At 72.9% G+C, this 54,863-nt stretch carries 56 protein-coding genes and 1 pseudogene (1 of these 57 running past the window's edge); 25 read left to right on the top strand and 32 right to left on the bottom strand.

The genetic code is table 11. The annotated features are described in order from the left end of the window. Positions 1-121: 121 nt before the first annotated feature. The 3 genes from CFK41_RS00005 to CFK41_RS00015 all read left to right on the top strand — a co-directional run bounded on the left by CFK41_RS00005 (position 122) and on the right by CFK41_RS00015 (position 2,350). The gene (locus tag CFK41_RS00005) at positions 122-1,423 is read left to right on the top strand and encodes a mechanosensitive ion channel (RefSeq protein ID WP_227873140.1); all 1,302 of its coding nucleotides are present in this window, start codon (positions 122-124) and stop codon (positions 1,421-1,423) included. 119 nt (positions 1,424-1,542) lie between these two features. After that, positions 1,543-2,097 (top strand): type 1 glutamine amidotransferase domain-containing protein, encoded by a 555-nt coding sequence (locus CFK41_RS00010; RefSeq protein ID WP_096797814.1) that lies wholly within the window; start codon positions 1,543-1,545, stop codon positions 2,095-2,097. Positions 2,098-2,116: 19 nt separating this feature from the next. Next, on the top strand, positions 2,117-2,350 hold the full coding sequence (locus CFK41_RS00015; RefSeq protein ID WP_096797815.1) for a hypothetical protein: 234 nt from the start codon (positions 2,117-2,119) through the stop codon (positions 2,348-2,350). Between the two features lie 7 nt (positions 2,351-2,357). On the opposite strand, the gene CFK41_RS00020 is transcribed toward CFK41_RS00015, so the two are convergent. Then, positions 2,358-4,004, bottom strand: coding sequence for a DUF4091 domain-containing protein (locus CFK41_RS00020; RefSeq protein ID WP_096797816.1), 1,647 nt, complete (start codon positions 4,002-4,004; stop codon positions 2,358-2,360). Positions 4,005-4,309: 305 nt separating this feature from the next. Between CFK41_RS00020 and CFK41_RS00025 the strand changes: the two genes are divergently transcribed. The 6 genes from CFK41_RS00025 (at position 4,310) to ppsA (ending at position 12,086) form a co-directional block, all read left to right on the top strand. Next, entirely contained in the window at positions 4,310-4,906 is a 597-nt protein-coding gene (locus CFK41_RS00025) for an alpha/beta hydrolase (protein ID WP_096797817.1), read from the top strand. Between the two features lie 181 nt (positions 4,907-5,087). Continuing rightward, entirely contained in the window at positions 5,088-6,452 is a 1,365-nt protein-coding gene (locus tag CFK41_RS00030) for a hemolysin family protein (RefSeq protein WP_096797818.1), read from the top strand. Then, positions 6,449-7,489 (top strand): hemolysin family protein, encoded by a 1,041-nt coding sequence (locus CFK41_RS00035; RefSeq protein WP_096797819.1) that lies wholly within the window; start codon positions 6,449-6,451, stop codon positions 7,487-7,489. Before CFK41_RS00030 ends, CFK41_RS00035 begins: the two co-directional genes overlap by 4 nt. A 33-nt stretch (positions 7,490-7,522) precedes the next feature. Next, positions 7,523-8,701 carry an MFS transporter gene (locus tag CFK41_RS00040; protein ID WP_096797820.1) on the top strand — a complete coding sequence of 393 codons (1,179 nt, stop codon included), beginning with the start codon at positions 7,523-7,525 and terminating at the stop codon, positions 8,699-8,701. 167 nt (positions 8,702-8,868) lie between these two features. Next, positions 8,869-9,720, top strand: coding sequence for a pyruvate, water dikinase regulatory protein (locus CFK41_RS00045; RefSeq protein WP_096797821.1), 852 nt, complete (start codon positions 8,869-8,871; stop codon positions 9,718-9,720). Continuing rightward, entirely contained in the window at positions 9,717-12,086 is a 2,370-nt protein-coding gene (gene ppsA / locus CFK41_RS00050) for a phosphoenolpyruvate synthase (protein ID WP_096797822.1), read from the top strand. Before CFK41_RS00045 ends, ppsA begins: the two co-directional genes overlap by 4 nt. A gap of 13 nt (positions 12,087-12,099) precedes the next feature. Here the strand turns inward: ppsA and CFK41_RS00055 are convergent, their stop codons facing one another. Both CFK41_RS00055 and larC read right to left on the bottom strand, forming a co-directional pair. Beyond that, positions 12,100-12,450 carry a cupin domain-containing protein gene (locus CFK41_RS00055; RefSeq protein ID WP_096797823.1) on the bottom strand — a complete coding sequence of 117 codons (351 nt, stop codon included), beginning with the start codon at positions 12,448-12,450 and terminating at the stop codon, positions 12,100-12,102. A 43-nt stretch (positions 12,451-12,493) separates the two neighbouring features. Further along, the gene (gene larC, locus CFK41_RS00060; protein WP_096797824.1) at positions 12,494-13,885 is read right to left on the bottom strand and encodes a nickel pincer cofactor biosynthesis protein LarC; all 1,392 of its coding nucleotides are present in this window, start codon (positions 13,883-13,885) and stop codon (positions 12,494-12,496) included. A gap of 44 nt (positions 13,886-13,929) precedes the next feature. Here larC and CFK41_RS00065 point away from each other — a divergent pair, with 44 nt between their 5' ends. Then, complete coding sequence (locus tag CFK41_RS00065; RefSeq protein ID WP_096797825.1) at positions 13,930-15,651, top strand: chorismate-binding protein; 1,722 nt, start codon at positions 13,930-13,932, stop codon at positions 15,649-15,651. A gap of 10 nt (positions 15,652-15,661) precedes the next feature. Here CFK41_RS00065 and CFK41_RS00070 read toward each other — a convergent pair whose 3' ends face one another. After that, positions 15,662-16,873: an amidohydrolase family protein gene (locus CFK41_RS00070; protein ID WP_096797826.1), complete on the bottom strand. Its 1,212-nt coding sequence runs from the start codon at positions 16,871-16,873 to the stop codon at positions 15,662-15,664. Between the two features lie 264 nt (positions 16,874-17,137). On the opposite strand from CFK41_RS00070, the gene CFK41_RS18030 reads away from it, so the two are divergent. Continuing rightward, positions 17,138-17,404 (top strand): hypothetical protein, encoded by a 267-nt coding sequence (locus CFK41_RS18030; RefSeq protein ID WP_174705951.1) that lies wholly within the window; start codon positions 17,138-17,140, stop codon positions 17,402-17,404. A gap of 94 nt (positions 17,405-17,498) precedes the next feature. On the opposite strand, the gene CFK41_RS00080 is transcribed toward CFK41_RS18030, so the two are convergent. From CFK41_RS00080 to CFK41_RS00095, 4 genes are all read right to left on the bottom strand, one after another. Beyond that, positions 17,499-18,179 carry a cation transporter gene (locus CFK41_RS00080; protein ID WP_096797827.1) on the bottom strand — a complete coding sequence of 227 codons (681 nt, stop codon included), beginning with the start codon at positions 18,177-18,179 and terminating at the stop codon, positions 17,499-17,501. Further along, on the bottom strand, positions 18,170-18,505 hold the full coding sequence (locus CFK41_RS00085; RefSeq protein ID WP_174705952.1) for an ArsR/SmtB family transcription factor: 336 nt from the start codon (positions 18,503-18,505) through the stop codon (positions 18,170-18,172). Before CFK41_RS00085 ends, CFK41_RS00080 begins: the two co-directional genes overlap by 10 nt. Positions 18,506-18,544: 39 nt before the next feature. Beyond that, positions 18,545-19,207 carry a carbonic anhydrase gene (locus CFK41_RS00090; RefSeq protein WP_096797829.1) on the bottom strand — a complete coding sequence of 221 codons (663 nt, stop codon included), beginning with the start codon at positions 19,205-19,207 and terminating at the stop codon, positions 18,545-18,547. Between the two features lie 108 nt (positions 19,208-19,315). Continuing rightward, positions 19,316-19,741: a VOC family protein gene (locus CFK41_RS00095; RefSeq protein ID WP_096797830.1), complete on the bottom strand. Its 426-nt coding sequence runs from the start codon at positions 19,739-19,741 to the stop codon at positions 19,316-19,318. A gap of 152 nt (positions 19,742-19,893) precedes the next feature. Between CFK41_RS00095 and CFK41_RS00100 the strand changes: the two genes are divergently transcribed. Then, positions 19,894-21,927, top strand: coding sequence for a heavy metal translocating P-type ATPase (locus tag CFK41_RS00100; protein WP_096797831.1), 2,034 nt, complete (start codon positions 19,894-19,896; stop codon positions 21,925-21,927). Between the two features lie 47 nt (positions 21,928-21,974). On the opposite strand, the gene CFK41_RS00105 is transcribed toward CFK41_RS00100, so the two are convergent. Further along, the gene (locus CFK41_RS00105) at positions 21,975-22,622 is read right to left on the bottom strand and encodes an HAD family hydrolase (protein ID WP_169928754.1); all 648 of its coding nucleotides are present in this window, start codon (positions 22,620-22,622) and stop codon (positions 21,975-21,977) included. A gap of 17 nt (positions 22,623-22,639) precedes the next feature. Then, positions 22,640-23,623, bottom strand: coding sequence for a BadF/BadG/BcrA/BcrD ATPase family protein (locus CFK41_RS00110; protein ID WP_096797833.1), 984 nt, complete (start codon positions 23,621-23,623; stop codon positions 22,640-22,642). Positions 23,624-23,705: 82 nt separating this feature from the next. Between CFK41_RS00110 and CFK41_RS00115 the strand changes: the two genes are divergently transcribed. Then, positions 23,706-26,171: a family 78 glycoside hydrolase catalytic domain gene (locus CFK41_RS00115; RefSeq protein WP_169928755.1), complete on the top strand. Its 2,466-nt coding sequence runs from the start codon at positions 23,706-23,708 to the stop codon at positions 26,169-26,171. 59 nt (positions 26,172-26,230) lie between these two features. Here CFK41_RS00115 and CFK41_RS00120 read toward each other — a convergent pair whose 3' ends face one another. Both CFK41_RS00120 and CFK41_RS00125 read right to left on the bottom strand, forming a co-directional pair. Beyond that, positions 26,231-27,418, bottom strand: a complete 1,188-nt coding sequence (locus tag CFK41_RS00120) for an RNA polymerase sigma factor (protein ID WP_096797835.1) — start codon at positions 27,416-27,418, stop codon at positions 26,231-26,233. Between the two features lie 7 nt (positions 27,419-27,425). Then, positions 27,426-27,818, bottom strand: coding sequence for a YciI family protein (locus CFK41_RS00125; RefSeq protein WP_096797836.1), 393 nt, complete (start codon positions 27,816-27,818; stop codon positions 27,426-27,428). A 183-nt stretch (positions 27,819-28,001) separates the two neighbouring features. Between CFK41_RS00125 and CFK41_RS00130 the strand changes: the two genes are divergently transcribed. Together CFK41_RS00130 and CFK41_RS00135 are read left to right on the top strand one after the other, a co-directional pair. Beyond that, a complete protein-coding gene (locus CFK41_RS00130) occupies positions 28,002-28,412 on the top strand; it encodes a VOC family protein (RefSeq protein WP_096797837.1) in 411 nt (136 codons plus the stop codon). Between the two features lie 28 nt (positions 28,413-28,440). Further along, complete coding sequence (locus CFK41_RS00135; RefSeq protein ID WP_096797838.1) at positions 28,441-28,911, top strand: hypothetical protein; 471 nt, start codon at positions 28,441-28,443, stop codon at positions 28,909-28,911. 2 nt (positions 28,912-28,913) lie between these two features. Here CFK41_RS00135 and CFK41_RS00140 read toward each other — a convergent pair whose 3' ends face one another. Next, the gene (locus CFK41_RS00140) at positions 28,914-29,207 is read right to left on the bottom strand and encodes a hypothetical protein (protein WP_096797839.1); all 294 of its coding nucleotides are present in this window, start codon (positions 29,205-29,207) and stop codon (positions 28,914-28,916) included. Between the two features lie 206 nt (positions 29,208-29,413). On the opposite strand from CFK41_RS00140, the gene CFK41_RS00145 reads away from it, so the two are divergent. Then, a complete protein-coding gene (locus CFK41_RS00145) occupies positions 29,414-30,670 on the top strand; it encodes a NupC/NupG family nucleoside CNT transporter (RefSeq protein WP_096797840.1) in 1,257 nt (418 codons plus the stop codon). 4 nt (positions 30,671-30,674) lie between these two features. On the opposite strand, the gene CFK41_RS00150 is transcribed toward CFK41_RS00145, so the two are convergent. The 5 genes from CFK41_RS00150 to CFK41_RS00170 form a co-directional block, all read right to left on the bottom strand. Continuing rightward, positions 30,675-31,616, bottom strand: a complete 942-nt coding sequence (locus tag CFK41_RS00150) for an aldo/keto reductase (RefSeq protein ID WP_096797841.1) — start codon at positions 31,614-31,616, stop codon at positions 30,675-30,677. Between the two features lie 95 nt (positions 31,617-31,711). Then, complete coding sequence (locus tag CFK41_RS00155; protein WP_096797842.1) at positions 31,712-32,476, bottom strand: isocitrate lyase/PEP mutase family protein; 765 nt, start codon at positions 32,474-32,476, stop codon at positions 31,712-31,714. Positions 32,477-32,528: 52 nt separating this feature from the next. Continuing rightward, a complete protein-coding gene (locus tag CFK41_RS18075) occupies positions 32,529-33,827 on the bottom strand; it encodes an AAA family ATPase (RefSeq protein ID WP_096797843.1) in 1,299 nt (432 codons plus the stop codon). Positions 33,828-33,877: 50 nt separating this feature from the next. Beyond that, complete coding sequence (locus tag CFK41_RS00165; protein ID WP_096797844.1) at positions 33,878-34,999, bottom strand: DNA alkylation repair protein; 1,122 nt, start codon at positions 34,997-34,999, stop codon at positions 33,878-33,880. Positions 35,000-35,069: 70 nt separating this feature from the next. Beyond that, positions 35,070-36,002 carry an aminoglycoside phosphotransferase family protein gene (locus CFK41_RS00170; protein WP_096800860.1) on the bottom strand — a complete coding sequence of 311 codons (933 nt, stop codon included), beginning with the start codon at positions 36,000-36,002 and terminating at the stop codon, positions 35,070-35,072. Positions 36,003-36,111: 109 nt separating this feature from the next. On the opposite strand from CFK41_RS00170, the gene CFK41_RS00175 reads away from it, so the two are divergent. Beyond that, positions 36,112-36,753 carry an NADPH-dependent F420 reductase gene (locus CFK41_RS00175; RefSeq protein ID WP_096797845.1) on the top strand — a complete coding sequence of 214 codons (642 nt, stop codon included), beginning with the start codon at positions 36,112-36,114 and terminating at the stop codon, positions 36,751-36,753. 19 nt (positions 36,754-36,772) lie between these two features. On the opposite strand, the gene CFK41_RS00180 is transcribed toward CFK41_RS00175, so the two are convergent. Further along, on the bottom strand, positions 36,773-37,999 hold the full coding sequence (locus tag CFK41_RS00180) for an MFS transporter (RefSeq protein WP_151904616.1): 1,227 nt from the start codon (positions 37,997-37,999) through the stop codon (positions 36,773-36,775). 80 nt (positions 38,000-38,079) lie between these two features. Here CFK41_RS00180 and CFK41_RS00185 point away from each other — a divergent pair, with 80 nt between their 5' ends. Continuing rightward, complete coding sequence (locus tag CFK41_RS00185) at positions 38,080-38,826, top strand: DeoR/GlpR family DNA-binding transcription regulator (protein ID WP_321169380.1); 747 nt, start codon at positions 38,080-38,082, stop codon at positions 38,824-38,826. A 61-nt stretch (positions 38,827-38,887) separates the two neighbouring features. Continuing rightward, positions 38,888-39,730, top strand: coding sequence for a sugar phosphate isomerase/epimerase family protein (locus tag CFK41_RS00190; RefSeq protein ID WP_096797847.1), 843 nt, complete (start codon positions 38,888-38,890; stop codon positions 39,728-39,730). A 19-nt stretch (positions 39,731-39,749) separates the two neighbouring features. Here CFK41_RS00190 and CFK41_RS00195 read toward each other — a convergent pair. The 9 genes and pseudogenes from CFK41_RS00195 to CFK41_RS00230 form a co-directional block, all read right to left on the bottom strand. After that, positions 39,750-40,238 (bottom strand): annotated as a pseudogene (locus CFK41_RS00195) (class I SAM-dependent methyltransferase); the annotation flags it as partial. 205 nt (positions 40,239-40,443) lie between these two features. Then, on the bottom strand, positions 40,444-40,797 hold the full coding sequence (locus CFK41_RS00200) for a hypothetical protein (protein ID WP_096797848.1): 354 nt from the start codon (positions 40,795-40,797) through the stop codon (positions 40,444-40,446). Next, positions 40,787-41,305: a hypothetical protein gene (locus CFK41_RS00205; protein ID WP_227873142.1), complete on the bottom strand. Its 519-nt coding sequence runs from the start codon at positions 41,303-41,305 to the stop codon at positions 40,787-40,789. Before CFK41_RS00205 ends, CFK41_RS00200 begins: the two co-directional genes overlap by 11 nt. Before the next feature lie 5 nt (positions 41,306-41,310). Then, on the bottom strand, positions 41,311-41,901 hold the full coding sequence (locus CFK41_RS00210; protein ID WP_096797850.1) for an RNA polymerase sigma factor: 591 nt from the start codon (positions 41,899-41,901) through the stop codon (positions 41,311-41,313). Then, positions 41,898-42,542, bottom strand: coding sequence for a hypothetical protein (locus CFK41_RS00215; protein WP_096797851.1), 645 nt, complete (start codon positions 42,540-42,542; stop codon positions 41,898-41,900). The genes CFK41_RS00210 and CFK41_RS00215 overlap by 4 nt, the downstream gene beginning before the upstream one ends. A 3-nt stretch (positions 42,543-42,545) precedes the next feature. After that, positions 42,546-43,103 (bottom strand): DUF6286 domain-containing protein, encoded by a 558-nt coding sequence (locus tag CFK41_RS00220; protein WP_096797852.1) that lies wholly within the window; start codon positions 43,101-43,103, stop codon positions 42,546-42,548. Next, positions 43,100-43,480: an Asp23/Gls24 family envelope stress response protein gene (locus tag CFK41_RS00225; protein ID WP_096797853.1), complete on the bottom strand. Its 381-nt coding sequence runs from the start codon at positions 43,478-43,480 to the stop codon at positions 43,100-43,102. The genes CFK41_RS00220 and CFK41_RS00225 overlap by 4 nt, the downstream gene beginning before the upstream one ends. Positions 43,481-43,482: 2 nt before the next feature. Next, on the bottom strand, positions 43,483-43,659 hold the full coding sequence (locus CFK41_RS17865; protein ID WP_169928756.1) for a hypothetical protein: 177 nt from the start codon (positions 43,657-43,659) through the stop codon (positions 43,483-43,485). Positions 43,660-43,717: 58 nt separating this feature from the next. After that, the gene (locus tag CFK41_RS00230) at positions 43,718-44,248 is read right to left on the bottom strand and encodes an Asp23/Gls24 family envelope stress response protein (RefSeq protein WP_096797854.1); all 531 of its coding nucleotides are present in this window, start codon (positions 44,246-44,248) and stop codon (positions 43,718-43,720) included. 225 nt (positions 44,249-44,473) lie between these two features. On the opposite strand from CFK41_RS00230, the gene CFK41_RS00235 reads away from it, so the two are divergent. Continuing rightward, entirely contained in the window at positions 44,474-45,376 is a 903-nt protein-coding gene (locus CFK41_RS00235) for a LysR family transcriptional regulator (RefSeq protein ID WP_096797855.1), read from the top strand. A 131-nt stretch (positions 45,377-45,507) separates the two neighbouring features. After that, complete coding sequence (locus tag CFK41_RS00240; RefSeq protein ID WP_227873143.1) at positions 45,508-46,785, top strand: LCP family protein; 1,278 nt, start codon at positions 45,508-45,510, stop codon at positions 46,783-46,785. 9 nt (positions 46,786-46,794) lie between these two features. On the opposite strand, the gene CFK41_RS00245 is transcribed toward CFK41_RS00240, so the two are convergent. After that, positions 46,795-48,183, bottom strand: coding sequence for an amino acid permease (locus tag CFK41_RS00245; protein WP_096797856.1), 1,389 nt, complete (start codon positions 48,181-48,183; stop codon positions 46,795-46,797). 246 nt (positions 48,184-48,429) lie between these two features. On the opposite strand from CFK41_RS00245, the gene CFK41_RS00250 reads away from it, so the two are divergent. The 4 genes from CFK41_RS00250 (at position 48,430) to CFK41_RS00270 (ending at position 52,583) form a co-directional block, all read left to right on the top strand. Then, positions 48,430-50,418, top strand: a complete 1,989-nt coding sequence (locus tag CFK41_RS00250) for a penicillin acylase family protein (RefSeq protein WP_096797857.1) — start codon at positions 48,430-48,432, stop codon at positions 50,416-50,418. A 28-nt stretch (positions 50,419-50,446) separates the two neighbouring features. Next, positions 50,447-50,983, top strand: a complete 537-nt coding sequence (locus CFK41_RS00255; RefSeq protein ID WP_096797858.1) for an alcohol dehydrogenase catalytic domain-containing protein — start codon at positions 50,447-50,449, stop codon at positions 50,981-50,983. A 118-nt stretch (positions 50,984-51,101) separates the two neighbouring features. Then, positions 51,102-51,635 carry a GNAT family N-acetyltransferase gene (locus tag CFK41_RS00260; protein ID WP_096797859.1) on the top strand — a complete coding sequence of 178 codons (534 nt, stop codon included), beginning with the start codon at positions 51,102-51,104 and terminating at the stop codon, positions 51,633-51,635. A 498-nt stretch (positions 51,636-52,133) separates the two neighbouring features. Continuing rightward, positions 52,134-52,583, top strand: coding sequence for a GNAT family N-acetyltransferase (locus CFK41_RS00270; protein WP_096797861.1), 450 nt, complete (start codon positions 52,134-52,136; stop codon positions 52,581-52,583). On the opposite strand, the gene CFK41_RS00275 is transcribed toward CFK41_RS00270, so the two are convergent. The 3 genes from CFK41_RS00275 to CFK41_RS00285 form a co-directional block, all read right to left on the bottom strand. Continuing rightward, complete coding sequence (locus tag CFK41_RS00275) at positions 52,559-53,134, bottom strand: TetR/AcrR family transcriptional regulator (protein ID WP_096797862.1); 576 nt, start codon at positions 53,132-53,134, stop codon at positions 52,559-52,561. The two genes, CFK41_RS00270 and CFK41_RS00275, sit on opposite strands and share 25 nt — an antisense overlap. A 4-nt stretch (positions 53,135-53,138) precedes the next feature. Beyond that, entirely contained in the window at positions 53,139-54,692 is a 1,554-nt protein-coding gene (locus CFK41_RS00280; RefSeq protein WP_227873144.1) for an MFS transporter, read from the bottom strand. Positions 54,693-54,788: 96 nt separating this feature from the next. Continuing rightward, positions 54,789-54,863, bottom strand: the 3' portion of a protein-coding gene (locus tag CFK41_RS00285; protein ID WP_096797863.1) for an MFS transporter. It continues 1,200 nt past the right edge of the window; 75 of the gene's 1,275 nt are visible here — the last part of the coding sequence; the start codon falls outside the window, past its right edge — the gene reads right to left on this strand; it ends in the stop codon at positions 54,789-54,791.

Consider the following 54,863-nt stretch of genomic DNA (forward strand, 5'->3'; position numbering starts at 1 on the left):
CGTCATACTCCATGCTCGGACACGAGGAATCAGGACGATTCCTCGACCGATGATCGACCGGAGATCCTCAGCGCCGGCTTCTGGATTCGGTGACCGATTTCCCTGACCTATGGAGGCTCCCGTGGATTCCCTCTCGAACTTCGACTGGGCGGGGTTGGGACTCAAGATCCTGGCCGCCGTCGTCATCCTCGTCCTCACCGCGATAGTGGCGATGCTCGTCAAGAAGGGCGTCGCCAGCCTGACGCAGAAGGTGCCCGCCCTGCGCCGTCCCGGCGTGGACGGTGCCGCCCTCGGCAACTCCCTGGGCACGATCGCCTCGATGGTCGTCTGGCTCCTGGGCCTGATCATCATCCTGGGCATCTTCCAGCTCTCCCAGGTGCTCTCCCCGGTGATCTCCATGCTCGAGCAGGGCCTCGGGTTCCTGCCCAACATCATCGGCGCCGTCTTCGTCTTCATCATCGGTCTCACGATCGCGAAGATCGTGCGGGCGCTCATCACCACGGCGCTGAACGCCGTCGACTTCGGGAAGCTGCTGGGCACCGCCCAGTCCGGCTTCGACAAGGCCACGGGCGGCGTGACCTCCGCCGGCCGTCCCGCCGAGGCCGCCCAGGGCGCCCCGCACCCTCAGGGCGCGCAGGGTCAGCCCGGCCAGCAGCCCGGTCGTCCGGCCGCTCCGGCGTCGAAGATTCCTGAGATCCTCGCCTCCGTCGTCTTCGCGCTGATCATGATCGTGGTCTCGATCGCGGCCCTGCAGATCCTCGGCATCGCCTCGATCTCCGATCCCGCCTCCGCGATGCTCACCTCGGTGTTCACCGCGATCCCGAACATCATCGCCGCCGCGGTCCTCGTGGGCATCGGCGTGCTGGTGGCCCGCTTCGTCTCCGGGCTGTTCCGCCCGATCCTCGAGGGCTCCGGCATCGACTCCTGGCTGACCAGGCAGGAGATCCTCCCGCAGGGCTCCTCGGCCACCCCGACCGTGCTGCGCGTGGTCGAGATCGCCGTGGTGCTGTTCTTCGCCGTGATGGGCGCCCAGGCGCTCGGCTTCCCGCAGGTCACCGCGATCCTCTCGGAGATCCTCGAGCTGGGCGGCAACGTCCTGTTCGGCGGTGCGATCATCGCCGCCGGCTTCTTCCTCGCGACGATCGTCGGCAAGGTGCTCAAGGGCACCGCCGGCAGCGTCGTGAAGTGGGCCGTGATCATCCTGTTCGCCGCCATGGGCCTGAAGTCCATGGGCGTGGCCGACTCGATCATCGAGATGGCCTTCGGCGCCCTGGTGATCGGCGCCGCCGCCGCGGCGACGCTCGCCTTCGGTCTCGGCGGTCGCGAGTCCGCCGCCCGTCAGCTCGCCAAGTTCGAGAACAAGCAGGCCAGCACGCCGGCCGCTCCGGCGGCCGGTCCCGTGCCGCCGCGCCCGGAGGGCTGATCCGCTCGGACGCAGTGCACGACGTCGAGGCCGCCGCGGGGATTCCTGCGGCGGCCTCGCCTCGTCCCGGGCACCGGTGCTACGGTCGGGATCCCGACGCCCCGACGTGAGGAGACGCCATGAGCAGCACTCTCGAAGGACGCACGATCCTCCTGCTGAGCAGCAACTTCGGCACGGAGACGGACGAGATCCGCGGGCCCCTCGCCGCGCTGCGCGAGGCCGGTGCGACCGTCACCGTGGCCGCCCCGGAGACCGGAGTGGTCACCACGCTGGAGCGGGACCGTGATCCCGGCCCCGAGGTCCCGGTGGACATCACCTACGACAGCGCGACCGCCGCCGACTACGACGCCCTGGTGCTGCCCGGCGGCACCCTGAACGCCGACTCCCTGCGCACCGACGAGACCGCGACCGCCCTGGTCCGCTCGTTCGCGACCGACGGCAAGCCCGTCGCGGCGATCTGCCACGCCCCCTGGCTGCTGGTCGAGACGGGCCTCGCCGAGGGTCGGCGGCTCACCTCCGTCCCGACCATCCGCACCGACCTGACCAATGCCGGTGCGCAGTGGGTGGACGAGGAGGTGGTGGTCGACGACTCCGGCGGCCACCTGCTCATCACCTCGCGCACCCCCGATGATCTCGACGCCTTCCACGCCGCGATCATCGACGCACTCTGCTGAACCGACCGAGGAGAACACCATGACGCAGCCGCAGGAGCCTCTCGAAGACTTCGAGGCCGACGAGACCAGCATCGACGACGCCCTGGAGGCGGGCCGCGTCGCCGGCGAGGATCCCGGATCCCGCCACGCCGACGGCTACGGCCTCGACGCGGACCTCGAGCGGGGCGGCGACGACTCCGCGGCCTCCGAGCAGGGCAACCGGGACGAGGATCGCATGGAGGCGGACGTCCCCGAGGAGCTCCCGGAGCTCTGAGCCCCGCTCAGCCCGCCGCGAGCGCGGCGAGGATCCGCTCGTCCACTGCGCGGCGGGCGGCCAGGTGCTGCTCGACGTCATACGAGAAGGACGAGTACGTCAGCGTGCCGCCCTCGTCGACCAGCGCGACCGCGCTGGGCCGATCGGTGAGCTCGGCGAGCCAGGTCAGGGCCCGATGGTCCGCCATGGCCTGGGCGAACACCCGATGACGCAGCGAGAGCCAGGGCGTGCCGCCCGGGCCCGGGTAGACGGCGAAGGAGTCGCCGCCGAAGAAGGGCCCGCCCGCGCAGGTGTCCTCGAAGGGATCGATCGGGCGCAGGGCGAACTGCGCCCACCAGAAGTTGAAGCCCCAGTGCAGGAACCCGGGGGCGTCGAAGGCGAACAGCTGCCGGCCCAGCACCCGGTTGCGCACCGAGGGCTGGGCGATGAAGCGGTTGGCGACGTCCCGGTTCTGGGAGACGCAGTAGTAGACCCAGGGGCGTCGGCCGGCCTCGAGGAAGGGGCCGACGTGGTTCGTCGCCACGATCGGGGTGTCCACCACGCCCTGCTCGGCGAAGGCCAGGGAGCTCAGGGCGTCGACGACGTCGGCGCCCTCGAGGAGGTCCGCGACCTGCGCCTTCGCGGCGCGGTAGGGCTCGAGCTGGTCCTCGTGGGGCTCGTCGGAGATGTGCCAGAGCACCTGGCCGCCCCAGTGCTCCTCGAGATGGGAGCGCAGCGCCGGGACCAGGGTCTCGAGGAGGCGGCGGTACTCCGGGGAGGTCGCCGGGACGTGCCAGCCGAAGCGGTGCTCGAGGCCGTCGGCCGTCTCCACCTGGATCGCCGGGGTGTGCTGGGCTCCCCACTGCGTGAACAGGTGGGCGATCTCGATGCCGGTGAAGCCCAGGTGCTCGCAGATCCCCAGCCAGCGGTCCAGGAGCGTGAGGTCGACGATGTACTCGCCCTGCTCCTCGCGGATGCCCACGAGCTGCACGAACGGGCGCGTGGTGCCCTCGGCGGTGTCCAGCGGCGGGGTCCAGGTGGGGGTGAGCACGCTGGTCACGTCCATCTCCCGCGCCGAGGCGAGGAAGGCCTCGATGAGCTCCCAATGCCGCTCGGAGAACACCGGGGTGTCGTAGTACGTCGAGAGGCTGTCGGCGTGGAACCAGTGGGTGTTCGTGATCGTGAGCGGCGGCAGGGCATGCGGGTGCACGAGCAGGGTCGCGGTGTGCTCGGCGAGCACCGGCCCGCCCTCGGTGTCCGAGAGGGCGATCGTGAGCTCGTGGGTGCCGGGCTCGGCGTCGACGACGTCGATCCAGAGCGCCTCCCAGATCCCGCGGCCCAGCTCCACGGTCTCGTCGGCGAGCGGCTCGAGCAGGTCGGGGTACTCGCCCGGCGTCGTGGCGAGGTAGTGCTCGTCGGCGTCCTCGGGGGCGGGATGGGAGACCGGGACGCGACGCACGGCGTGGACCCGGGCGCGATCGACGAGGTCTCCGGACAGGCGCACCCGCAGGGAGGACGGATCAGGAGATGCGCCGTCGTCGAGGCGCACGGCGATCTGCAGCGAGAGCACCTCTCCGAGGAATCCGGAGGCGTGCGCACCGCCGATCAGCGTCGCCGGGCGCGGGGAGTCCGCTCCCAGCACCTTCTCCAGCGAATCGATCAGGACTGACTGCACAGGGCTCTCCTCGGGAGGGACGGCGGCGTCGCAGGGCCTCGTGGCCCGCGACCATCCTTCCACCGTTTTAATCCGTTGACCCTCCCGTCGGCCGGTCCTACCGTGGTCGAACACACGGAAGGAGGTGATCCGAGAAGTGATTTCTTATCGGACTTGTGAGGTGGCTCGCCGCTGAGGCGACCGTTCATCCGGACGCGCAGCGAATTCCACCGAGCTGCCGGGACCCCCAGGGGTCGGAACTCGTCCCTCCGACCAGCGCACCGCGCGACCTGGGGGTCTTCCCCTGCCCGAGTACCCTTCCCCTCATGACCAGCACCCTGCCTCCCGACGAGCACCGGCCCGTGATCCTCCTGCTCCACGGCCTCGGCAGCCACGAGGGGGACCTCGCCGCCCTCACCGGCTTCCTGCCGGAGGACTTCGACTACGTCGCGCTGCGGGGGATCCTCGCCCACGGTCCGGGCTACGCCTGGTTCGAGATGCCGGTGGACCCCGATCGCCCCGAGGCGATCACGCCCGCGGCCGAGGCCGTCGAGGGCTGGATCGCGGAGCAGGACCGCCGTGTGGTCGGCGCGATCGGCTTCTCCCAGGGCGGGCTCCTGGCCCTGCACCTGCTGCGGCGCGATGCCCGCGCTCTCGATTTCGTCGTGAACCTCTCCGGCCGTCCCTTCCCGGCGCCGATGCGCGGTGATGACGCGCTCGCCGACGTGCGACCGCCGGTCTTCTGGGGTCACGGCGGCCTGGACCCGCTGTTCGACGAAAAGATCGAGGAGCAGGTGCGCGAGTTTTTGAGCGCCCGCACCCGGCTCGAGGAGGAGCGCAGGCCCCACCTCGGCCACGCCGTCGACGAGGTCGAGCTGCGCGCCCTCGCGGGCTTCCTGGAGCGGCGGGCGGCGGATCTCTGAGGCGTCCTGCACAGCCCGCCCCGCACCCAGGGTGCAGGTTGTAGCATTCCTGCATCCCCCACCGAGACACGGCGGGGCATGAGGAGCACCAGGAGATCATGAGCGCCGCCAGCGACGCACCCAGTGACAGTCCCAGGCCTTCGGGCCTGCACTCACTCACAGCACTCGAGGGGATCCGTCCATGGATCTGATCGGTCCCCTCGTCTCCCTGGCGATCGGCCTCGTGCTCATCGCCGCCTGCGGCGGCTTCGTCGCCGCGGAGTTCTCCCTGATCACCGCCAACCGCAATGAGGTGGAGGCGGCCGCCGCCTCCGGCGACAAGCGCGCCGGCGGTGTCCTGCAGGGCATGAAGACCCTCTCCACGCAGCTCTCCGGGGCGCAGCTGGGGATCACGGTCACCAACCTGGGCATCGGCTTCCTCGCCGAGCCCGCGATCGCCGCCCTGATCGGCCCCCTCCTCGTGGACGCGGGACTCGGCGCGGTCGCCGCCCGCTCCGTCTCCGTCACGATCGCCCTGGTGCTCGCCACCGGGATGACGATGATCTTCGGCGAGCTGGTCCCCAAGAACCTCGCGATCGCCGAGCCGCTGCGCACGGCGAAGGTCGTGGTCGGCTTCCAGCGACTGTTCACCACGATCTTCAAGCTGCCCATCCGCCTGTTCAACGGCAACGCCAACGCCGTGGTCCGCGCGCTCGGCGTCGAGCCGCAGGAGGAGCTGAGCTCCGCCCGCAGCGCCGACGAGCTGTCGGTGCTGGTCAAGCGCTCGGCGGATGAGGGCGCCCTCGCGGAGGAGACCGCCTCGCTCGTGCAGCGCACGCTCGCCTTCGGCGATCGTCGGGCGCATGACGCGATGGTCCCCCGCGGCCGCATGGACTCCCTCGAGGTCGACGAGACCGTCGCGGATATGCTCGAGCTGGCTCGTGTCACCGGCCACTCGCGCTTCCCCGTGCTGGACGACGAGAACGAGATCGTGGGCGTCGCCCACATCCGCCACGGCCTCGCCGTGCCCTTCGACGAGCGGCCCACCACCCGGGTCGACGCCGTCATGGGCACCGCGACCTTCGTGCCGGACACCGTGCCGCTGGATGACCTCATGGACACCCTGCGCTCGGGCGGCCTGCAGATGGCCGTCGTGGTCGACGAGTTCGGCGACCACGCCGGGCTCATCACCCTCGAGGACCTCGTCGAGGAGATCGTCGGCGAGGTGCGCGACGAGCACGACGAAGAGACCGACGACACCCCGGAGCCCGACGGCTCCTGGGATCTCGACGCCCGGATGCGGCCCGACGAGGCCACGGAGCGCCTCGCCGTCACCGTGCCCGAGCACGAGGACTACGACACCCTCGGCGGGCTCGTGACCATGGAGCTCGGCCGCCTCGCGGAGGTCGGCGACGAGGTCGTGGTCGACACCGATCCCGCCCCGGGGGAGACCCCGGCCCGGCTGCGGATCCAGGTCACCGAGGTGGACGGCATGCGGATCGAGACGGTCCACGTGAAGGTCGAAGCGCTCCCCGATGAGAACGCGGACGAGGAGGACGGACGATGAGCACCGGAACCGGACTCGCCCTCACCCTCCTGCTGCTGGTCCTGAACGCCTTCTTCGTCGGCGCCGAGTTCGCGCTGATCTCCGCCCGGCGCTCGATCATCGAGCCGAGGGCGCTCGAGGGCAGGTGGGCCGCGAAGGTCACCCTCTCCGCGATGGAGCAGGTCTCGCTCATGATGGCCGGCGCGCAGATGGGCATCACCGTGTCCTCCCTCGCGCTCGGCGCGATCAGCGAGCCCGCCATCGCGCACCTGCTCGAGGTGCCGCTGGAGGCGTTCGGCGTGCCGGGAGCCTTCACCCACCCGATCGCCTTCGTGATCGCGCTGGCACTGGTCACCTACCTGCACGTGGTCTTCGGCGAGATGGTGCCCAAGAACATCGCGCTCGCCGGGCCGGAGCGGATGGCTCTGATCCTCGCCCCGATCCTGATGGGCGTGGTCACCGTGCTGCGCCCCGTGCTGTGGCTGCTGAACTCCTGCGGCAACCTGGTGCTGCGGATGCTCGGTGTCACCCCGAAGGACGAGGTCACCAGCGTCTTCACCCGCAACGAGGTGGCGGCGATGGTCAGCGAGTCCCGCGAGGGCGGCCTGCTCGAGGACAACGACGAGGCGCTCCTGCTGGGCGCGCTCCGCTTCGAGGCCCGCAGCGTCGCCAACCTCGTGATCCCGCTCGACCAGGTCTCCAGCCTGCCCGACGGCGTCACCGCCGCCCAGGCCGAGGCCGCCGCCGTGGAGGGCTACTCGCGCTTCCCGGTGCGGGGCCCCGGGGGCGCGCTGATGGGCTACGTCCACATCAAGGACCTGCTGGACTCGGTGCAGGAGCACCGCGACCAGCCGATCCCCGCGGAGCGCATCCGCACCCTGCCCCGCGTCGGCGGCGACCAGCCGCTGCGGGACGCGCTCGCCGAGATGCAGGACTCCGGTGCTCATCTCGGCGCGGCGACCGACGAGAGCGGCGAGGTCATCGGCATCGTCACCCTCGAGGACATGCTCGAGGAGCTCGTGGGCCAGATCCGCGACGACTCGCGGCTCGCGGCCTGACCGGGTCGCCTCTTTCCCTTCCCAGGAGCCCCTGTGCCCGTCTCCCTCGCGCGCCGTCGCTGGGCGCTCTCTGCGCTGTTCCTGCTGCCGGGGCTGTGCGTCTCCTCCTGGGTGACGCGCACCCCGGCGGTGCGGGACCTGCTCGACGCCTCGACGGCGCAGATGGGGCTGGTGCTGTTCGGCCTCTCCGTCGGCTCGATGGCCGGGATCCTCTCCTCCGGTCCGCTCGTGATGCGGTGGGGGACCCGGCCGGTGGTCGCCACGGGCTCGGGGCTGATCGTCCTCGCGATGCCCGTCATCGCGATCGGCGCCGCGGCCGGGCTGCCGCTGCTGACCGCCGCGGGGCTCGCGCTGTTCGGAGCGGGGATGGGCGGCGGCGAGGTCGCCATGAACATCGAGGGGGCCGACGTCGAACGGCTCGGCGGGCGGCCCTTCCTGCCCGCCCTCCACGGCTGCTTCAGCCTCGGCACCGTGATCGGTGCGGTCCTGGGCATCCTCGCCAACGCGGTCTCGTTCCCGGTGGTGGCGCACCTCGTGCTCGCCGGGGTGCTCGGCGCCGCACTGCTCGTGTGGGCGATGCGCGCGATCGCTCCCGGCGTGGGTCGGGTCGCGCCGCAGGAGCGCGGCGGCCCGGCCCCGGTGCGCGGCCCCGCCCTGTGGAAGGACGCCCGGCTGCTGCTGATCGGCGGGATCGTGCTGGCCATGGCGCTGGCCGAGGGGACCGCGACCGACTGGCTCCCGCTGGTGATGGTGGACGGCCACGGCTTCGACGCCACCCTGGGCTCGAGCATGTTCGCCCTGTTCGCCGCGTCGATGACCATCGGCCGCTTCGGCGGCGGGCCGATCGTGGCCCAGGTGGGGCGCCCCCGCGTGCTCGCCGTCAGCGCGCTGTTCGCCGCGACCGGGCTCGCCCTGATCTCCCTGGTGGACAGCCAGATCGTGGCCCTGATCGCGGTGGTGCTGTGGGGCCTCGGCGCCTCGCTCGGCTTCCCGCTCGCGCTCTCCGCAGCGGGGGACTCGGGCGCGAACCCGGCCGCTCGCGTCGCGCTCGCCTCGACGATCGGCTACCTCGCCTTCCTCGTCGGCCCTCCCACCCTGGGGCTGCTCGGCGAGGAGATCGGGCTGCGGGGCGCGCTCGTGGTGCCGCTCGCGGTGGCGCTGGTCGCCGTGCTGCTCGCCCCCGCCACGGCCTCGCGGGCGAGGACTGCATGATCCTGCGCGAGTGAACGCGCACGTCGCAGAGCTCGTGCACGGAGTCGGTGAGCCGCGCCACCTTCGCGCCCGATCCCGCCCCTGACCGGGCCTCACGGCTACGGTGGCCGCAGCACATCGACGTGTCCCCGATGCTCCGGCATCGGGCCGGAGCAAGGGGCCGCCCCATGAACGCTGATCTCCCGATCCCGCCGCCGCTGAGCCCCGCCGTGCCGGTCTTCTTCATCTCCGACTCCACCGGCATCAGCGCGGAGACCATGGGCAACGCCCTGCTGCTGCAGTTCCCCTCGGTCCCCTTCGAGCGCCGGCTGATGCCCTTCGTGCGCACCGTCGAGGAGGCCCGGGAGGTGCGCCGCGATCTCGACGCCGCGATGGACTCCGGCGCCTCCCCACTGGTGTTCCTCACCGTGGTGGACGAGGCCGTGCGCGAGGAGCTGCGGGCCACGAGGGCCCCGGTGATCGACTTCGTCAGCGGCCATCTCGCCCAGCTCGAGGAGCGGCTCGGGGTGGCGGGCGACCACGCCCCCGCCCGTCTGCACGGGGTGGGCGACTCCCGCCGGTACAACCGCCGCATGCAGGCCGTGGAGTTCGCGATCGAGCACGACGACGGCCAGTCGGTCCGAGCGATCGAGAAGGCCGACGTGGTGCTCATCGGCCCCTCCCGCTGCGGCAAGACCCCCACCAGCATGTACCTCGCCCTGATGCACGGCATCTTCGTGGCGAACTATCCGCTGGTGGACGAGGACCTCGCCGGGGAGGTGCTGCCCGCCTCGATCGCCCGCATCGCCGACCGCTGCTTCGGCCTGCTCACCTCGCCCGAACGGCTCTCCACCGTGCGCGGCGAGCGGCGCCCCGACTCCCGCTACGCCTCCCTGGAGCAGACCCGCTGGGAGCTGTCCCGGGCCCGCCGCGTCTACGACGTGCACGGCGTCGGCTTCGTCGACTCCTCGAACAGATCCGTCGAGGAGATGTCCACCCTGATCCTGCAATCGCTCGCCCTACGAAGGAGCACGCCATGACCCAGAGCATCCGCCCGTACTCCGAGCTCGGCATGTCGGACCTCGAGCAGGTGGGAGGCAAGAACGCCTCCCTCGGAGAGATGGTCTCGAACCTGACCCGCCTCGGGGTGCAGGTCCCCGACGGCTTCGCCACCACCGCGGACGCCTATCGCGAGTTCCTCGGCGCCACCGGCCTCGCCGAGCGGATCGACGAACGCCTGCAGGGCCTGGACACCGAGGACACCCTCGCGCTCGCCGAGGCCGGGAGGGAGATCCGGGAGCTGGTCGTCGCCCAGCCGTTCCCCGCGTCCCTCGAGGCGGACATCCGCACCGCCTACGAGCAGCTCGCCGCCGGCAGCGGCGAGGAGGCCTCCTTCGCCGTGCGCTCCTCCGCGACCGCCGAGGACCTGCCCGACGCCTCCTTCGCCGGCCAGCAGGAGACCTTCCTCAACGTGCGAGGGATCGACGCGGTGCTCACCGCGATCCGCGAGGTCTTCGCCTCCCTGTACAACGACCGCGCGATCGCCTACCGGGTCCACCACGACTTCGAGCACGCCGCGGTGGCGCTCAGCGCCGGGGTGCAGAAGATGGTGCGCTCGGACCTCGGCGCGAGCGGCGTCATGTTCACCGTCGACACCGAATCCGGCTTCGACCAGGCCGTCTTCATCACCTCGGCCTACGGGCTCGGCGAGGGGGTGGTCCAGGGCGCGGTCAACCCCGACGAGTTCTACGTGTACAAGCCCGGGCTCCGCGAGGACCGCCCGGCGATCCTCAAGCGCGCCGTCGGCGAGAAGGCCACCAAGATGGTCTACACCGAGGACCGCGCCGTGGGCCGCACCACCGAGTTCGTCCCCGTCGACCCCGCCGAGCGGGGACGGCTGTCGCTGACCGACCAGCAGGTCGAGGACCTCGCTCGCCAGGCCCTGATCATCGAGGACCACTACGGCCGGGCGATGGACATCGAATGGGGCCTCGACGGCGCCGACGGCGGCCTGTACATCCTCCAGGCCCGCCCGGAGACGGTGCAGTCCCGCGCCGGGAACACGGTGGAGAAGTACCTCCTGACCTCCCGCGGCCCGGTCCGCGCCGAGGGCCGGGCGATCGGCGCGAGGATCGGCGCCGGCCCCGTGCGGGTGCTGACCTCCATCGACCGGATGCACGAGTTCCAGCCCGGCGAGGTGCTGGTCGCGGACATGACCGACCCCGACTGGGAGCCGATCATGAAGCGCGCGAGCGCGATCGTCACGAACCGCGGCGGGCGCACCTGCCACGCCGCGATCATCGCCCGCGAGCTGGGCATCCCCGCCGTGGTGGGGACCGGCACCGCCACCGAGGAGCTGCGGGACGGCGACGAGGTGACCGTCTCCGCCGCCGAGGGGGACACCGGCTTCGTCTACGAGGGGCTGCTGGACGTCACCGTCTCCCGCTCCGAGGTGGACTCGATGCCGCCGCTGCCCACGAAGATCATGATGAACGTGGGCAACCCCGAGCAGGCCTTCGGCTTCTCCCGCCTGCCGAACGCGGGGGTGGGCCTGGCCCGGCTCGAGTTCATCGTGAACCGCCAGATCGGCATCCACCCCCGGGCCCTGCTGGAGCCCGAGCGGCTGGACGCGGAGACCGCCGCCCAGGTCGCGGAGAGGATCGCCGCCTACGCCTCGCCGCGCGAGTTCTTCGTGCAGCGGGTCGCGGAGGGGGTCGCGACCATCGCCGCCGCGTTCGCTCCGGAACCGGTGATCGTGCGGATGAGCGACTTCAAGTCCAACGAGTACGCGAACCTGCTGGCCGGGACGGTGTTCGAACCCGAGGAGGAGAACCCGATGATCGGGTACCGCGGGGCGTCCCGCTACCTCTCGGAGGACTTCGCGGAGTGCTTCGCGATGGAGTGCGAGGCGCTGCGGTACGTACGGGAGGACATGGGGCTCTCGAACGTGAAGATCATGATCCCGTTCGTCCGCACCCCTGCGGAGGGCAAGGGCGTGATCGACCTGCTGGCCGGGCACGGGCTCGTGCGCGGCGAGAAGGGCCTCGAGGTGATCATGATGTGCGAGATCCCCTCGAACGCCGCCACCCCGGAGCTGTTCCTCGAGCACTTCGACGGCTTCTCGATCGGCTCGAACGACATGACCCAGCTGACCCTCGGCCTGGACCGGGACTCGGCGCTGGTCGCCGACGCCTTCGACGAGCGGGACCCGGCGGTGCGGTTCATGCTCTCCCGCGCGATCGAGGCCTGCCGCGCGGCGGGGAAGTACGTGGGCATCTGCGGCCAGGGCCCATCGGACCACCCCGACCTCGCGCAGTGGCTGCTCGACCAGGGCATCGCCTCGATGTCCCTGAACCCGGACACCGTGGTGGACACCTGGCTGCGGCTCGCCGGGCAGGGGACCTGAGGGCGGGCGGGTGTCAGCCCTCGGGGGCGGCGTGGCTGGTGGTGTCGTGCTGGGAGGTGACGGTGGTGAGCAGGAAGGCGGAGTCCTCGAGCGCCTCCACGGTGTGGCGCACGTGGGTGAGCGCCTCGAGGGCGCCGGCCCGCAGCACCACCGGCTCCTGACCGGTCACGCGCAGGCTGCCGTGGATCACCTGGATCGACGCCGCCGGCGGGGAGTTGTGCTCGGAGAGCTCGGCGCCCTCCCGGAGGGCGATCACCGTCTGCCGCAGGGGGCCGTCGTGGATCAGCAGCTCGGCGTGGCGGCCGTTGGGCGCCTCGCGGGCGAGGGCGATCGCCATGGTCATCGCGTCGGTCAGGGCAGCCATCACAAACCTCCTGGGAATGGCGGTGGTCCCTGCCCAGTATCCGTCAGGAGGCGGGATCCGTCAGCCCGGCGGCGGATTCGCGCGCCAGATCGAGCATCGCGCGCTCGCTGATCCCGAGCACCCGCGCCGCCGCGGCGACGTCCCGGAACTCCGGCTCCCGGCGCACCACGAGCCCGGCGGGATCGCGGGCGATCTTCACCGCGATCCGCTGCCCGCGCACCTGGACCTCGGTGAACTCGCGGGTGCGGATCTCCCGCTCCACGCGGTGACGGCGCACGCCGAGGCTGCCGGTGCGGTCCATGAGCAGGGCGGAGACCTCTCCCTCCGTCCCCTCGCGCACGAGCGCATGGATCGTCACCGCGGGACGGCCGTGCTTCATGCTGATCGGGGTGAGCCAGGCGTCCAGCGCCCCGCGCTCGAGCAGCTCGTCGATCACTCCCGGCCACAGCCGCGGATCGAGGTCGTCCACGTTCGCCTCGAGCTGGAGGGCGGCGGCGGGGGTGTCGTGCGCGTCGGCCGCCGGGCCGAACGGTCGGCCCACGAGCACGCGCACCACGTTGGGCCGGCCGGGGGTGTCCTTGGTGCCGGCGCCGACGCCGAGCGCCTCGGTGAGCAGCATCGGCTGCGGTCCGGCGGTGTCGGCCAGGGCGCGCAGCAGGGCCACGCCCGTGGGCGTCGCGAGCTCGCCGATGCCGGGGGCGACCCCGGCGGGGACCCGTCGGCCGCCGTGCTCGTGCGGGCCGCCCTGGGCGTGGGCGGGCAGGCTGGAATGGTCGTGGTCGTGGTCGTGGTCATGAGGGTGGTCGTGGCTGTGGCTGTGGCTGTGCCCGTGGCTGTGCCCGCGGGGCGGGAGCAGCTCCCCGGCGACCGTCGGCCAGCCGAGCGCGAGGCGCGCCACGGCCGGGACCGGCACCGGGATGTCCCCGTGGGCCGCGCGGATCCGGCCGGAGCCGACGGCGAGCACGCTGCCGGTGGCCTCCGCGATCCCCAGCTGGCGCCACGCCTCGCAGGCGCCGATGACGTCGGCCAGGGAGTCCAGGGCGCCCACCTCGTGGAAGTGCACGTCGTCGGCCGGGACACCGTGGGTGGCGCCCTCCGCCTCGGCGAGGCGGGCGAACGCGGCGAGGGCCAGGTCGAGGGTCCGCTCGGGGACGTCCTCGCGGCCCCGCGAGTCCTCGAGCAGGGCGCGGATCGATGCCCAGGTGCGGTGCGGCGGGTCCTCGACCAGCACGTCCACGTCGATCTTCACCGCGCGCTGCCCGCCGCGGTCCACGTCGGAGCGCACGAAGCGGACCGAGCCGGGGACGAGCGCGTCCAGCACCCGCTGCACCCCGTCGAGGTCCGCGCCGGCGTCGATGAGCGCCGCCAGGAGCATGTCACCCGCGATCCCGGCGGTCGCGTCGAGGTAGGCCAGTCGGGAAGCGGTGAGATCCATGATGACGATGCTAGTGCGCGCTGGTCATCAGGCATCATTCCCTCATGCCCTGCCTCGCCCCCGTCGCCCGCTTCGACGATGTCCTCGCGGGGCGCAGCCTGCAGTTCGGCCGTGCCGACCGGGTGATCCGGGCGGACCGGCCGGAGGAGGTGCGGCCCGCTCTCGCCGCGGTCCAGGAGGCTGTCGCGGGCGGCTCCTGGGCGTTCGGGATGATCGGTTACGAGGCCGCCGCGGGCCTGGATCCTGCGGCGCGGGTGGCTCCGCCCCAGGAGGGCCTGCCGCTGGTGTGGTTCGGGCTCGCCGCGGCCCCGGATCCCGACCCGGGGCCGCTCACCTCGGGGGAGGGCTTCGCGGTCTCCTCGTGGACTCCCGACTGGGACCGGCGGGCGCATGCCCGGGCCGTCACGGCGGTGCGCGCGGCGATCGCCGAGGGCGAGACCTACCAGTGCAACCTCACCACCCGCCTGCGCGCCCGCTTCGCGGGGGACCCGTACGGGCTGTACGGGGAGCTGGCGCGTCGCCAGCACGGAGCGCACCACGCCTACCTCGACCTGGGGCGCCACACGGTGGTCAGCGCGAGCCCCGAGCTGTTCTTCGCCGGGGAGGACGGCCTGCTGACCACCGCTCCGATGAAGGGCACCGCCGCCTCCCGGGAGGCCCTGCTCGACAGCGAGAAGGATCGCGCCGAGAACATCATGATCGTGGACCTGCTGCGCAACGATCTGGCGCGGGTGTGCGAGCCCGGGAGCGTGCAGGTCACCGAGCTGCTGCGCGCCGAGGAGTATCCGACGCTGTGGCAGCTCACCTCCACGGTGCAGGGCCGGCCGCGGGAGGGCGCCGACCTGGTCCAGGTGCTCGAGGCGCTGTTCCCCTGCGGCTCGATCACGGGAGCGCCGAAGCTGTCCACCATGGCGCTGATCGCCGAGCTCGAGGACTCCCCGCGCGGCGTGTACTGCGGGGCGGTCGGGTACCTCGCGCCGGGGCCCCGGCTCCGGGCCCGCTTCAACGTCGCGATCCGCACCGTGCTCGTCGATGCCGCTGCCGGCTCCGCGGTCTACGGCGCCGGCGGCGGCGTCACCTGGGCCTCGACCCCTGAGGGGGAGTACGACGAGCTGCTGGTCAAGGCCGCGGTGCTGCCGACGGGGACCACCGAGCCCTTCGCGCTGCTGGAGACGTTCGCGGTGGTCGACGGGGTCGCCGGGAATCTCGAGCGGCACCTGGAGCGGATGCGTGCATCGGCCGCGGAGCTGGGGATCCCGCAGGATCCGGTCCTGCTCGAGCGCGTCGCGCGGGAGGCCGTCGCCGAGGCGGAGGAGTCGGTGCTGCTGCGCCTCGCCCTGCGGCGCGACGGGTCGCTCTCGACCACGTCGCGGCCGCTGCGGAGCGCGCCCGGGCCCGTGCGGCTCGCGATCGACACCGTGCGCAGCCGATTCCCCGCCGGGCTCAGCGGCCACAAGACCACCGTGCGGGGGCACTTCACGGCGGCCCGGGAGCGCCATCCCGGCGCGGACGACGTGGTGCTGCTCGGTGAGCACGGACGGGCCGTCGAGACCACGATCTCCACGCTCGCCGCACGGATCGACGGCGTCTGGTGCACTCCGCCCCTCGCCGACGGCTGCCTGGCGGGCGTGGGCCGAGCCCTGGCCCTCGAACGGAACGACCTGGTGGAGCGGCCGCTGAGCGTCGAGATGCTGCGCGGCGCCGACCGGCTCGCGGTGCTCAGCTCCGCGCGGGGACGGCGGGCCGCGGAGCTGGCCGAAAGCTGAGCCGCGCCCCTCAGAGCGCCAGCTCGCCGCCCTCGACCACGACCCGTCCACCGGCCAGGACGACCTCGCGACGGGCGGCGCGCAGCAGGGCGTCGGGCACGTTCTCGGCGTCCACGAGCACCACGTCGGCCCGGGACCCCACGACCAGGTCGTGCTGGTCGCGGTGCACGAAGGAGGCGGAGTCGGTCGAGGTCAGGCGCACGGCGTCGACGAGCTCCTCGTCGTACCGCAGCCCGTGCAGCCGGGCGAAGCCGAGCGCGATCCGGAGCATGTCCCCGTCGCCGTAGGGGGACCACAGATCGCGGATGCCGTCGGTGCCGAGGCCCAGGCGCAGCCCGTGCTCGCGCATCGACGCCCAGGGCAGCCGGCCCCGTCCGGGCGGGGCGACGGAGGCCCAGGAGATCCCGGCCTCCGCGAGCGCGGCGACCAGCTCCGTCTGGCGGGTGCCGGAGACGTCCCCGAGGGCGAAGCCGTGGGAGACCGTGACGCGGCCCTGGAGGCCGGCCTGCACGGTCCGCTCCGCGAGCAGCTCGAACTGGAAGACGCCCAGGTCGTTGCCGTCATGGATGTGGATGTCGAGCCCCACCTCGCGGTGCACCGCGATCTCCACCAGGCCGTCCAGCTGCGCGACCGGGTCGCGGTCGATCCCCGCGGGGTCCAGGCCGCCGATGCTCGCGGCGCCCTCCTGCGCGGCGCGGTCCAGCAGCTCCAGGACTCCGGGCCGACGGATCACGCCGTCCTGCGGGAAGGCGACGATCTCCACCTCGAGGGCGCCGTCCAGCCGCTCGGCGGCCGCGCGCACGGAGGCGATCCCGTCGAGCCCGACCCCGAGATCCACGTCCACGTGGGTGCGGGTCGCGGTGGTGCCGTGGCGCAGGAACTCCTGCATGACCAGCTCGGTCGAGTCGGTGCTGGGGATCCCCAGCGCCCCGCGCTCGGCCCGCTCGTGGGCGATGCGGCCCTGCGTGGTGGCCTCACCGCCGTAGGACACCCACGGCTTGCCCCACCAGCTCTTGTCCACGTGGGCGTGCGAGTTGATCAGGCCGGGCAGCGCCAGCAGGCCGCGCCCGTCGAGGCGGTCGCCGCCCTCCGGTGCCGGGGCGTCGGCGCGGTGCGGTGCGAGCGCGGTGATCACCCCGTCCTCGATGGTGATGTCGGTGGGCGCGCCACCCCAGGGGCGGACGTCCTGGAGCAGGATCGAGCGGCGGGTGCGAGAGGACATGTCCGAACGCTATGTCACGGGGCAGGGCGCCGAAAGTGTTGCGGGACGGGGCTGCTGATGGGATCGCGGACGGGTGTCCGATTCGTGCTGATTGCCGCGAATGAGTGTTCTGACCTGGGATTCTGTCCTTCGAGGGGTGGCGTGGGGGTGAGAGAAGCGCCGTGCGACCTGCGTACTTGTGCTCCCCGTCACACGGTGCATAACGTTTTGGACACGCGCATGGAGCTCGCCGGTCTTCACCGGGATCACGATGGGAGTTCGATCATGACTGAGCAGAACGACTTCGGAAACCAGGACAACGAGCAGCAGGGCGGTGGCCAGGGCGGCTACGGCGACCAGCAGCAGGGTCAGCAGCAGGGCGGCGGTGACTTCGGAGGCGGCCAGCAGCAGGGTGGCGGCGACGTCGGCGGCGACTCCCAGCAGGGTGGTCAGCAGGGCGGCGGCTTCGGCGGCGACCAGCAGGGCAACGAGCAGTCGGCCGGTGGCTTCGACGGCCAGGACCAGGGCGGCTCGCAGCAGGGCGGCTTCTGATCCGCGGACTCTCATCCCGCGGTGCACCCGCGTGATCAGGCGGGGGACGGCCATCGGTCGTCCCCCGTCGTCGTGATGTGCGGTGCGCGAGCGGTCAGCAGCAGGAGCTGGGGCGGCTCTCCTGCTCCCCGGTGAGCGCGGAGAGCGGCTGCGCGCAGGTCTCGCCGCGCCAGGCCTCCCCTCCCTCCTTCACGGCGAAGGCGGCGATCACCAGTGCGGCCACGGCATCCGCCCATGCCCAGCCCAGCAGGCTGTTCGCGAGCAGCCCGAGCAGCACCGCTCCGGAGAGGTAGGAGCAGATCAGCGTCTGCTTCGAGTCGGCGACCGCGCTCGCCGAGCCGAGCTCCCGCCCGGTGCGTCGCTCGAACAGGGAGAACGCGGGCATGATCGCGACGCTCACCGCCGCCAGCGCGATGCCCACGGCGGAGTGCTCCGCCTCCGCAGCGCCCAGCAGCGATCGGAGCGCGTCGACGGTCACGAAGGCGGCGAGGCCGAAGAACGACAGGGCGATGACCTTGAGGGCGACCCGCTCCCGCCGGTGCGGATCCGGCGCGGCGAACTGCCAGGCCACGGCCGCTGCGGAGAGCACCTCCACGATCGAATCGAGGCCGAACCCGACCAGGGCGGCGGAGGAGGCGGCCCGCCCGGCGGTCAGGGCGATCACGGCCTCGAGCACGTTGTAGGTGATCGTCGCGGCGACCACCCATCGGATCCGGCGCTGCAGCAGCGCCCGGCGTTCGTCGGTGAGCGGCGGAGCGGTCGGCGTCACGCGCATCGGCACGCACCGGCCGAGCAGCAGTCGGGATCGACGATGAGCGTGAGCCGCATCAGGTCGCCGAGCGCGGCATCGAGATGCGGGTCGCTGAGCCGATAGCGGGTGTTGCGGCCCTCCTTCGCGCCGTCCACGAGGCCGCAGCCGCGCAGGCAGGCGAGATGGTTGGACAGCTTCTGGCGGGAGACGCCGAGTCCGTCGGCGAGCTCCGAGGGCAGGGCCGGGGCCTCGCGCAGGGCGAGGAGGATCCGGGCGCGCGTGGGGTCCGACAGGGCGTGCCCGAGCCGGGCGAGCGAGTCGGTGTGACTGGGCGTGACGGTCGCGAGCATGCCGCAACAATACAGCGAAAACTGTACTGTTGCGTCGCGTCAGCGGGTGACGTCGAGGCGGCCCACCCAGGAGATCGGGGAGACCCGGCCCTCCTCCAGCTGGTACTGGCAGCCCACGATGCCCAGCTCTCCGGCGGCGACCGCGTCGGAGATGACCGTCGACTGGCGCATCAGCGCATTGACCGTCTCGTCGAGGTGGCGGCGGCCCACGGCGTCGACATCGACCAGCGCGGGGTCCACGTAGGGGCTGACCTGCTGCGTGGCGAACCATTCCTGCTGGACGGCCGGGCGGATCTCCTCGAGCTCCTTGCGGATGGCCGGGGTGACCGCGCTGGGGGAGGCGGTGGTCTGGTCGATCGCGGCCTTCACCGCGCCGCAGGAGCCGTGGGCGAGCACCACGATCACCGCGACGCCGAGCTCGGCGACGGCGAACTCCATGGTCGCCACCGTGTTCTCGTTCGCGATCTGGCCGATGTTCCGCACCACGAAGAGGTCGCCCAGGCCGCAGTCGAAGAGGATCTCCGCGGCGACCCGCGAGTCCGAGCAGCCCAGGAACGCCGCGTTCGGCGCCTGTGCGGCACGCAGCTCGCTGCGTCGGGCGGCGCTCTGCTGAGGGTGGTCCAGATCTCCGGCCATGAAGCGCTCGTTCCCCTCGGCGAGGGCATCCCAGGCCTGCTGGACGGTGACGCGGGGAGAGGTCATGGTGAGGATCCTTCGGTAGGGGATGTGCTGTCGGGGGCCACAGCACACTACTCCCGGGACCTGGGTCGACCGGGGCGGCGTCCGCCTCCGTCCCGGCCGACGCGGAGATCAGGCCTCTGCGGGCGCGGAGATGTTCACCTGCCACACGATGCCGAAGCGGTCGGTGAAGGAGCCGTACACGTCGCCCCACATCTGCTTCTCGAGGGGCATCTGGACCGTGCCGCCCTCGGAGAGCTTCTCGTAGGCGCTGCGCAGCAGGGTCTCGTCGTCGCCCATCAGGGAGAGGGTGACGTTGGTGCCCGGGGTGTACGGGGCCATGCCCTCCATGACGTCGGAGACGTACAGCTTGATGAGGTCGGAGACCTCGAGGCTGCCGTGCATGATCTTGTCCGCGTTCGGATCGTCGGCCGGGAGCGCGCCGAACTCGCCGAAGGTCGCGAACTGCGGGATCGCGCCGAGCGCCCCGCCGTAGAACTCGAACGCCTCGCGGGCGTCGCCGTCGAAGTTGAGGTAGGGGTGGAGTCCTGCGGGCATGGTGTCCTCCTGGCTGTGGCACCGGCCTCCTGCCGGGCGCTCGCTGTGAGCGTAGACCGAGGCTCCGACGGGGAACACCCCTCTTGCGCACATACCCCTAGGGGGTATAGGTTCGTCGATCTCAACCCACCGCTCGGAAGAAGAGGTCGACCATGAGCCACGACCCCACGGCGCACACCTCCCACGAGGCCCACTCCGGACACGGCGATCACGTCGTGCAGTTCCGACGGCTGTTCTGGGTCATGCTCGTGCTCGCGCTTCCTGTGGTCGCCCTGAGTCCGATGGTCGGGCATCTGCTCGGGTACGCGGTCCCCACCACGGGCTGGGTCGCCTGGGTGCCCCCGGTGCTCGGCACCGTCCTCTACCTGTGGGGCGGTCGGCCGTTCCTCGTCGGAGCGGTCGCGGAGATCCGCTCCCGTCGCCCCGGGATGATGCTGCTCATCGGCCTCGCCCTCACCGTCGCCGCGATCTCCTCCTGGGGCGCCGCCCTCGGCCTGCTCGACGCGCAGCTCGAGTTCTGGTGGGAGCTCGCGCTGCTGGTGGTGATCATGCTGCTGGGGCACTGGATCGAGATGCGCTCCCTCGCGCGGACCACCTCGGCTCTCGACTCCCTCGCCGCCCTGCTGCCGGACAGGGCGGAGAAGGTCGTGGGGGACGAGGTCGTCACGGTCGCGCCCTCCGAGCTCGCCGTCGGCGATCAGGTGCTCGTGCGCCCCGGGGGTGCGGTCCCTGCCGACGGGCTGATCCGCGACGGCGCGGCCAGCATGGACGAATCGATGATCACCGGGGAGTCCTCGACCGTGCGGCGCGAGACCGGTGACCGCGTGGTCGCCGGCACCGTCGCGACCGACTCGGGCCTGCGGATCGAGGTGGACGCCGTGGGGGAGGACACCGCCCTCGCCGGCATCCGCGCCCTCGTCGCCGAGGCGCAGGGATCGTCCTCGCGGGCCCAGCGCCTGGCGGACACCGCGGCCGGCTGGCTGTTCTGGTTCGCGCTCGGAGCCGCGATCCTCACCGTCGTGGTCTGGCTGCTCCTGGGGCGACCTGATCAGGCGGTGATCCGTGCGATCACCGTGCTGGTGATCGCCTGCCCCCACGCCCTCGGGCTCGCCATCCCCCTGGTGGTCTCCCTCGCCACCGAGCGCGCCGCCCGCGGCGGCGTCCTGGTGACGGACCGGCTCGCCCTCGAGCAGATGCGCACCGTGGACGCCGTCCTGTTCGACAAGACCGGCACCCTCACCCGCGGCGAGCCCGCCGTGACCGGGGTCGAGGCCGGGTCGCGGGGCACCGAGACAGAGCTTCTCGCCCTCGCCGCCTCCGTCGAGGCCTTCAGCGAGCACCCGCTCGCGCACGCGATCGTCCGCGCCGCCGAGGAGCGCGGGATCGCTGTGCGGCCCGGAGCGGAGTTCAGCTCGGCGCCGGCGGTCGGGGTGCGAGCGGAGGTCGACGGAAGGGTCGTAGAGGTGGGTGGTCCCCATCTTCTCGAGCAGCACGGCGCCGACGAGCTGGCCGCGGTCCAGCCCTGGCACGAGGAGGGCGCGACCGTCCTCCATGTCCTCGCCGACGGCGAGGTCGTCGGCGCCCTGCGCCTGGTGGACGAGGTCCGCCCCGAGTCCCACGACGCCGTCGCCGCACTGCACGCGCAGGGCGTGCAGGTCGTCATGGTCACGGGCGATGCCCGGGCCGTCGCCGAGAGCGTCGCCGACGAGCTCGGCATCGACCGCGTGATCTCCGGGGTGCGCCCCGAGGACAAGGCGCGGACGGTCGCCGAGCTGCAGGGGGAAGGTCTTCGGGTCGCCATGGTCGGCGACGGCGTGAACGACGCGCCCGCTCTCGCCCGGGCCGATGTCGGCCTCGCGATCGGCGCCGGGACCGACGTCGCGATCGGCTCCGCAGGCGTGGTGCTCGCCTCCTCCGACCCGCGGTCCGTGCTCTCCGTGCTCCAGCTCTCCCGCGCCGCCTACCGGAAGATGCGCCAGAACCTGTGGTGGGCCGCCGGGTACAACCTGCTCTCCGTGCCGCTGGCCGCAGGGGTGCTGGCGCCCGTCGGGTTCGTGATGCCGATGAGCGTGGGGGCGCTGCTGATGTCCGCCTCCACGGTGGTGGTGGCGATGAACGCTCAGATGCTGCGCCGACTGGATCTGCGGCCGGGGGTGAGCGCGGAGCGGATCGTCCGGCGAGGGTGACGAAGTGGGGGAATGGAGGCGTGATTCCCCCGTGTCCGTCCCGCTCGCTAGCGGGCGCCCTCGCTCTCCAGGATCAGGTCGAGCACCTCGAGGGTGGAGGGGGCCTGGACGGTCGGCGGCTCGCCGAACACCCAGGCCTGGCCGTGGCTCACCCAGCCGGTGCGGCAGCCGGCCACCTGCCCGCCGTGGATGTCCGCGGTGGCGCGGTCCCCGACCATCCAGGGCGGCTGCTCGGCCTGGAGGCCCTCCCATGCGGCGTGGAAGATCTCCGTCGCGGGCTTCTTCGCGCCGACCGCTTCGGAGATCACCACCCGGTCGATCACGGCCTCGAGGCCGCTCACCTGCATCTTCCGGGACTGCTGGTCGACTCGTCCGTTGGTGACGACCACCAGCGTCCATCCCTGCTCCCGGAGCTCGGCGAGCTTCTCGAGCACGCCGTCGTAGCACCGCACGCGCCCGGCATGACCGTGCAGGAGCGTCTGGACGAGCTCGTCGCGGGTCGCGGTCAGGTCGAGCCTCTCGAGGAGGCCGTCGGCGAGGACCGCCCGATGCGTGTACCCGTGGCCGTCGGTCTCGAGGAGCCAGCGCAGGTCGGCTTCCGTGCCCCCGTGGGCGGGGACGAACTCCGCCGCCCAGTCGGCGAAGGCGCCGTCACGGTCCACCAGCGTGTTGTCGAGGTCGACGAGGAGCAGCATCGGGGGAGGCGCGGGCGTCATGCGGCGAGCCGCTCGATGATCGCGTCGTCCACGTCGATGCCGACCGCTTCGAGGGCGAGGATCGCCGCCCCGCCGAGGGGTGCGAGCCGCGAGGGGACCATCTCGAGGATGCCCGGCGCGGCCTCGGGCAGGAGGTGTTCGAGCCGGTCGTGGAAGCTCGGGGCGTCCGCGAGGGAGCCTGTGCAGGCCACGGGCACCGGATGGGGCCCGGCCGACGGGGCGAGCAGGCGCACGCCGCGGGCGGTGCGGGCGGCCAGGTCGTCGAGGGCGCGACCGGCGAGGGCGGAGTGCTCGCCCAGCGCCGTGACCTGGGGAGCGAAGTCTCCGTAGGAGCGCTTGACGGTGTTGCGATGGGTCGAGGAGCGGGCGAGGACGGCCTCGTGGAGCGCCGGGACGTCCGCCGCGCCGAAGTGCTCCAGGGTGGCGGCCAGCAGCGGATCCGTCGGGGAGCAGTCACCTATGAGGATCTGCTGGACGACGTCGTGCACAAGATGCCTCGCCGCCCCGGCGTAGTGCTCCAGCTGCCCGCTCTCGGTCTCGCCGCCCGCCTCGTCGATCGCGAGGATCATCGAGCCGGTGCCGGCGACCACCACGATGCCCGGCCGCCCCGACAGCGCCCCGCGATGGGCGATGACGGCGTCGTTGACGACGACCTTCGGGCAGGTCAGACCCGGGGCGTCGACCAGCGCCGCCGTGCGGGCGTTGTCCCCGCCGTCCTGGTTCGACCCGGTGCGGACGAACCCGGCGATGCCCGCGGCGAGGGCCACGGCGCCTGCCGGATCGAGCCCGCCGTCCTCGAGCGATCGGGCGATGGCGTTGTGGATGTTCTCGGCGGCGTCGTCGTTGTGATGCGGGGCCCCGCCCCCGCCGACGGCCGCCGCGAGCCGCGTCCCGTCGAGCGCGAAGCAGCCCACGCGCGTGTGCGTGCCGCCCGCGTCGATGCCGATCACGAACTCCTGCTGCGGGGCGCTCTGCGTCATGACCGTGAACCTAGCAGCGGCCCGCCCCTGCGCCGCTGCTAGCCTCCTGCTCGTGTCGTCGCGAGCGAAGGAGCTGCGTCCGATGGACTCCACCACCCGTCCCGGCGGTCTGCTGATGAACCTGCAGGAGCACGCTGTGGGCGTAGACGCCTCCGCGCTCCGGTGCTCCTGGATCGTCCCGATGCTGGGCGACGCGCAGCAGCGCAGGTACCGCCTGCAGATCGCCGACGAGCCGACCTGCGCCGACCCGCTCTGGGACTCGGGCAGCGTGCTCTCCGCGGAATCCGCCGGCGTGCTGATCCAGGACCTGCCGCTGCAGCCCTCGACGCCGTACTGGTGGCGGGTGCAGGTCGACACCTCCGAGCGCGGCGACTGGTCCCACGTCGCGCCCTTCACGACGGCGCCGTGCCAGTGGCCGGCGACCCCGATCTGGGCCGAGGACGGCGCCGACTGGGCCCTGCTGCGCACCGAGATCGACCTGCCCGTGACCCCGATCCGGGCCGCCTTCGTGGAGGCCGTCGGGCTGTCCCCGGAAGGCGGGCCGAGCGAGGACGGGCCCCGCGGAGGTCGCCAGCACGTCTACAAGCTCTGGGTGAACGGCCAGGTCATCGGCTTCGGCAGCGTGCGCAGCCAGGACGACCATCCGCGGCTGCACACCCACCACCTCGACGATGCGCTGCGGCCGGGGCCCAATGCCCTGGCGGTCCTGGCCTGGGCGCAGGAGGGCCGTCAGTTCGCCGCCCGCCTCGTGGGCGTCCTCGAGGACGGCACCCGGATCGAGCACCTGACCTCGCCGGAGACCTGGCGCGCACTGCCCGGGAACGGCCTGCTGCCGGGGGAGCGGAGCATCGAGGGGTTCTGGTACCACGCCCCCGCCGAGGACTGGGACCTGCGCGAGGAGCCCGTCGGCTGGACGGCACGCGGCTTCGACGACGCGGGGTGGGCGGCGGCATCGGCCGCGGCGGCGCTGCCTGCGCAGCCGTCACCGGCGATCGTGTCGCTCGGGCAGACGGGCGGCGAACGGGCGCGGCTGGAGCCCGTCGGCCCCGGAGCCTGGCGGTTCGACCTGGGCCGGGAGGTCGTCGGCGGGCTGCACGTGCGCTGCCGGGCGAGCGACGGGGCGCGGCTCGCCGTGCACCTCGGCGAGCAGCGCGAGGCCGACGGACGGGTGATCTCCACGATGCCCACCGGGAACGTCTACGAGGAGACGTGGACCCTGCGCGGCGGCGAGCAGGAGATCGAGCACTGGGGCTACCGCGCCTTCCGCCACGGGGAGCTGCGGGTGCTCTCCGGGTCGGTCGAGGGCCTGGAGGTCACGCCCACGATCCTCAGCAGCGGGACGCACCACACCGGCGCCTTCGCCTCCTCCGGCCCCGAGCTGGACCGGGTGCACGAGATGTGCCGGTACTCGATCGAGGCCACCGCCCTGGACCTCTATCTCGACACCCCGGCCCGCGAGCGCGGGCCGTACGAGGGCGACGCCTTCGTCAACCAGCTCTCCCAGTACGCGTGCGAGCGCAGCTACGCGCTGGCCCGGGTCTCGAACCAGTACCTCACGCGTCGGCCCACCTGGCCGGCCGAGTACCACCTCATGCCGGTGCTCGTGGCCTGGGAGGACTACCTCGCCACCGGGGACGACGCCCAGCTGCGCACCGACCTGGAGCTCTGGCGCGGCGCCAACCACGACCGACATCTCGGGGCCGACGATCTGCTGCACAAGGACCCCCGCCCCTCCAGCGACTGGGGCGCCGACCTCGTGGACTGGCCGCAGACCTGCCGCGACGACTACGAGTTCACCGAGGTGAACACCGTGCTGAACGCCTTCCAGACCGCGGCGCACCAGGCGCTCGCCAGGATCTGCGCGGTGCTGGGCCGGGACGGCGAGGCGAAGCGCCATGCCGCGCTCGCCGAGCGGATGCGCGCCGCGATCGAGGCGCACCTGGTGCGGGAGGACGGCCTCTACCGCGACGGGCTCGGCACCGAGCACTCGGCCCAGCACGCGAGCGCGATCCCGGTGGCGCTGGGCCTCGCCCCGGCCTCCCGCCATGACGTGCTCGGCGAGGCGCTGGCCGCCGGCGGCATGCGGATGAGCGTGTACGGCGCGCAGTTCCTGCTGGACGCGCTGTTCACCCTGGGCCGCGCCGACGAGGCGCATGCGCTGATGACCTCCCGCGGGCAGCGCGGCTGGCTGCACCTGCTCGATGACCTGGGCGCGAGCATCGTCCCCGAGGCCTGGGACCCCTCGCTCAAGCCCAACATGACCTACTCCCACGCCTGGGGCACGGCGCCCGTGAACGTCATCGCCCGGCACGTGCTCGGGGTGCGGGCCGTGGCGCCGGGAGCGGCACGGCTCGAGATCACCCCGCAGCCGGGGCCGCTGACGTGGATGGAGGGCACGGTGCCCACGATCCGCGGCGATGTGCGGGTCCGGTACGACCGGGAGGAGGGCGCGCTCGAGGTGCGGATCCCGGCGAACACCACGGCGCGTGTGCGGTGCGGCGACGTGGAGCGGGAGGTCGGGCCCGGGGTGACGCGTCTGGGTCTCTGAGAGCGGGCTCGGCGGCCTCGAACCGGCAGGGGCTCCCGTCTCCCGCTGAGCGCTCGACCTCAGGTCGTTCCGGCCGCCGCCGCGAGGCGCAGCAGGTAGCGCTGCTCGGGGAGGCTGCGGGTGGCGTCGGCCGCGCGGAGGAACGCCTCGCGGGCGGCGTCGTCCCGGCCCAGTCGGGCCAGCAGGTGCCCCTCGACGGCGTCGTGGCGGTGGGTCCGCCCGTCGGCCGTGGCGAGGAGGTTCAGGCCGGCCTGCGGGCCCTGCACCTCGGCCGTCGCGACGGCGAGGCCGAGCCGCACCGACGGCGTGGGCTCCACCTGCTCGAGCATCCGGTACAGCTCCAGGATCTGCGGCCAGTCCGTCGCCTCGCCCGTCGGCGCCTCGGCGTGGACGGCGGCGATGGCCGCCTGCAGCTGGAAGGGGCCGACGGGCCCCACCGGCAGCACCTCCTCCAGCAGGGAGACTCCCTCCGCGATCAGGGTGGTATCCCACAGCGAGCGGTCCTGCTCCAGCAGCGGCACGATCTCCCCGGCCCCGTCGCGGCGGGCAGCGGCCCGGGCGTGGGTGAGCAGCAGCAGGGCCAGCAGCCCGGCGCTCTCCGGCTCGTCGGGACCGGCGGCGCGGACCGCGCGGGCGAGCCGCACCGCGCCCTCGCCGAGCTCGGCGAGGGCGTGCTCCTGGGAGTACATCGAGGCGACGACGTGCCGCACCGCGTGCAGGCGGCGCGGCAGCTCCTGGGGACGGGGCGGGGCGAAGCGGGCCCCGTGCGCGCGCAGGGTGGCCTTCGCGCGGCTGATCCGCTGCGCCATCGTCGACTCCGGCACGAAGAAGCACTCGGCGACCTCCGCCGTGCGCAGCCCGGCGACCGCCCGCAGCATCAGCGCGGTCTGCGAGGCGGGGCTCAGCGCCGGATGCGCGCACAGCACGAGCAGGCCCAGCAGGTCCTCGCCCGCGCTCGTCGGCTCCGGCCCGTCGGCCCCGTGCAGCGGCTCCTCCAGCCGGAACGCCCGCTCCTCCCGTGCCCGACGGGAGGCGTCCGAGCGCACCGCATCCACGAGGCGGCGGGTCGCGACCGTGCGCAGCCAGGCCCGGGGTTCCTCGGGAAGCCCCTCGCGCGGCCACTGCTCGGCGGCGGCGAGCAGGGCGAGCTGCACCGCGTCCTCGCAGGCGGCGAGGTTCCCGCTGCGCCGCAGCAGCGCGGCCAGGACGTGCGGCGCCTCGCGGCGCCACACGTCCTCGAAGGGCACGCCCGGCTCAGGATTCGTCGGGACCCTCGCTCATCACGGGGCGGAGCTCCACCGTCTCGCCGCGCGCCCCGAACAGGGCCGCGATCTCCTCGGCGCGCTCCTGGGTCTCGGTGTCCACGAGGAAGAACCCGGCCAGGTGCTCGCGGCCCTCGGCGTAGGGGCCGTCGACCACGATCTTCTGATCGCCCTTCCAGCGGAACAGCCGCGAGGCGGTGGGGGAGGCGAGCGCCTCGGCGTGGACCAGCTCGCCGCGGTCGATGACCTCGGCGAAGCCCTCGTCGAACGCACGATTGCCGGCCTCGCGCTCCTCGGCGGGGAGGGCCTGGTGCTCCGGGAGGTAATCGGGCGTGGGGTGGCCCCACGGCTGCGGATTCGAGTGGATCAGGATGACGTACTTCATGGTCGCTCCTCAGCGGTTCGGCAGTGGCGGCGGGGTGCCTCCATGACGTGGTCGGAGCTGCGGCCCGGTTCTCGACATGGGTGTGGACAGGATCTGCCCACGTGCGTGAGGATGGGTCGCAGCATGCGCCCGAGAGTAGGCCCCGGCGGGCTCCGCCGGGGAGGTTCGGGCGAGGAGGCTCCGATGACGTACCCCGTGCTCAGCTGCACCGCGCTCGACGCCCGCGACCCGCGAGCCCTCGCGGAGTTCTACCGCGAGCTGCTGGGCCTGCACTACCGCCCCGGTGACGAGGTCCCGCCGCCGCCGGCGCCCGACGACACCGACTGGATCGTGCTGCTCGACGCGGAGGAGCACCGGGTCCTCGCCGTGCAGGGAAAGCCGGAACTCCGTCCCTCCACTTGGCCGAGCGAGGAGATCCCCATGCAGCTGCACATGGACTTCCGGGTGCCCGACGCCGCCGAGCTCGAGACCCAGCGCGCGCGGGCCGAGGCCCTCGGGGCCACGCCGCTCATGGACCGCAGCCACGACCCCGACGAGCCGCTCCACGTGATGGGCGACCCCGAAGGCCACCCGTTCTGCCTGCTGGTGGGCTGACCAGCCCGCCCCTGAGGAAAGGTCTGCCATGACCGACCCCGCACAGATCCTCGCCGCCGCCCATCACGTGCTGCTGCACAACTGGCCCTCCACCGATGTGCCCCACACCCTCGCCCGCGCAGGGTTCGCCGTGACCGTCTTCGGCGGTCCCGCTCCGGACGACGTCTCGGAGACGGAGCTGGTCGACGGGGAGATCGTCGACCGCCGGACCGGGGTGAGGCCGGAATCGGCCGACATCCTGTACGTCTATCCCTGGCCCGGCTTCGAGCTCGAGCGGGATCTGCCGGGCGTGGCCCGCACCGCCCGCGAGCTCGGCGCCGGGACGCTCTGGTTCCAGTCCGCGCTCGCCGCGGACGGCTCGCAGGACGACCACGGCACCTGGGTGCCCGAGGACGAGGCTGCGCGGATCGACGAGATCGCCGACGCGGAGGGTCTGGCCGTGGTCCCGGAGGCCTACATCGCCGACGTCGCGCGCGGGCTCGCGCCGGGACAGGGCTGAGCTCAGCCGCCCAGCAGGGGCCCCAGGTCGCCGTTGAGGACGGCGACGCCCACGCCGGTCGCCAGGAGCACCACGAGGGCGATGATCCAGCCGATCATCGCGAGCACGTTCAGGAAGATGCCCCAGCCGGCGCGGCCGCGGGCCATCGGCTCGCTCCCGCGCGAGGAGATTCCGAGGATCAGGCCGATGACCGGGGCGATGAGCACCCATCCCGCCAGGAGGGAGCAGACGCCGAGGAGCAGGCTCGCGGTGCCCTTGCCGGTGCCGTGGTGGGTGATCGTGCCGTAGGTGGTCACGGGTGGGATCCCTTCGTCGTGATGTGCTTCCCGTCCGGAGTTCCCGGCGGATGTCAGCATCGTAGGAAGGGCGCTGCACCCTGCGGATCCTCCTGCGGGATGGACCCGGTCCCCCTCAGGGTGGACAGCTGGTGCCGGGCGTCGCCTGCGGCCGACGGGTAGGGTGACCGCCGCCGGATCCCGCCCCGGCAGGAAAGAGAATCCTGGTGTACCTCGCACTGAACATCCTCGGCGTCGCCGTCTTCCTCGCGCTCGGCTGGCTGTTCTCCAAGAACCGTCGGGCCATCCGCTGGAAGTCCGTGGGGCTCATGGTGGCGCTGAACGCCGTCATCGCCTGGTTCCTCACGAGCTTCCCCGTCGGCCGTGCCGCGGTGCGTGCCGCGGCGGAGGGCTTCGCGTGGCTCGTCGACGTCTCCTACGAGGGCATCAGCTTCGCCCTGCAGGACTGGGTGGGCCCCACGGGCGTCGACCCCGAGCCGGTGAACTTCGTGGTCAGCGCACTGCTGCCGATCCTGCTGATCGTCCCGCTGTTCGACATCCTCAGCTACCTCGGCGTGCTGCCCTTCGTGATCCGCTGGGTGGGCCGCGGACTGAGCTTCGTGACCCGGCAGCCGCGGTTCGAGACCTTCTTCGCCGTGGAGATGATGTTCCTCGGCAACACCGAGGCGCTCGCCGTCTCCCGTGCGCAGCTGAAGCACATGTCCCCGCAGCGCACCGTCACGATCGCGATGATGTCGATGAGCTGCGTGACCGCCGCGCTGATCGGTGCCTACACACAGCTGGTCCCCGCGGAGTTCGTGCTCACCGCCGTGCCGCTGAACTGCATCAACGCTCTGCTCATGGCGAGCCTGCTGTTCCCCGTCGAGGTTCCCGCCGAGGAGGACGTGATCGTCGGCGTGGGCACCGTCGAGGCCGACGTCGACGCGGAGCCGGATGCCGAGCCGGCGGGGAAGCCGGAGCGGGAGCCGTTCTTCTCCTTCCTCGGCGACTCGATCCTGGGCGCGGGCCGGATCGTGCTCATCGTGCTCGCGAACGTCATCGCCTTCGTGGCGCTCGCGGCGCTCGTGAACCAGCTGCTGGGCCTCCTCCACTCGGGACTGTCGCTGCAGGCGATCCTCGGCGTCGTGCTCTTCGTCCCGGCGATGCTGCTGGGGCTGGACCCGGCCACGGCGACCGAGGTCTCCCAGATGATGGGCCTCAAGCTCGTCACCAACGAGTTCGTGGTGATGGGGCAGATCACCGGGGACGTCGGCGGCTACGACCGTCACCATCAGGCGGTGCTGACGGTGTTCCTGACGTCCTTCGCGAACCTCTCCACAGTGGGCATGATCATCGGCGCCTTCAAGGGCCTCGTGGACCGCGAGAAGAACGAGCTGATCTCCCGCAACGTGGGCAGGATGCTGCTCGCCGGCGTGCTCGTCTCGCTGCTCTCCGCCGCCCTGGTGGGCGTGTTCGTCTGGTGACCGGTCACCAGGCGTAGGCCTCCGGGGCCGCGCCGCCGGGGCCGGGGAAGATCTGGTCGATCGCGGCGAGGTCCTCGTCGGTGAAGGTGATGTCGAAGGCGCCGAGCGCTGAGTCCAGCTGTTCCATGGTGCGGGGGCCGATGATCGGGCCGAGAACCCCGGGCCGGTGCAGCAGCCAGGCCAGCGCCGCCTGACCGGGCGCGAGGTCGCGCCCGGTGCAGAACGCCTCCCACTGCGTCAGCTGCTCGGTGGGCTCGGCGCTGCCGCGGCGCACGCCGTCGCTCGAGCGGCCGCCCAGCTTCCCGCCGGCCAGCGGCGACCACGGGATCACGCCCATCCCGTAGTGCTCGGCCGCGGGCAGCACCTCGAGCTCGATCTCGCGCGACAGCAGGTTGTACAGCGACTGCTCGGAGACCAGGCCCAGGGAGTGGCGGGCACGGGCGGACTCGTTGGCCTGCGCGAGGTGCCAGCCGGCGAAGTTCGAGGAGCCGACGTAGCTGACCTTCCCCTGCGCGACCAGCAGGTCCATCGCCTGCCAGATCTCCTCCCAGGGCGCGGAGCGGTCCACGTGGTGCATCTGGTAGAGGTCGATGTGGTCGGTCTGCAGGCGGCGCAGCGAGGCATCGACCGCGCGGCGGATGTTCAGGGCGGAGAGCCCGCGGTCGTTCGCGCCGGGCCCCATCTCGCCGTACACCTTCGTGGCCAGCACGATCTGATCGCGCGTGCCGGTGCGGGCCAGCCAGCGGCCCACGATCTCCTCGGTGCGGCCCTTCTTCCCTTCCCCGCCGTACACGTTCGCGGTGTCGAAGAAGGTCACGCCCTGCTCGAGAGCGTGGTCCATGATCGCGAAGGCGTCCTCCTCCGCGGTGTGAGGGCCGAAGTTCATGGTGCCGAGGACGAGCCGGGAGACGGTCGCTCCGGTGCGTCCGAGCTGAGCATGCTGCATGGGGTGCGCTCCTCGCGTCGCGGCGGCCGGGATCAGGAGATCGCGGTCCGCCGCGGGAAAGCGTACGTCCGGCGAGGGGCGGTGACCAGAGGTTCTCAGCGCCAGGCCTTCGTGACCTCCGCGAGGTGGTCGGCGAGGGCGGCCTGGAGCAGCGGCCCGTAGCTGACGCGACGCACGCCCAGCTCGGTGAGCCGGGCGAGGTCGAGGCCGTCCGGGATCGCGCCGTTCACCGGATGGGCGGTGACGTTCAGCGGAGTGCTGACGGCGGCGAGCAGGGCCTCGAGCGTTGCCACGTCCGGCACGCCGACGGGGTACAGCGAGTCGGCACCGGCCTTCTCGAGCAGGGTCAGGCGGGTGATCGCCTCGGCCAGGCGGTCCGGGATCTCCTCGTCGGTTGAGAACACGTCGGTGCGTCCGTTGATGACCAGGTGCACCCCGGCCGCGTCGGCCCCGCGACGGATCCCGGCGATGTAGTCGGCGTGCTCCTCGGCACCGCGCAGCCGGCCCTCGGAGTGGACGGTGTCCTCGATGTTGAGGCCCACCGCGCCGGCCTCGAGCACGCGCCCGGCGAGCTCCGCCGGATCGGCGCCGTAGCCGGACTCCATGTCGGCGGAGACCGGGACCTCCACGGAGGCCGTGATCCGGGCGATGCCCTCGAGCGCCTGGTCCAGGCTCATGCCCTCGCCGTCGGCGGCTCCCACGGCGTTGGCCAGCGGATGGCTGCCGATGGTCAGCGCCTCGAAGCCGGCGGAGACCGCGGCCTGGGCGGACCAGACGTCCCACACGGTGGGCAGCACCACCGGGGTCGAACGATGGTGGAGGGCGAGAAGGGATTCGGCGCGTTCGCTCAGTGAGGTCATGAGGCCATCACACTCGCGTTCCCCGGGGCGGTCAAGGGGTGCGGGGCCGTGGTCAGAGCCGCTGCGGCGGGTCGAACAGTGCGAGCTCCTCGGGCGTCGGCCGCTCGAAGGCGGCGCGATAGCCGGCGAGGTGCTCGCGGGTGAGCGGCGGATCCTCCGCGCCACGGGCGCTGATGCGTCGCCAGAGCTCCTCGTCCTCGGCATCGAGGACGATCAGCTCGACGCGGGCGCCGAGGGCCCGGGCGTCCTCGCGCAGGCGGTCGCGCTCGCCCCGCCCCCAGGTGCCCCATTCGATGACCACGTCCGCTCGCTGCTCGAGCAGCTCCTGGCCGATCTGCCACTGCAGCTGCTCGATGCGCTCGCGCAGGCCCTCGTCCCACAGGGAGACGCCGAGCCGGGCCATCCAGTCGTCGGGGCTGAGGCGCATCGCGCCCGTGGCCTCGACGATCGCGTCCGCGGCGGAGGTCTTCCCGCTGCCGGGGAGGCCGCACACGATCGTCAGCGTGGGCTGCGTGGACCGCCGGGGCCGAGCTCGCAGCGCCCGCACCTGGTCGAGCCAGCCGATGCCCAGCAGCTCGCCGTCCGGCAGGGAGTCCTCGCGGTCCCAGCGCCAGGTCGTCGCGATCGCGCGGGACAGGATCCGGCAGTCCGCGAGCAGCTCGGCGTCCACTCCCGGATAGTGCTCGGCGACCTGCGCCGGGGCATGCGCGAGATCGAACTCGACCGGGCCGGAGCAGCAGGTCTCGAGGTCGATGAACAGCGGTCCGCCCGGGGTGTCCAGGAGGTTGCCCGGATGCGGCTCGCCGTGGAGGGGCTGCTGGGTACCGCTGCGGCTGATCCTGCCGCCGAGCTCGCGCAGGGCGTCGCGCAGGGCGGCGCGGTCCGGGTCGGTCAGGCGCGGGGTGCGCTCGGGGTCCTCGAGGAGGTCGAGGGCGGAGGTGACGCGGTGGGAGAACGGGGGGACCTCGAGCTGGGCCTCGCGCATCGCGGCGTGGAGGCGCACGAAGGCGTCGGCGTACTCCTCGGGCGGCAGCTCCGGGCGCGGGTTCGACGGGAGGTGGCTCCACAGGGTGATCTCGAATCCGTCCCGGAGGTGCACCTGCGGCGGGACGCGCGGATCGAGCGGGCCGACGGGGGCTCCGGCTTCCAGCAGCCTCAGCGCCCGGTCGACCTCGACCTGCGACCCGCCCAGCTCCGCAGGCCCGATGCGGGCGACGAGGTCGCAGGGCAGCAGACGCGCGGTGAGCCGGTTGGAGTCGTGGAGGTCGACGACCTCGTCGGCCGCGAGCCCGAAGGAGCGCACGAGGTCGGCGGCGGCGAGTCGGGCGCGGGCGGCCGCAGCGGGATGCATCGTTCGACAGTAGGGCCGCAATGGTGTCCCGACAATCGAATTCGCGGCGGTCAGCCGTCCGACGGGACGGCCAGGTGGAAGTCCTGCCTCCCGGAGGGGACCCCGTTGATCTGGAGGGAGATCGCGTGCGGCCCGTCGTAATAGCGCCGGGTGGTGATCGGACGGAACGAATGGGACTTCCGCACCGCGAGCACCTTGCCGGGATCGAGGGATGCCGTGGTGAGCTTGAACGTCTTCGTGCTCTGCGTGCCCGCGGCGGTGGCGTGGTGGACCACGTAGTCGATCATCAGGCGCACCGGCTCCGTGCCGGTGTTGCGCACGCTCGCCCGCAGCTCGATCGACTCGCCCACCTCGAGCCGCTCCCGGTCCAGATGCGGGCCGTCCACCGCGAGCGCGCCCGCGGGATCCGGGTACCCCAGCAGCGCGAGCGCGGCGGGGTCGCCCCGCTTGAGCAGGGTGCGCAGCGCGTGGCGGACCAGCTTCTGCGTGGTCTTCTCCGCCGACGCCTCGAGCCAGCGGGCGGCCGTGGCGACCACGAGCGCCGGGTCGTCCCGGCTGAGATCGTTGAGATGGTTCGCGACGGAGCGACGCACGTACTCCGACGGGTCGCGGTGGAGCCGGTCGAGGATCGGGACGGTCACGCCGGGATCGGCGGTCAGGCGCGGAACCCGGATCGCCCACGGGAGATAGGGGCGCGTGCCCTCGGAGGCGAGGCGCCGCACGTGCTCGTCCTTCGAGCTCGTCCACTCCAGAGCGCGGTCCAGGACCTGCTCGAGGTCGTGCCGCAGCAGGATCCTCAGCGCGAACTCGGAGCTCAGCAGGCTGGTGAGCTCGGCGAGCAGATCGAGGGCGTCGGCGGTCGCGGCCGGGCCGCCGTCGGCCGCCGCGGACTCCGCGACGGCGGTCGAGACCGGCCAGATCAACCAGCCGCGGAACGTCGGTGACCCCTGGACCGCGCGCCGGACCACCGCGGCGACCTCCGGATACGACCCGTCGAGGTCCCCGAGCATCGCGGCACGGATCGCGTCGACCCGTTCGCGAAGCGCCAGCGGCGACAAGGTCTCGGCGGTCTCCCGGAGCCGGTCGGGCGACGTGCCGGGCGCGGCCTTCTCCAGGGCGGCGGCGAGATCGAGGACGGTGCCCCGATCGATCATCTCGTCAGCGAACGGCATGGTGCTCCTCGGGGGCGGTCGCGGGGACGGGGCGTTCCCTGGGCCGAGAGTAGACCGAGCGGCGGACGGATCAGGCGGGGTGACCGGTGCGCGCCCCGACCAGCGGATCCTCCAGCAGGCGCCGCAGCGTGGACCGGCCCAGCTCGGCCATCGGCGGGTTCGAGGTGACGTAGTACCAGACCAGCCCGATGGCCTGCTCGAACGCCCAGGCGGCGCCGCGCTCCCATTCGAGGTCGGAGGTGCCCAGCTGCTCGCGCAGCTGCTGCCGGCGGGGTCCGTCGAGCAGGTGCCACGCCGCGACCAGGTCGACGGCAGGATCTGCCGGGGAGAACCCGCCCGTGTCGAGGACCCCGGTGAGGCGGCCGTCGGCGTGGAGGAGGTTCATCGGGATCAGGTCGCGGTGGCACATGACGTCCGGTCCTGACGGCTCCAGCTCGCGCCAGCGCGTCCAGGCCCCGGCCAGTGCGTCGAGCTCAGGGTCCGGCAGCACGTCGCGGCTGCGCTCGAGGCACTGCTGGACCCAGCCGTCGTGCGCGGCGAGGTCGCCGCCGCGGCCCGGTCCCTCGAACGCGCGTCCTCCGGTCGGGGCGCGGTGCAGGGCGGTCAGGAGCCCGGCGAGATCCCGGGTGGCGGCGTCCGAGTCGGCGATCGAGGCGGGGTCCGCCACGTCCCCCGGCACCCAGGTCTGCACCGAGAAGGGCATCGGGAACTCCGGGTCGGGCTCCCCGATCGCGACCGGTCGCGGGGCAGGCAGCGGGCTGTGCCGGGCGAGCTCCGCCATCGCCCGATGCTCGGCCTCGATCGCCCGACGGGATGCGTCGACGTCGGCCCGCACCATCGGGAACCTGGCCGTCAGGTCGCTGCCGATGCGGACGATGCGGCTGGTGGTCGCCGCGCTCTCGAGGGGGTGGATGTCGCCCGGGGAGACGTCGGGGAGCAGCGCGACGAGGAGCCGCACCGCGACATCGTGCGGGAGCTCGAGCTCATCGTCGTGCATGGTCATCCGGGGAGCGTACGGCGGGCGCGGGCCGTGCGTCACGGGGATTGTCCGCTGTCGGCGTCATCTGCCGACACACGGGAAGACAGCGGGGCGGCCCGTCGTTGCACGGGTCATGACTACTCTCGGAATCATCGGTGCAGGACACATCGGCAGCCAGGTCGCACGGGCCGCCCTCACGGCAGGGTATGACGTGGTGATCGCGAACTCGCGGGGCCCGGAGACGCTCGCCGATCTCGTGGCGGAGCTCGGCCCGAAGGCCCGCGCCGCCACGGCGGCGGAGGCCGGCGCAGCAGGGGACGTCGTCGTGGTGACGGTGCCGCTGAAGGCCCTCGATCAGGTCCCGGTCGAGCCGCTGGCAGGCAAGATCGTGCTGGACACCAACAACTACTACCACGAGCGCGACGGGCGCATCGAGGCGCTGGAGAAGGGCGAGACCACCACCTCGCAGATGCTCCAGGAGCACCTCCCCACCTCGAAGGTCGTCAAGGCGTTCAACCACATCCCCTCCGGCGACATCACCACCGACACCGCCCCGGCCGGCGCCGCGAACCGGCGCGCGCTCGCCACCTCCAGCGACCACCCCGAGGCGGTGGAGTTCGTGACGAGGTTCTACGACGAGCTCGGCTTCGACGCGGTCGACGTGAGCCCGCTCGGCGAGTCCTGGCGCGTGGAGCGGGACCGTCCCGCCTATGTGGTGCGGCAGACCGCGGAGGAGCTGCGCGAGAACCTCACGACGGCGAACCGCCTGCCCTGAGAGCGGGGCCCTCAGGGCCTCACCGCACCTCGGAGGACGCCTCGGCGCCCGGCGCCGTCGCGTCGGGCGCCGCCTCCTGCTCGGGGGTGACGATCCGGGCGATCACCACGCCCAGCAGGCAGAACAGGAACGGGAGCACGAAGGCGAGGTTCAGGCCCACCAGGCCTGCGGCGGCGCCCACCAGGGCGGGCCCGGCCAGCTGGCCCACATACCCGGCGCCCACCACGCGGGACATGATGATGCTCTGCCGCGCCGGGTCCACGGACCCCGCGGCGGTGAACAGCTGCGGCACCACGCCGGCGAGGCCCAGGCCGAACAGGCACCAGCCCGCGGCGGTCAGCACGAAGGCCGGCGAGAGCATCACCACCAGCAGTCCGGCGGCGGCGAGCGCGGAGCCGTAGCGCACCACGAACGCCGGGCCGAAGCGGCCCGCCACGCGGTCCACGGTGAGACGGCCGACGGTCATCGAGACGGCGAAGACCGCGTAGGCGAGCGCCGCCGTGGACGTGGGCGCCTCGAGCTTCTCGACGGCGTGCAGCGCGGCCCAGTCGTTCGCGACGCCCTCGGCGAGCATCAGCAGGAAGGCGAGGGCTCCGAAGCCGATCACGCGCCGACGGGTCGCGGGGGAGAGGCGCGCGGAGGAACCGGTGGGCGCTGCGGCATCGGTCGAGGCGGCGGGCTCCGCCGGGACGCGGCCCAGGAGCGGCCGTGCGGCGACCACCGCGCAGGCCAGCACCACCACGGTGCCGACGAGCGCCGCGAGCGACATCGGCAGCTGGGCCCTCTGCACCCCCGCGCCGAGCAGCGCGCCCACCGCGCCGCCCACCGACCACAGGGCGTGGAAGGCGGACATGATCGGCCGGCCGTAGGCGCGCTCGACGAGCACCGCCTGGTCGTTCATCGCGACATCCACCGCGCCGTTCATGCAGCCGAAGACCAGCAGCGCCGCGCCCAGCATCACGGGCCCGCCCACATGCAGCGGGAAGTTCACCGCAAGGGCAAGCAGCACGAGGAAGGCGATCGTCACCGGCTTCGAGCCGATCCGCTGGGACAGGGCTCCGGAGACCTGCATGCCGATCACGCCGCCCAGGCCGAGCAGCAGGAGCAGGCCGCCGAGCACGGCGTGGGAGACGCCGGTCGCGGCCTGCACGGCCGGGATGCTGACCAGCCAGACGCCCATGGCGAGACCGCAGGCGAAGAACGCGGTGAAGACGGCCGCTCGCGCGGACCGGAGGGAAGGGGGCATGGTGGAGGGACCTCGAGAGAGTGGGCGGGAGACTGTCCGTGGATCACGCTATGTGATTGGATGATCATGTGCAGCGATCATTGAGGGCGAAACTGATCATCCAGTCGCTCCGCACCTCCGGAAAGCTCACGGTGGACCAGCTCGCCCGCCTCACCGGCGCCTCCGCCGTGACGATCCGTCGCGACCTCGCCGTGCTCGAGGCCCACGGCGCGCTGCGCCGGGTGCCCGGCGGCGCCACCCGCGCGGTGCGCTCCGAGGAGGAGATCCCCTACTCGCTGCGCCTGACCGATGATGTCGCGCGGAAGGCCGCTCTGGCCAGGGCCGCCTGCACCCTCATCGAGGACTCGGACACCGTGATCATCGACAACGGCACCACCTGCCACGCCGCCGCCGTCGAGCTGGTGGGCCGCCCGATCACCGCCGTCTGCCTCTCCCTGCACAGTGCGATGGTGCTGGGATCCAGCCCCGGGCCGCGGGTGAACATCCCCGGCGGGCCGCTCGTGCAGGACACCCTGGCGATGATGAGCGGCCCCGCGATCGACTACCTGCGCGGCGTCTCCGCGGACGTCCTGCTGCTGGGCGCCTGCGCCGTCTCCCCGCGCCGCGGCCTGCTCGCCGACCACCCGGAGGACGCCGCCCTGAAGGCCGCCGCGATCGAGAGCTCCACCCGCCGCGTCCTGCTGGCCACGGCGGAGAAGCTCTCGCACGCCTCGAGCTTCCGCTTCGGCGCCGTCGAGGACCTCACCCATCTCGTCACCACCGACGACGCCCCTGACACGATCCTCGGACCCTTCCGGGACGCGGGCGTCGAGGTGCTCACCGTCTGACCCGAACCGACCGATCCGAACCGACATATCCGAACCGTCCGCCCCACGACAGGAGATCCCGATGACCACCGCCCTCGATCCCACCCCTTCGCTCGATTCCATCAAGGCCCTGCACACCTGGTCGCTGTTCCGCACCATGGGCCGCTTCGTCGCCCCCGGCTCCGCGCCGTCGGGCGGGCTCACCGAGAACGCCTCGGCCGACGGGCTGGCGCTGCTCGAGCTGCCCGGGCAGCTCGCCGCCCATGGCTTCGCCAGCGCCCAGCTGTGCCACTTCTACCTCCCCCGCACCGACGCGTCGTACCTGGCCGAGGTGCGGGACGCCTTCGACACCGCGGGGGTGGACATCGAGGTGCTGCTCGTGGACGACGGCGACCTCACCCATCCGGAGCAGGGCGATGAGCAGCAGCGCTGGCTCTCCGGCTGGCTCGACATCGCCGAGCAGCTCGGCGTCCCCCGGGTGCGGGTCCCCGCCGGCGACCAGGCCCCGAGCGAGGAGACCATCGCGGCCAGCGCCCGGCGCCTGCGCGCGCTCGCCGCCGAGCACCCGGACCTCCGCGTCCTCACCGAGAACTGGAAGTCCCTGCTGGTCGACGCCGAGGTGACGCGTGACCTGCTGGATCGCCTCGAGGGGGCCGTCGGTCTCCTGATCGACACCGGCAACTGGAACGGCGAGGACAAGTACACCCAGATCGCCGCGGTCGCCGGGGAGGCCGAGTGCTCCCAGGTGAAGGTGCGCGAGTCCGCGCCGGGCGTGCTGGACGCCGGGGACCTCACCCGCTGCCTCGAGGTGCTGCGCGATGCCGGCTACGCCGGGCGGATCTCCTACGTCTACGCCGGCACGGACGACGACGAGTGGGCCCGGCTCGACGAGATGCACGAGATCGCGCGGGCCGTCCGGGGCTGATCCCAGGCGTCGCGCCGGGTCAGATCTCCGGCCGCAGCTCGAAGTCCCAGGCCACCACGCCGACCTGCCCGGCCTTCGCGGCGTCGGTCGCCGCGCGGGCCCAGGGGTGCAGCTCCCAGATGTTCGGCGGGCCGGGGGCGAGCGGGCCGGCCTCGTGCGCGGGGTCGACGGTGCGCTCGCCGTGGCGACCCTCCACGCAGTGCCGCACGAGGAACCCGTGCGGCACGGCGGCGCGGAGGTAGTCGCCGACGCTGTGATGGTGCCCCGGGACGTAGCCGATCCGGCCGTCGGGGGCGGTCTTGACCAGCGGGTACCGGGTGGAGCCGAGGAAGTGGGTGCGGGTGTCGAGGGCGATGAGGTGCCCGCCCGGGCGCATCACCCGCGCCGCCTCGGCGAAGAACGGGGCGAGGTCCGGCAGGTGGGTGAGCGCGAGGCTGCACACCAGGTGCTGGACGGCGCCGTCCTCGAGCGGCATCGCGGTGAGGTCGCCGTGCTCGAAGCGGGCCCCGGGCCCAGCTCCTCGGCGCGGTCGAGGAGTTCGCGCACCTCGGCGATCCGGGCCTCGGTGAAAGCACGGTCATGCTCGCCGGCGAAGGCGCGCATCAGGGCGACGCCTTCGAGCCCCAGCAGGTAGGCGAGCGGATGCTGGTGGATGGTCCCGTCGGCCGGAGTCTGTCCCATGCGGGCATCCTCGCGGTGCCCGCGCCGGAGGGCTACCGAATATCCGACGGCGCGGCCGGCGCGAGGGACTGCACGCGCACCAGCACCTCGGAGGGGACGCCTGCGGCGTCCGCGACCGCGCGGTGGACGGCGCGCTGGACGTCCTCCACGACCCGGCGCACCGGGAGCGCGCCGTTCACGGCGATCTCCACCACGATCCGACCCGCCTCGCGGTCGATCACGAGCCCGTAGCGGGCGGCGGAGGTGTCGCCGCGGCGCAGCCGTGCGTCGAGGGTGCGCAGGGTCGTCGCGATGCCGGGCTCGAGACCGTCCACGCCGGGCACGGCCGTGACCACGTCCACCAGGGTGGCGGCATCGAGAGGGTCAGGGGTGAGGTCAGTGCTCATGGAGGTCCTCGATGTGGATGTCGACGACGAGATCGTCCAGTCCCAGCTCCGTCGCCGCGGCGCGTCGCACCGCGGCACGGATCTGCTCGGCGAGGCCGGGGAGGTCCTCGGCGCCGAGGCGCACGGAGATCCGGCACAGCGCCCTCGTGGGCAGGCCGCGGGATCGTCCCGTGGCGGAGTCGGGGGTCTCGTCGTGCTCGAACGTGGTGCGCAGCGCCCTCGCGCCGGGGATCGCGTCGATCTCGCGGCGCACCAGGGTGCGCAGGGCCAGCTCGGAGACGGTGTACGGGCCGGCCGGGGTGGGCGGCAGGTGCACGTGGGCGCCGTGGCGGGCATCGGCGCGCACCGATTCCTTGACGGTGGCCAGCGCTCCGGCGGAGAGCTGGACCGAGCTGTCCCCGGCCCTCTCCAGCTCGTCCCACTCGGTGTGGACGGTGCGGATCAGGTCGAGGTAGCGCCGGGTGGCGGCGGCGTCCTCGTCGGGGCCGTGCTGTTCGGGGTGGTGCATCGGATTCACCTCCATTCCTCCATCTCATGGACGATCCGGGCTCGCGCCCGGGAGATCCGCCCGCGCACCGTCGGTTCGGTGGCGTCGACGGCGCGACAGATCTCGCGGTAGGACATGCCGTCGATCTCCCGCAGCACCCAGCACAGGCGCACGTCGGGGTCGAGCTCGGCGAGAACCCGGGCCAGCGCCTGCATCTGGGCGTTGACCAGGGCGCTCCGGGCGGGGTCGGCGGCGGTGGCGCCGCCGGGCGAGAGCCGGTAGAGGCTCTCCGGGCCGTGGTCGAGGTCCTCGGCCTCGGCCGGTGCGGTCGCCCGACGGGCACGGCGGCGCACCACGTCGGTCGCGCCGCGCGAGCAGATCCGCGCGACCCAGCCGCGGAAGGCGGCCGGATCCTCGAGCAGACCGAGCCTCCGCCAGGCGAGCACGAGCGATTCCTGGACCACGTCCTCCGCCTCCTGGCGGTCTCCCAGCACCATGAAGGCGATGCGGAACAGGCGCCCCTGGTGACGGTCGACGAGCTGTTCGAACGCGGCGGTCTCGCCATCCTGTGCCCGCAGGACCAGCGTGTGCTCGTCCAGTGCCTGCTCGGCGGTCATGAGGGCTGCAGCGGTCGCGGGGCCGCGCCCTCGGCCCCGGTGAGCACCGCCCGCGAGGGCGTCGCGGCGGAGCGCAGGTGGACCAGCAGGTCCACCGATCGCACGGGGGAGCCCAGCACGGTGCGGACGTCGTCGGCGAGCAGCTCGCGCACCGCCTCCACCGCCCAGGCGGTCTCGGCATCCTCGGAGATCGTCACCGAGGCCTGCACCCACGGGGCAGAGGCGGCGCCGCTGATCCGCACGGAGGCGTCGAGCACGCCCGAGACCTCCTCCGCGTGGTCGGAGAGCGCACGCTCGAGGACCGCGGGGTCGAGCGTGCCGAGCAGCGCGCCCTCGCCGTCCTCGTCGCGCAGTCGCAGCGCCGGGGTCGACGTGCGGGAGGGGATCTGGGCCAGGAGCAGCCAGAGGCCCAGCAGTGCGGCGAGGACGCCGGCCGCGACGGCGACCGGGAGCAGCCAGGCCTCGTGCGCCGCGGCGAGCGAGGTGGGGGTCGAGTCCCCATGGGGGAGGACCGCCTCGGCGCGGGGCCAGCGGGCGGTGAGCCCGAGGCCCGCCGCACCGATCCAGGCCGCGGCGAGCAGGGCGAGGACGCCGGCGACGACGAGCGCGAGCCGGTTGCGGGGTCCGGAGACGGAGCGCATGGGTCAGTCCTCTCGGTTCAGCCGCTGGATCCGCACACGGGTGCGGAGTGCGGTCTCGGGGCGGAGCTCGTCGACGGATTCCTCGACGGCGGTGCGGGCGGCGCGGAGCACCGTCTCGGAGTCGTCGACCACGGTGCGGGCCAGGACCTGCAGGCGCCGTCCGGAGAGCGTGGTGCGGGCGCTGTGCACGCCGTCCACGGCCTCCACGCGCCGGGTGACGCGGCGGGCGAGGTCCCGATGCGCGACGGCGGTCCCGCCGGGGACGTCCCCGGCGAGCACCAGACCGCGCGAGGGGCGACCGGGCAGCAGGGCGGCCAGCAGCAGGAGCAGCCCGAGGGCGGCCAGGACCCCGGCGGCGACGAGCATCGGGGTGGAGTCCAGGCGCTGCGCGCCGACGGCGGCGAGCGCCGATCTCGCGGAGGCGGGCCAGGACCCGTCCACCAGCAGCGTGATCAGCAGCCAGAGGGCGGTGGCGCCGGCGGCGAGCAGCAGCAGGCCCAGCAGGGTCGCCGGGACGGTGCGTGCGGGGCGCCGGACCAGGCGCGGGGGAGCGGTGCTCATCGCAGGGTCCTCCTCGTGCCGGTGGTCGGATGCAGCCAGGTGATCGAGATGTCCAGGCGCCCCACCTCCAGTCCGGTGAGGTGCTGGACCCGCTCGCGCAGATGCGTGCGGAGCGCGCGGAGCGTCGGGGCGAGCGGGGTCGGGAAGCGGACGCCGACGTCGAGGGTCAGCACCGCGGTGCGCCCGTAGAGCTCGCAGCGGGCCGAGGGGCGGGCCTCGAAATCGCGGCGCGCGCCGACGCCGAGCACGCCGCCGGCGCCGGAGCCGACGTGGGCGACCTCGGAGGCGACCTGTTCCGCGATCCTGGCCACGACCTGGGCGGGGATGCTGGTCGCGCCCCGGCTCTCCGCCGGGGCGATGCCGTGGGCGGCGGTCATGGTCACCGCCTCCAGCGATCGGTGAGGCCTCGGATCTCGATGCGACCCTCGATCGTCATCCCGACGGCGAGGCCGATCGCGGAGGAGAGCAGGACGAGGAAGAACGGGCCGATGCCGCCGAAGGCCAGGACGGCGCCGAGCAGCAATCCCACGAGCAGGGCGAATTGTGTTGTCTTCATGACGACTCCTCGATCGGGGCGCAGGGCGGGCGCTCGGCCCGGCCCTGCACCCGATGGATCACTTCAGGTCGGTGCTGCGCTGCTCGGCGGCGGGCTCGTCATCCTGCCCCGGCAGGTGGACGTCGACGACGTTCACGTTGACCTCGATGACCTCGAGACCCGTGGTGCCCTCGACCTGCTCGATGACATTGCGGCGGATGGCGTTGCCGACCTCGACGATCGAGGCGCCGTACTCGACGACCACGGTGACGTCGACCGCGGCCTGGGTCTCGCCCTTCTCCACCGCGATGCCGCCGGTGACGCTGGTCTGGCCGCTGGGGAAGCGGTCGGTGACGGCCGAGAACGCGCGACGCACGGCGTTGCCCATGTCGTACACGCCGGGGACCTCGCGTGCGGCCATGCCGGCGATCTTGGCGACCACGGTCTCGTCGAGGGTGGTGATGCCGCGGCTGGTCTGCAGCGGGCCGTGCGGGGTGGACTCCTGCTGCTCGCGGCGCTCCTGCTCGCGGGATTCCTTCGCGGCCGCGGCCTGCTCGGCCGCCTGCCGCTCCTGCTGCTGGCCGGTCTGGGGGATCTTCGACTCGGACATGAGTGCTCCTTCCTGACGGCCCGGGATCGGGCCTGCGAATGGTGACACCGGGAAGACGTCATGAACCGGCGGATCCTCACGGCATCTCGGTGTGAGCGTGGTCACACCGCGAAGGTTACCGGCCCGTCCGGAGCCTTCCTGGGACCCCGCCCGGGCGCTCGAGGTCTCGGTATTCTCGGCGCAGCGATCCCGGCGACCGGTCGGGCGGGGAGAGAGGCGGACGAGATGGCGAGCACCGGCCCGAGCCTCGCGCAGGTGGAGGCGCTCATCGCGGTCATCGACCACGGCTCCTTCACCGCTGCGGCCGAGGTCCTCCAGATCTCCCAGCCCTCCCTCTCGCGCCGCATCCACGCCCTCGAGGAGACGCTCGGCGCCCGCCTGTTCCTCCCCGTCGGCCGCCGGATGGAGCTGACCGAGACGGGCCGCGGCGTGGTGGCCGCCGGGCGGAGGGCTCTCGCGGAGATGGGCTCGATCGACGCGATGGTGGGCGCTGCCCGCTCCCTCACCGCGGGCTCCCTGCGCCTGACCGGCCTGCCCTCGCTGATCGCGACCGAGCTGCCCGGGCACCTGGGCCGCTTCCACCGCGCGCATCCGGGGATCCGGGTGGAGGTCTTCACGGTCGACGACGCCGAGGAGCTCGTCGAGGCGATCCGGGTGGGGCGGGCCGATGCCGCGCTCGGCGTGATCGACCGGGTGCCGGGCGACCTCGCCGCGATCCCGCTGCCCGCTCAGGAGTTCGCGGCCGTGCTCCCCGCCGCAGCCCGCGGAGCCGGCGACGAGGGCCCACTGACCTCGCAGGACGTCACCGACAGGTCGCTGATCACCCTGCCGCGGGGCACCTCGATCCGTCAGCTCACGGACACCGCCCTGCGCGGGCTGGGCGCCCTCCCGGCGCACCGGATCACCACCACCCAGCGCGACAGCCTGGTCCCCCTCGCCCTCGCGGCCGAGGGGCTGACCGTCGTCCCCACCGCGCTCGCCCGCACTGCGCCCGCGTACGGGGGGATCGCGGTGGCGCTGGATCCGCCGGTGCACCGCTCCCTCGGCATCATCCATCGGCCCGACGAGCTCCCCAACCCGGCGCTTCACGAGTTCCTCGCGCTCATCGAGCAGGCGCCGAGCGCCTGACCTGGCCCGAGCGGCGGTGCATAGGGGCACTGCATGGATCCCCGCGCCGGGACTATTGGAGCTCGGGGCCCTTCCCGTGGTGACCTGGTCGGCGGACCAGGCACGACGAGCAGAAGGAGGGGTCCGCGACCTTGGAGAGCTCCCCGAGCGGACACCGACCGCCGCCCCGCCCCGCCGCGGGCTCGCACCGTCGGGACGGGCCGACGCTGGTGTACCGGCGCGGGCGGATACTCGCCGCTCTCGCGGCGTTCGCCCTGGCCCTCGTGGTCGCCGTGGTGCTCGGACTGGCGGGGACCGTCACCCATCTCGAGGGCAACATCGCCACCGCCCCGCTCCGGCCGGGGGAGACCTCGACCCCGCGGGAGAGCGGCGGTGCGCTGAACATCCTGCTGCTCGGCTCGGACACCCGAGACCTGGCCGGGGACGACTTCGGGCCGGGCGACGGCTCCCGGCGCAGCGACGCGATGGTGCTCGCGCACCTCTCGGAGGACGACTCCCGGATCGACGCGGTCCAGCTCCCGCGCGACACCCTCATGGACCTGCCCGCCTGCGCCGACACCGGCAGCGGCAGCTTCGCCGGCGGCCGGGGGATGCTCAACTCCGTCCTGAACTACGGCCCGTCCTGCTCGGTCGCCGCGGTCGAGGAGCTCACCGGGGTGCAGATCGACCACTTCGTGGAGCTGGACTTCGAAGGCTTCATCACGATCGTCGACGCGATGGACGGGCTGCACGTGTGCCTGCCCGAGGCGCTCGAGGACACGTACGCGGACCTCGACCTGCCCGCCGGTGAGCAGGTGGTCGACGGCAGGGACGCCCTGGCCCTGGCCCGCACCCGCCACGCCGTGGGGGACGGCAGCGACATCGCGCGGCTCGGGCATCAGCAGATGGTGATGTCCGCCGTGGTGCAGGAGGCGACCAGCTCCCGCGTCATCGCGCGGCCGGACCGGCTCTACCCCTTCCTCGACGCGACCACGTCCTCCCTGACGGTGGATCCCGGGCTGAGCCGCGCCACAGATCTCGCCGGGCTCGGCAAGCGGGTGAACCGGGTGGACCCGGAGCACATCACCTTCCTCACGATGCCGTGGGAGCCGGCGCCCACGGACCGCAACCGCGTGGTGCCCTCGGCGTCGGCCGATGCGGTGTTCGAGGCCCTCGCGGTCGACGAGCCGGTCGTCCCCTCCGACGAGCCGGTCGACCCCTCCGACGAGGGGGACGTCGGCGATGAGGAGCAGGACGAGCGCGTCGGGACCGACGACGAGGGGCGGGACGAGCGCGCCGGGGCCGGTGCTTCGGGCGACATCACGCCGCACACCGAGCGGCCGACGACGAGCGCCCCGTCCTCGCCGCCCGCCCCTGCGGTGGACGGCGCGACCACCCGCACGGCCGACACCTCGCTCTGCGACGGCTGAGCCTGCAGGTCAGCCCCGGGGCAGGCGGCGTCGGACGGTGACCAGGTAGAGCACGCTCATGAGCGCCATGAAGCCCACGCCCGTCAGCAGCGCCGTGTGGTACTCGCTGATCCACACCATGATCCCGATCGTGAACAGGATGAACGCGATCGCGAACACCTGCCCGTAGGGCCAGAGGGGGACCGGGAACCGCAGCGCGTCCCGTTCCTCGACGCTCATCCCGCGGCGGGAGGCGACCTGGGCCAGCAGGATCATCAGCCACACGAACACGGTCGAGAAGGTCGCCAGCGAGGCGACGATCGTGAACACCGACTCCGGCAGCGCCCAGTTCAGCAGCACGCCCACGACGAGCACGCCCAGCATCGCGAGCGTGGTCACGACCGGCACGCCGCGGACGGTGCCGGACAGGGCCGCCGGGGCCAGGTGCTGCCGGGCCATGCCGGCGACGACGCGGCCCGCGCCGAACAGGTCCGCGTTGATCGCGGAGAGCGCGGCCGTGATCACCACGAGGTTCAGCGCCGCGGCGGCCCAGCTCACGCCGAGGGTGTCGAAGATCTGCACGAAGGGGGACTCCTCGCCCGTGATCTGCCGCCACGGGGTCAGCAGCAGGATCACCCCGATCGCGAGGACGTAGAACAGCAGGATCCGCACCGGGACCGTGTTGACCGCCTTCGGGATCGCCGTGCCGGGATCCTCCGCCTCGGTGCCGGCCACGCCGATGATCTCGGTGCCGCCGAAGGCGAAGAGCACCAGGATGAACGCGCTGATCATCCCGCCCGGCCCGTGCGGGAAGAATCCGCCGTCGGCCGTGAGGTTCGACAGGCCCGTCGGCGTCGAGGCATCGCCGAGCCCGACAGCGAGGATCGCCGCGCCGCCCGCGATCATCGCGATCACCGCGCCGACCTTCACGATCGTGAAGGCGAACTCGAGCTCCCCGAACCAGCGCACGCTCGCGAGGTTCGCGGCGCCCACGACCAGCAGCGTGAGCGCCACCCAGATCCACTGGTCGGTGTCCGGGAACCAGAAGCGCATGTAGATCGCGATCGCGGTGAGGTCCGCGAGGCACACGATGAGCATCTCGAAGGCGAACATCCAGCCGGTGATGTACCCGGCCCAGGGACCCAGGAAGCGGCGGGTGTACTCCGCGAAGGAGCCCGAGATCGGCATCCGCACCGCCATCTCGCCGAGCGCGCGGAGCATGAAGTACACGACCGCGCCGCCGAGCAGGTACACCAGCAGCACCGAGGGGCCGGCGGCCTGGATCGCGCCGGCCGAGCCGTAGAACAGGCCGGTGCCGATCGCGGAGCCGAGGGCGATGAAGTGGAGGTGTCGCGCCGAGAGTCCGGTCCGGCGACGGGTGGTCGCGGGGGCGGCGGGCGGCTGCGTGGTCGTACTCATCGCGGGGGTGGCTCCGGGAATGGGGGGAGGGGCGGCTCGAGCGCCGCCGGCACTTCTTGTGCCTCTGACACGGTACGGCGGTCGGGCGGGGCGGGCGACGTGCGTCCGGCCACGTCGGGCGGCGCCGGTCGGAAGGCACGCCGGCGGGATCGCACGCCGGCGGTCGACGGACCGGTCTTGACCGTGCCGCAGGGGCACGGTGTCGGGTGGGGATGATCCGCAGGACGCCGACGGAGAGGACCGAGCATGCGCATCGACTGGGACGAGCACGGCACGCCGACCATCACCGCGGAGGATGATCTCGGCGCCTGCCGGGGATTCGGGCACGCGCAGGCCCTCGCGCACGCCACCGCGGTCCTCGAGCTCTACGGGATCGCCCGCGGGCGCGCGGCGGCGCTGTGGGGCGAGGAGTTCCTCAGCGGCGACGTGGACCACGCACGGCTCGGCCTCGAGGCCGCGGTCGAGACCTGGTGGCTCGCGCAGGAGGAGGGGACCCGCCAGCGGCTCGAGGCCTTCTGCGAGGGCTTCAACGCCGCCTGCGCCGAGGACCCGGACCTCGGCGGCGCGCGGCGCGAGGCGCTGCCCGTCACCGCGCGCGACGTAGTCGCCCACACCCTCGCGCTCTTCTTCGGCTTCGCACGCTTCTGGGACCAGGGCCTCGCCTTCCCGACGGCGGGCGGCGAAGGACTGCTCGGAGGCGGATCTAGCGCCTGGGCCGTGACCGCCGAACGGTCCGGGACGGGCGAGGCGCTGCTGATGATCAACCCCCACATCCCGTGGGTCGGCCCGTACCGGATGTTCGAGGCGCGCTCGGTCTCGCCCGGCAGGCGCTGCCACGGCGCGACCCCGATCGGCTTCCCCTGGCAGTCCTTCGCCCACACCCCGGACGTCGGCTGGACCCACACCGTCAACCCCCTCCCGCAGCTGTGGGTGTACGAGCTGGAGACGGCCGGGGACCGGTATCGGCTGGGCGAGGAGCTCGTCCCTGTCGAGACCCACGAGCACCGTGTGGAGGTCCGTGACGGCGAAGGGGTGACCGTCACCGAGCGCCGCAGCGTCCACGGTCCGGTGACCACGGCGCCGGACGGGGCGACTGTGGCGCTCCGCATCGCCGGCGTCCTGCACCGGCCCGTGACCACGGCGCTGGAGAGCTGGTGGCAGATGTCCCTCGCCGGCAGCGTCCGGGAGCTGTTCGCCGCCCAGGAGCAGTGGCCGCTGCCGATGTTCAACATCATCGCCGCCGACTCCTCCGGCTCGATCGGCGCCGCCTTCTGCGGCGCCTCCCCGCACCGTCCCGGCGGATCGTTCGAGGATTCCCGGCACCGGCTGCCGGGGCACGAACGGAGCCTCATCTGGGAGGAGCTGAACCCGCCGCACAGCCTTCCCCGGGTGATCGACCCCGACTGCGGATGGGTGCAGAACGTCAACGAGACGCCGTGGTGGTTCTGCGATCCGCCGATGGACCCGGCCGACCACCCCGACGGGATCGCCCCGGCTCCCGACCGGATCCGCGACATCCGCTCACCGCTCTCCCGCGCCCGGATGGCGGCGAGGGACCGCATCGGCCTAGAGGATCTGCTGGAGCTGAAGTGGGACACCCGCGCGCATCTGGCCGACATCGTCCTGGACCAGCTCCTCGCCGCCGCGGGGGCGGATGGCGATCTCGTCGAGGCTGTCCGGGTGCTGCGTGACTGGGATCGGCACGCGGAGGCGGAATCCCGCGGCTACCTGCTGTTCCATCTCTGGGCGCATGACCACTTCCCCGTGGGGGAGGTCGTCATGGACGACAACCGCCTCACGCCCGCGCAGACGCCCGGCGGTCTGCCCACCGGCCTGCGCGACCCGGAGGAGGCCGTGGAGTCCCTGCGCCGGTCCGTCGCGACGCTGGTCGGATGGGGTCTGCCCCTGGACGCGGCCTACGGGGAGGTGGCCCGGATCGGCGAGGCCCCCGAGGATGCCCCGGCCAGCGGCGGCCCCACCTACTTCGGGCTCTTCAAGTGCCTGGAGATCGTGCCCGGCGAGGGGACATGGCCCGCGATCGGGGGCGACAGCTGGATCTGCCTGGTCCGCTTCGGGGCCGAGGCGCAGACCGCCTCGGGACTGCTGCTGCCGGGTCCGGCGAGCGAGCCCGGGTGGGCCGCCGGTCGAGCTCCCGTGCCCGGCGCGGCCGCGCGCCGGTACGCCGCCGAGGAGCTCGTCCCGCAGGCGCCCTGGCACCGCGCCGCGTCCCGCTGATCCGCCGCACCACGAACGGAGACCTGCCATGGACACCATGGATGCACTCGTCGTCGAGGAGTCCGCTCCTCAGCGATTCCACCTCGCCCGCGTCCCCGCGCCGAGGCCAGCGCCGCACGAGGCATTGGTCGAGGTGCATGCGGCCGGCGTGAACCCGACCGACCTCGCCCTGCGCGATGCGGCTCCGCCCGGGACGGTGCTCGGCCACGAGCTGGCCGGTGTCGTGCTCCGCGAGGCGGCCGACGGCTCCGGGCCGCCCGCCGGGACCCGAGTGGCGGGCCTGGTCATGGGCGGGGCCTGGGCGCTGCAGGTGGCGACCCCGGCCGCCGGCCTCGCCGAGGTGCCGCAGGGCGTCGACCTGCGTGCGGCCGCGACCGTGCCGATCGCGGCGGCAGTCCTCGTGGCTCGACTGGACGTCCACGGCACCGCGCGAGGCAATCCGCTGCCGACCACCCGAAGCTCGTTCCATCTCGTTCGGATCGGTGACGGCTGGCGTATCGCCAGCATCCACCACGGCTTCATCGCAGGAGCACCTGGTTCCCCCGTTCCCGACCCACGAGACTAGGGTCCGATGATCCGGCCGTGGGACGCAGGCCCCAGGAACCGGTCGTAGAACGGATCCCGACGTGTCCCCGACGATTCGAAAGCCGTCGAACGCCGTGGAAAGCCTCAGAAGGAGCCCGATGACCATCACCGCCCGCCTGCAGCTCGACCCGCCCTGCGAGGCCGATCTCGAGGACCTCCACCGGATCTACTCCGACGCCCGCACCTGGACCCACTTGCCCAGCGGCCGCTTCGCCAACCTCGCCACCACGCGCGATGCGCTCGCCGGATGGCTCGCCGACTGGCGCGAGCACGGCCTCGGCGCCTGGGTGGCCCGCGAGAGAGGCGTAGTGGTCGGACACGGGGGCTGCGCCGTGCGGCAGGGCGCGTTCTGGAACCTCGGCTACCGCTTCGCGCCCGAGGCGCAGGGGCGGGGGCTCGCGACCGAGCTCGCGCGCGCCGCGGTCGATGCCGCCCGGGAGCACCGTCCGGAGCTGCCGGTGGTCGCCTACCTGCTCGAGAACAACCCCGCCTCCGCCGCCGTCGCCGAGAAGGTCGGGCTCTCGCTGCGCCACCGCGGGCCCGACGCCGGCAATCCTGACCCGTCGGCCGTGCGCCTGGTGTTCGCGGACCGGGCGCTGAGCGAGACGGAGCTCGTGGCGACGATGCGCTGAGCTGGCCGCCTCCCCGGGATGGGCGGTGAGCCGGCGGTGATCATGGGGCACACCTCACCAGGAAGATGCTGCCTTGGACGGTGTATCGGTCGGGGGTCGGTCACGCCATATCCTGGGCCCACCTACGGCCCGAGGGCGGACCGGATCGCGGGAGAGGGGGCGGGCGCATGCGACTCGCTGCGCTGATGCTCATCGCGGTGCCCGTGGTGCTGGTGCTCCTGGGCCTCGTGGTGCTGATCCCAGCGGTGCGTGCGCTGCAGTGCCGATCGGGCAGCCGTGGAGCGGCCGTGCTCCGCCTCGTCGCCGGTGCCGGCCTGCTCCTCTGGGCGCTGGTCTCGGCCTCCTGGCTCGTGGTCGAGATGCAGTACAGCGTGGTGGTCCTGCCGATGCTGGGTCTCAGCGGCGCCGAGGTCGGGACGATCCTGCTGCTGGGGCCGCCGTGGTGCCCGAGCACCGCGAGCGGCGCCGACCGTGACGCGCCCGCTGTAGGGTCCGACGATGACGTCGAACGGCACCGCCCGCCTCCCCACCGTCCGCGAGGCCACGGTGGCCGACGAGTCGGGGCTGTGGCCGCTGGCGGCGGCGCTGGCGACCTCCTACCGGCCGACGAAGGACGGGTTCGGCAGAGCGCTGCGCGCGATCGTCGCGGACCCGCACGCGGCGATCCTGGTCGCGATCTCCGAGAAGGAGCTGGTGGGGCACGTCCATGTCCTCACGCATCCCGCATTCCATGCCGACGGTGCGATCGGCTGGGTCGAGGAGCTCACGGTCCGCGACTCCGCACGGGGGACCGGATGCGGGCGCGCGCTGATGGCGGCCGCCGAGCAGTGGGCTCGCGAGCGGGACGACATCGCGTACATGGCACTGACGACCCGGCGCGCCGGGGACTTCTATCGCGCGGTCGGCTACGAGGACTCCGCGACCTACTTCAAGCGACCGTTCCGCTGAGGGGTGGCCAGGGCGAGCAGCTGCTCCTCGAGCGCGAGGCGGTCGGCCTCGTCGAGGATCGCTCCCCACAGCGGGGCGCTGTTGCTCCCGTCGGCCGCCGCGACCACCAGGCGCACGATCGACGGATCGAGGCCGTCCTGCCCCAGCTCCTCCTTCCAGCGGTCCACGTCCTGCTGGGCGAGCCGCTCGAGCTCCGGCTCGAACATGAGCTTCGCGGCCAGGGCGATCGAGTCCCGCAGCCGGGCGTGATCACCGGCCTCGGCGAGGCTGACGCGGATGTAGGCCCGGACGAGCCGCCCGGGGCCGGGCCCCTCCTCCTCGGCCCTGCGGTGCACCTCCGTGCGGAACTGCTCGATGAGGTGCTCGGCGAGTGCGTGGAGCAGGGCCTCCTTGGTGGCGAAGTGGTAGAGCAGCCCGCCCTTGGAGACCCCGGCCTCCTGCGCGATCTCGGAGACCGGCACCGCGGTGCCGTGCCGTCCGATCAGGTGTGCGGCGGTCTCGAGGATCAGCCGCCTGGTGTCCTCCGCGCTGCGTCCCGCTGTCCGTGCCATGGGGTCAGTCTCCTTGATCCCGGACCCCGGCGTCCGACATCGTCTCGTCGGCGGCGTCGGTGCGCGCAGAGCGCGCCGCCCGGGTGCTCGGGATGAGGATGAGGGCGATACCCGCGCCGACGACCATGACCCCGCCCGCCACCAGGGTGGTCAGCTGCATCGCCGAGACGAAGGCGTGCTCCGCCGCGGCCAGCGCCTCGGCATGGCCCTGCAGCGCGGCCGTCGCGGAGGCCAGCGAGTCCTCGGCCCGAGAGGCCGCCTGCCCGGCGACGTCGGCCGGGAGGTCGAGGCGGAGTCGGTAGAGCAGAGTCATGAGCGAGCCCAGCACGGCGATGCCGAGCGCGACGCCGAGCTCGTACGCGGTCTCCGAGACCGAGGAGGCGGCTCCCGCCTTCGCCGGCGGCACGGCGGAGACCACGGCGTCCACGCTGAGCGTCTCCGAGATCCCGATCCCGAGCCCCAGGGGCACGAGCGCGAGCAGTACCCAGATCAGCTGCTCGCTGCTCTCCAGCAGCGCCAGCATCCCCAGGCCGAGAGCGCCGGTGAGCAGGGCGAGCGCGATCGCGCGACCCCGCCCCAGCCGGGTCAGGAGCACGCCCACCAGGAGCACCGCCGCCATCGCGGCGAGCGCCGCGGGCAGCTGCGCGATGCCCGCGTCGAAGGGGCTGAGGTGCCGGGCGAGCTGGAGGTACTGGGAGAAGAAGAACAGCACCCCGCTGAGGGCGAAGACCGAGGTGAAGTTCACCAGCACCGCCCCGCTGAACGCGGGATTGCGGAACAGGTCCACATCGATCATCGGCGAGTCCGCGCGGCGCTGGCGGCGCACGAACAGCACGCTCCCGATCACGCCGACGCCGACCGCGGCCACCGTGACGGCGCTCGCAGTCCCACCGGTGACCTGCTTGATCGCGAGCACGAAGGGGACGATCGCCACCATCGACAGGGCGCTGGAGAGCAGGTCGAACCGCTCCGGGGAGGGGTTGCGGGACTCCGGCAGCAGCCAGGCCCCGCCGATCAGCACCGCCGCGATCACCGGCAGGTTCATCAGGAACACCGAGCCCCACCAGAAGTGCTCCAGCAGCGCCCCGCCGATCAGCGGGCCCAGCGCGATGCCGCTGGAGGCGGCGGCGGACCACAGGGCGATGGCGCGGGTGCGCTCGGCGGCATCGGTGAAGATGCTGCGGATCAGCGACAGGGTCGAGGGCATGATCGTCGCCCCGGCGATCCCGAGCAGGAGTCGCGCCGCGATCAGCACCCCGGCCGACGGGGCGAAGGCCGCGAGCGCCGAGGCGAGCCCGAAGGCGGTCGCGCCGATCAGCAGCAGGCGCTTGCGCCCGATGCGGTCGGCCAGGTTGCCCATGGTGACCAGCAGGCCCGCGATGGCCAGGGAGTAGATGTCCCCGATCCACAGCACCTGGGTCGCCGACGGGGCGAGGTCCGCGGTGAGCGAGGGGACCGCGAGGTAGAGCACGGTCGCGTCGATGGCGAGCAGCAGCACCGCGCCCACCAGCACCGCGAGCGCCGCCCACCGCCGTGCAGGGCTCATCGTCTCCGCCACCGCCTCCTCCTCAGAACTGAACCGTCGCGTCGGTACAGTTTCATGGTCGGGGCGGTGGTCGGGCAAGGTGATGTGCCGTGGTTCATCGCGATCGCGTCAGGACGCTGCGACCGCGGCGACCTCCGGATCGACGAGCTCCTCCTCCGGCTCGTCGGCCGCGGAGTTCGTCGG

It is taken from the genome of Brachybacterium ginsengisoli (assembly GCF_002407065.1).
Classification (GTDB): Bacteria; Actinomycetota; Actinomycetes; order Actinomycetales; family Dermabacteraceae; genus Brachybacterium; species Brachybacterium ginsengisoli.

Bases quoted from the DNA above. Each gene is read 5' to 3' on its own strand.
- CFK41_RS00170 (WP_096800860.1), bottom strand. From the start codon at position 36,002: ATGACCATGCACGACGATGAGCTCGAGCTCCCGCACGATGTCGCGGTG.
- CFK41_RS00155 (WP_096797842.1), bottom strand. From the start codon at position 32,476: ATGACCTCACTGAGCGAACGCGCCGAATCCCTTCTCGCCCTCCACCAT.
- CFK41_RS00130 (WP_096797837.1), top strand. From the start codon at position 28,002: ATGACGTACCCCGTGCTCAGCTGCACCGCGCTCGACGCCCGCGACCCG.
- CFK41_RS00055 (WP_096797823.1), bottom strand. From the start codon at position 12,450: ATGGCTGCCCTGACCGACGCGATGACCATGGCGATCGCCCTCGCCCGC.
- CFK41_RS00080 (WP_096797827.1), bottom strand. From the start codon at position 18,179: ATGCGCGTGACGCCGACCGCTCCGCCGCTCACCGACGAACGCCGGGCG.
- CFK41_RS00235 (WP_096797855.1), top strand. From the start codon at position 44,474: ATGGCGAGCACCGGCCCGAGCCTCGCGCAGGTGGAGGCGCTCATCGCG.
- CFK41_RS18030 (WP_174705951.1), top strand. From the start codon at position 17,138: ATGACTGAGCAGAACGACTTCGGAAACCAGGACAACGAGCAGCAGGGC.
- CFK41_RS00135 (WP_096797838.1), top strand. From the start codon at position 28,441: ATGACCGACCCCGCACAGATCCTCGCCGCCGCCCATCACGTGCTGCTG.
- CFK41_RS00255 (WP_096797858.1), top strand. From the start codon at position 50,447: ATGGACACCATGGATGCACTCGTCGTCGAGGAGTCCGCTCCTCAGCGA.
- CFK41_RS00215 (WP_096797851.1), bottom strand. From the start codon at position 42,542: ATGCGCTCCGTCTCCGGACCCCGCAACCGGCTCGCGCTCGTCGTCGCC.
- CFK41_RS00250 (WP_096797857.1), top strand. From the start codon at position 48,430: ATGCGCATCGACTGGGACGAGCACGGCACGCCGACCATCACCGCGGAG.
- CFK41_RS00010 (WP_096797814.1), top strand. From the start codon at position 1,543: ATGAGCAGCACTCTCGAAGGACGCACGATCCTCCTGCTGAGCAGCAAC.
- CFK41_RS00095 (WP_096797830.1), bottom strand. From the start codon at position 19,741: ATGCCCGCAGGACTCCACCCCTACCTCAACTTCGACGGCGACGCCCGC.
- CFK41_RS00200 (WP_096797848.1), bottom strand. From the start codon at position 40,797: ATGAGCACTGACCTCACCCCTGACCCTCTCGATGCCGCCACCCTGGTG.
- CFK41_RS00100 (WP_096797831.1), top strand. From the start codon at position 19,894: ATGAGCCACGACCCCACGGCGCACACCTCCCACGAGGCCCACTCCGGA.
- CFK41_RS18075 (WP_096797843.1), bottom strand. From the start codon at position 33,827: ATGCATCCCGCTGCGGCCGCCCGCGCCCGACTCGCCGCCGCCGACCTC.
- CFK41_RS00115 (WP_169928755.1), top strand. From the start codon at position 23,706: ATGGACTCCACCACCCGTCCCGGCGGTCTGCTGATGAACCTGCAGGAG.
- CFK41_RS00025 (WP_096797817.1), top strand. From the start codon at position 4,310: ATGACCAGCACCCTGCCTCCCGACGAGCACCGGCCCGTGATCCTCCTG.
- CFK41_RS00270 (WP_096797861.1), top strand. From the start codon at position 52,134: ATGACGTCGAACGGCACCGCCCGCCTCCCCACCGTCCGCGAGGCCACG.
- ppsA (WP_096797822.1), top strand. From the start codon at position 9,717: ATGACCCAGAGCATCCGCCCGTACTCCGAGCTCGGCATGTCGGACCTC.
- larC (WP_096797824.1), bottom strand. From the start codon at position 13,885: ATGGATCTCACCGCTTCCCGACTGGCCTACCTCGACGCGACCGCCGGG.
- CFK41_RS00070 (WP_096797826.1), bottom strand. From the start codon at position 16,873: ATGTCCTCTCGCACCCGCCGCTCGATCCTGCTCCAGGACGTCCGCCCC.
- CFK41_RS17865 (WP_169928756.1), bottom strand. From the start codon at position 43,659: ATGAAGACAACACAATTCGCCCTGCTCGTGGGATTGCTGCTCGGCGCC.
- CFK41_RS00190 (WP_096797847.1), top strand. From the start codon at position 38,888: ATGACCACCGCCCTCGATCCCACCCCTTCGCTCGATTCCATCAAGGCC.
- CFK41_RS00230 (WP_096797854.1), bottom strand. From the start codon at position 44,248: ATGTCCGAGTCGAAGATCCCCCAGACCGGCCAGCAGCAGGAGCGGCAG.
- CFK41_RS00220 (WP_096797852.1), bottom strand. From the start codon at position 43,103: ATGAGCACCGCTCCCCCGCGCCTGGTCCGGCGCCCCGCACGCACCGTC.
- CFK41_RS00105 (WP_169928754.1), bottom strand. From the start codon at position 22,622: ATGCTGCTCCTCGTCGACCTCGACAACACGCTGGTGGACCGTGACGGC.
- CFK41_RS00035 (WP_096797819.1), top strand. From the start codon at position 6,449: ATGAGCACCGGAACCGGACTCGCCCTCACCCTCCTGCTGCTGGTCCTG.
- CFK41_RS00275 (WP_096797862.1), bottom strand. From the start codon at position 53,134: ATGGCACGGACAGCGGGACGCAGCGCGGAGGACACCAGGCGGCTGATC.
- CFK41_RS00150 (WP_096797841.1), bottom strand. From the start codon at position 31,616: ATGCAGCATGCTCAGCTCGGACGCACCGGAGCGACCGTCTCCCGGCTC.
- CFK41_RS00210 (WP_096797850.1), bottom strand. From the start codon at position 41,901: ATGACCGCCGAGCAGGCACTGGACGAGCACACGCTGGTCCTGCGGGCA.
- CFK41_RS00090 (WP_096797829.1), bottom strand. From the start codon at position 19,207: ATGACCTCTCCCCGCGTCACCGTCCAGCAGGCCTGGGATGCCCTCGCC.
- CFK41_RS00125 (WP_096797836.1), bottom strand. From the start codon at position 27,818: ATGAAGTACGTCATCCTGATCCACTCGAATCCGCAGCCGTGGGGCCAC.
- CFK41_RS00225 (WP_096797853.1), bottom strand. From the start codon at position 43,480: ATGACCGCCGCCCACGGCATCGCCCCGGCGGAGAGCCGGGGCGCGACC.
- CFK41_RS00260 (WP_096797859.1), top strand. From the start codon at position 51,102: ATGACCATCACCGCCCGCCTGCAGCTCGACCCGCCCTGCGAGGCCGAT.
- CFK41_RS00045 (WP_096797821.1), top strand. From the start codon at position 8,869: ATGAACGCTGATCTCCCGATCCCGCCGCCGCTGAGCCCCGCCGTGCCG.
- CFK41_RS00205 (WP_227873142.1), bottom strand. From the start codon at position 41,305: ATGCACCACCCCGAACAGCACGGCCCCGACGAGGACGCCGCCGCCACC.
- CFK41_RS00165 (WP_096797844.1), bottom strand. From the start codon at position 34,999: ATGCCGTTCGCTGACGAGATGATCGATCGGGGCACCGTCCTCGATCTC.
- CFK41_RS00030 (WP_096797818.1), top strand. From the start codon at position 5,088: ATGGATCTGATCGGTCCCCTCGTCTCCCTGGCGATCGGCCTCGTGCTC.
- CFK41_RS00015 (WP_096797815.1), top strand. From the start codon at position 2,117: ATGACGCAGCCGCAGGAGCCTCTCGAAGACTTCGAGGCCGACGAGACC.
- CFK41_RS00245 (WP_096797856.1), bottom strand. From the start codon at position 48,183: ATGAGTACGACCACGCAGCCGCCCGCCGCCCCCGCGACCACCCGTCGC.
- CFK41_RS00175 (WP_096797845.1), top strand. From the start codon at position 36,112: ATGACTACTCTCGGAATCATCGGTGCAGGACACATCGGCAGCCAGGTC.
- CFK41_RS00110 (WP_096797833.1), bottom strand. From the start codon at position 23,623: ATGACGCAGAGCGCCCCGCAGCAGGAGTTCGTGATCGGCATCGACGCG.
- CFK41_RS00065 (WP_096797825.1), top strand. From the start codon at position 13,930: ATGCCCTGCCTCGCCCCCGTCGCCCGCTTCGACGATGTCCTCGCGGGG.
- CFK41_RS00085 (WP_174705952.1), bottom strand. From the start codon at position 18,505: ATGCTCGCGACCGTCACGCCCAGTCACACCGACTCGCTCGCCCGGCTC.
- CFK41_RS00180 (WP_151904616.1), bottom strand. From the start codon at position 37,999: ATGCCCCCTTCCCTCCGGTCCGCGCGAGCGGCCGTCTTCACCGCGTTC.